The organism is Gordonia cholesterolivorans, from assembly GCF_039531975.1.
Taxonomy (GTDB): domain Bacteria; phylum Actinomycetota; class Actinomycetes; order Mycobacteriales; family Mycobacteriaceae; genus Gordonia; species Gordonia sihwensis.
The window spans coordinates 56,117-113,787 of sequence record NZ_BAAARB010000005.1 but is presented as its reverse complement, the minus strand read 5'-3'; the positions used below and the strand labels follow the sequence as shown (position 1 = coordinate 113,787).

Genomic DNA, 57,671 nt, shown 5'->3' with positions numbered 1-57,671 from the left:
GACCACGATGACGCCGGCGCCGATCGCCGCGCCGAGGCCGATCAGGGCCCAGTTGAGGTCGCCGCCGAAGACGCCCTTCGCCAGTGTCGAGAGCAGTGCGGCCTGCGGGGCGGCCAGGGCGTTCTCCGTGGCGTTCGGGGCGCCCTGGAAACCGAAGGCGTTGTTCATCAGTCCCAGGATCGGCGGGATCACGGCGGATCCGAAGAGCACGCCGATGATGAGCGCGACCTGCTGCTTCCACGGCGTGGCGCCGACGAGTTGACCGGTCTTGAGATCCTGCAGGTTGTCGTTGGAGATGGTCGCGACACCGAACACCACCGACGAGGTGAACAGCGTGTACGCGATGAGCGCCTCGGTCTGACTCGTGCTGTCGGCGGGGCCGTGCGTCACCTTGATCAGCAGTGCCGCGCACAGGACCACCAGCACGCCGACACCGGAGATCGGGCTGTTCGACGATCCGATCAGGCCCGCCATGTATCCGCACACGGCGGCCACGACGAGGCCGATCACGAAGACGAAGATGATCGTGACGATCAGGATGCCGGTGGCGCTCCCGACCAGCGCGGTCCCCTTCATGAAGTCCCAGAGAAGCCATCCGATCGGGATGAGCGCGACGATGATCGTCAGGCCGACGTACTGGATCGGGATGTCGCGTTCGGTCACGTCGACGCTCTCGCCCGACCTGCGCTTGCGTGCGCTGGCCGCGGCCGCCACGATGCCGCGCAGGATCGGGCCGATGACGGTCAGCAGCGTCCACACGGCCGCGACCGCGATCGCGCCGGCGCCCACCATCCGCACATCGGCGCTGAAGACGCTGTTCACACCGTCGAGCAGATCGCCGGAGGGAATGGCGTCCCATGTCCGCGTCGGAAGGATGACGAAGAAAGAGATCACCAGGCCGACGAGCATCGCGATACCGACCCCGATGCCGACCAGGTGGCCGACGCCGATCAGCGCCATCGACAGGCTGGCACCCACCATCGTCGCGCCCGAGCCGACACGGAACGCGACCGCGACCTCCGAGGCGATCAGCTTCAGCGAACCGAGCAGGGAGAAGAACGCGGCGCCCACCGCACCGAGAACGATCGCTCGCATACCGCCGCGGTTGGGGTCGACGGCGTCGGGGTCGCGCCCGGACGAGTCGCCGACCTTCAGGACCTCCGCGGCCGCCACTCCCTCGGGATACGGCAGATCAGAGCCGGTGACGAGCGCGCGCCGCAGCGGGATCGAGTACATGACGCCGAGGATGCCGCCGATCGCGCAGACCGCGACGGTCATCCAGTACGGAAAGCCGGTCCACCAGCCGATCATGATGAGACCGGGCAGGACGAAGATGATGGCCGAGAGCGTGCCCGCCGCCGACGCGATGGTCTGCACGATGTTGTTCTCCACGATCGTGTGATCGCGGAAATAGCGCAGTACCGACATCGAGATGACCGCCGCCGGAATCGCAGTGGCGAACGTGAGACCGACCTTGAGTCCGAGGTAGACGTTGGCCGCGGTGAAGACCAGGGTGATGAGACCACCGAGGATCACGCCGCGAGTCGTCAGCTCGCGCACCGAGCTCCTCATCACCTGCGTCATGCGCTTACCCTTTCCGCCGGGACGAGGGCGTCCGTCAGCAGAGAATCACCTTACGACGCACCGCAGACGATGCTGGGGAGAACCCGCCGATGGACGCCGCGGCCGAACCGCTCAGACCGCGTCCGCTCCGGCGTCGAAGGCCTGCTCGAGCAGACTGCGCCGATACGCTTCGAGCGCCACGAGGTCGCCGAAGAGCGCGTTGTAGCCGTCGGGGTCCCCGGCGGGCGACATCCGGCGCAGCTTCGATTTGATGTCGGCGATCTGAGAGCCGACCCAGATCTCCTGCGACCGCGCCAGGACGCTCGAGATGTACTGCGGCACACGGTCGTCCTCGACCGGAAGCGGCTCCACCGCCAGCTCGGTGACGAGCGGAGCCACCGCGGGGTCGTCGATCACGCCGTGATGGACGGCGTCCACCCAGGCGGCGCCGCCGAGACCGCTCGCCGCTCCCCCGGCCGCCGCTATCGCCTCGCGGACAGCCAGGTACGAGGGATCGGTGAAGCACTCGCCGGGCAGGGAATCGAAGACCGTGCCCGCGATGGCGGGATACTGAAGCGCCGCCTTGAGCGCTTCGCGCTGGTGCCAGAGCCGCGGGTCGTTCGGCAGCGGTCGCGCGGTCGGCGGCGGCGACATCGCCTCGGGCCGGGTGCGCGAGTTCCGCTGCCGCGCGTTCGCGCCGCGCCGGCCACCGTGTCGCTTGGCCTCGGCGCGCACGCGCGAGAGAACCTGGGCCACATCGTCCCAGCCGACCCACCCGGCGAGCTGGCGCGCGTATTCGTCCCGCAGCGCGACGTCGCGGATCCTCGCCACCACCGGCACCGTCTCCCGCAGGGCCGCCACGCGGCCCTCCGCGGTGTCGAGGTTCTGCTGGGCGATCAACGACTTGATCGCGAACTGGAACATCGGGATGCGCCGGGCGATGAGATCACGCAACGCCGGATCGCCGGCAGATTGTCGGAGCTCGCACGGATCCATACCGTCGGGCGCGACGGCCACGAAGGTCTGACCGGCGATGGACTGCTCCCCCTCGAAGGCCTTCAGCGCCGCGGCCTGACCGGCGTCGTCGCCGTCGAAGGTGTAGATCACCTCGCCGCGGAAGTACGAGTCGTCCATCATCAGCCGGCGGATCAGTGCCAGATGGTCCTCTCCGAACGCCGTGCCGCAAGAGGCCACGGCCGTGGTGACACCGGCCATGTGCATCGCCATGACGTCGGTGTAGCCCTCGACGATCACGACCTGGTGGCCCTTGGCGATGTCACGCTTGGCCAGGTCGAGTCCGAACAGCACCTGCGACTTCTTGTACAGCATGGTCTCGGGCGTGTTCATGTACTTGCCGAGGTTGTCGTCGTCGAAGAGCTTGCGCGCGCCGAACCCGATGACATCGCCGCCGAGATTGCGGATGGGCCACAGCAGACGCCGATGGAACCGGTCGATGGGCCCCTTGCGGCCCTGCTTCGACAGCCCGGCGGCTTCCAGCTCGGAGAACTGGAAGCCGAGCTTCAGCAGGGCCTTCGTCATCGTGTCCCACCCGGCGGGGGCGTACCCGCAGCCGAAATGCGCCGCCGCAGTGCCGTCGAAGCCGCGTTCGGTGAGGAAGTCGCGCGCCACCTGCGCCTCGGGCGTGGCGAGCTGTTCGGCGTAGAACTGCTGCGCCGCCGCGTTGGCGGCCACGAGCCGGGCGCGCGTGCCGCGGTCGCGCTTGATCGCGGTGCCGCCGCCCTCGTAGTTGATGGTGTAACCGATCCGGTCCGCCAGCTGTTCGACGGCTTCGACGAAACTGACGTGCTCCTGCTTCTGCAGGAACGTGTAGACGTCGCCGCCCTCGCCGCACCCGAAGCAGTGGAAGTGCCCGTGATGAGGCCGGACGTGGAACGACGGTGTCTTCTCATCGTGGAACGGGCACAACCCGGTCATGCGGTCCGCGCCGGCCCTGCGCAGCGTGACATAGTCTCCGACCACGTCTTCGATGCGCGTCTGCTCACGGATCGCGGCGATGTCGCGATCGGGGATTCGGCCTGGCACGCACCCAGTCTAGGCGCCGCGCCCGAACGGGGTCGGCCGGGCGCGACTCGCCCGGCGCACCTCGCCGCTTTCTCTTGAAGCCGACTTCTGTCGGACCCGCGTCGTACAGTGACACCACCAATCGAACAAATGATCGAATCGGTCAGGAGGATGTCATGTGTGAGTTCGACCCACGGTGCGACGGCGCGGACGATCTGGTCGGCGACGCCCTCGCGCTCATCGCGGAGGGACGCTGGTCGGTGACCGGCGTGCTCGGTGACGCCGCCAACCCGCCCCTGACCTACACCACCGGGCTGACCGAGCACGGACGCCCGGAACTGGTGATGACCGGGCTCCCGCCGGATCTCGCCGGGATCCTGCTCGACCACGCGGCACGGGCGGTGGTCGCCGACCCTGGCTTCGGCCCGGGGTCCGACGTACCCGCGCGGTTGCGCCGCCCGGTCCGGTTCCGTGCGATCGACGTCATCGACGCCGGAGCTCTGCGGCTCACGCGGGTCGTCTACGGCGCCCGGTTCGATGCGATACAACTCGTCTGGCCCGACGACGACGGCCGGTACCCGTGGCAGTCCGGGTACTCCATCCCGGCACGGGTGCAACCGCTGCTCGGCGTGCCCGAATCGGAGGCCGCGTAAGCGGCGCGCGGCCGGTGTAAGCCGACGACAGCGCCGTGAAAGCGCACGGGCGCATGGTTTCCGGCATGAACACATACTCCTCAACGCTCCCCCGGTCGAGCGCTTCAACCGGGCGTGACTCCGATCTCGCCATCGACGCCCGAGGTCTGGTCAAGCACTTCGGGTCGACGAAAGCCGTCAACGGCGTCGACCTCGCGGTGCCCGCAGGCACGGTCTATGGGGTCCTCGGTCCCAACGGTGCGGGCAAGACCACCACCGTCAGCATGCTGGCGACCCTCCTGAAGCCCGACGCCGGATACGGCCGGATCTTCGGCTACGACGTGGTCGAGGATCCGGTCGCGGTGCGGTCGCTGATCGGCGTCACCGGTCAATACGCGTCGGTCGACGAAGACCTGACCGCAGCGCAGAACCTCACGCTGTTCGCCCGGCTTCTCGGCAAGTCGAAGGCTCAGGCGCGCAGCCGTGCCGAGGAACTGCTCGCCGACTTCTCACTGGAGGAGGCCGCGAACCGTCCGCTGAGCGACTTCTCCGGCGGCATGCGCCGGCGTCTGGACCTCGCGGCGTCCCTGATCGACACGCCACCGCTGCTGTTCCTGGACGAGCCGACCACCGGACTGGATCCGCGCACGCGCGCGCAGATGTGGGAGACCATCCGCAAGCTCGTCGCACAGGGTTCCACGGTCCTGCTCACCACGCAGTACCTCGACGAGGCCGATCAGCTCGCCGATCGGATCGCCGTGATCGACCGCGGTCTGGTGATCGCCGACGGAACCGCGGACGAACTCAAGCAGTCCATCGGCTCGAGCACCCTGATGCTCACGCCGGCCGATCGTGACGACGCCGCGCACGTGGCCCGACTCGCCGAGCGGGTCCTCGGCGAGTCCGCGACCCTCAGCCCCGAGGCCGGTCGCATCACCGTGGCACTGCGCCATCCCGACCGCGTGCCCGACGTCCTGCTCGCCCTGCGCGACGAGCAGATCGAGATCGACGAGATCACCGTCTCCAAGCCCACCCTCGACGAGGTCTTCCTCACGATCACCGGGCACTCCGAATCCGATGAGTCCGACCCGCGCACCGAAACCGACGCCGAGGAGGCACTCCGATGACCACCACCACCCTGACCCCTCCCTCTCCCCGGACCGCGATCAGCATCGAACAGGTCCGGACGCAGGCGAAGCGCTCCATCGGCTTCGGCGAGACCGTGAGCCAGTCGTTCTCCCTGGCCCGCCGCAGCATCATCAAGATGCTCCGCAATCCGGAGCAGTTCTTCGACGTGGTGCTGCAACCGATCATCTTCACGTTGATGTTCACCTACATATTCGGCGGCGCGATCAGCGGCGACACCAAGAGCTACCTCCCGGTCATCATTCCGGGAATCCTGGTGCAGACTGTGATCGTGACGTCGATCGTCACCGGCACGCAGCTCCGCGAAGACATGAACAAAGGCGTCTTCGACCGCTTCCGATCGCTGCCGATCGCGCGGATCAGTCCCCTCGCCGGCGCACTGCTCGCCGACGTCGTCCGGTATCTCATCGCCACCGTCATCACGTTCGCGGTAGGCATCGCGATGGGCTGGCGACCCGACGCCCTCGGCGTCCTCGGCTCCACCCTGCTGGTTCTGGTGTGCAGCTTCGCGGTGTCGTGGATCTTCGCCTTGATGGGCTGCCTGGTGAAGAAGGCGTCGGCCGTGCAGGGCGTGTCGATGCTGATCATGTTCCCGCTGACCTTCATGTCGAACGCGTTCGTGCCGGTGGAGACCATGCCGGGCTGGCTGCAGGGATTCGTCAACGTCAATCCAGTGAGCCACCTGGTGACGGCGGTCCGCGAGATGTGCAACGACGGGCACGTCGGTTCGCATGTGCTGTGGAGCCTGATCGGTGCCGCGGTCATCACCGCGGTGTTCGCCCCGCTGGCCGTGCGGGCATACATCCGCAACGCGCGCTGAGCCGATCGAACAGCCGTCAGTCGCGGCCCTCGCCGAGGATCTTCACGGTCTCGGCGAGGGCCGCTTGGCGTCCCAGACCGCCGAATCGCGCCCGGGCACGATCCCACACCTCGTCGGCGGCGCCCGACACCTCGCGCCGGCGTTCCATCAACTCCTGCATCGCGGGATAGTCGCGTCGCGCGTGCAGCCGCTCGGCGAGCACCAGCAGTGCCACCCCGCGTTCGTCGCCGGGCCGCAGCGCACACAGCAGTGCGCCGCTCACCAGCGCCACGTTTCCTGTCTGCGGAAGGTCGTACCATCCGAGTTCGGCGATGGTGGCGCCGAGCGAGTCCGCGAGGGGCGCGACGTAGCGTTCTGCGGCCTCGCAGGCTCCGATCTCTATCAATCCCGCGGCCACCGCGCTGAGCGTCATCACCGCACCGGGATCGCGGGTGGCCAGCGGGTGCCCCGCGAGCAGCACATCACCCGCCTCCTCATATGCCGACCGCGATCGGTCGCCCGTCATCCGCCGGTACTCGGCAGTCGCGAGCATCATCACCGCGACGGCCTCGGGGTCGCCCTGCGGCGTCGGGGCGCCCGGCTCCCAGCCGTGCGCGATGGCGTCGAGTTGCCCGCGCGCCCGATCGAACTCCCCGAGCTGCAGTAACGCCGCGACGACGTACGCGCCCACCTGCTGGGCGTCGTCCTGGGCTCCGAGTTCGCGGAAGCGTCTGAGACTGCCTTCGTACAGGCGCAGACCCTCGCGCCACAGACCCTGCTGGCTGTAGAGACTCGCAGTGCTCATGTCCACCATCGCCGCGGCGAACGAGTCCGGCCGAGCGGGGAACTCCGTGAGCTGAGCGCTGATCCGCAGCGCACCGACCAGGTCTCCGCCGTTCTCCTTCATATTGAGCAGCAGGGTCAGGGCGATGGCGCGCACCACCGCCGCGTGGCCGGGAGCAGAGCCGCGCACGATCGTCCGGTACACCTCGATCATGGTGCGGCTCATCAGCAGCGCCGAGAGGAACTCCGCGGGATCGTCGAATGTGTGCTCCGGGCGATGCAGCCGACGCAGCCGAGTGCGGACTCGGGCCGTCGACCGCTGACGCCGGCGCGGAATGAAGTGCAGGGCCGCGGCGATCAGCGTCACCTGCCACGCTTCGCGCTCGGCGTCGTCGAGATCGGACGGCGGCACGGGCAACGCGTCGACGATCCGCTCACCCCACGACTGCACCTCCTGATGCAGCCCGCGGCTCGACCAGAATGCGCTCAGCACCGGGAACACCGTGACGATCGTCGGCCACGCGGGCGCGCCGAGTTCCACGGCCCGCCGCAGCACCCAGACGAGATTGTCGGCCTCGCGGTCCACTTCGGCCGCCAGGTCGCGATCGGCCTCGACGTCGTATCGGGCGCGGATGTCGCGGCAGAGCTCGCGGGCCCACCGCTGCATCGCGTCGACCACCTCGCCCGTCGCTCCCGTCTCGGTGAGTCGCTGCTCACCGAACTCACGGACCATCTCGAGCATCCGGAACCGGGCACGACCGCCGGCGTCGTCCACCTGCAGAAGTGACTGGTCGGCGAGCGAGGCCAATGCGTCGTCGAGCGCGATGCCGCTGGTCCCGGTGACCACTGCCGCGGCCTCGCGTGAGAATCCGCCGGGGAACAGGCACAGCCGCGCCAGAGCCGCACGGGCGCCCGGGTCCAGCAGTTCCCAGCTCCAGTCGATGACGGCATACAGCGTGCGGTGGCGGTCGGGTGCCGTCCGGTCGGTGGAGCGGAGCAGCTCGAACCGTTCAGCGATGCGCTCGGCGATGTCCTCCACGCTCATGGTCCGCACACGCGCCGCGGCGAGCTCGATCGCGAGCGGCAGCCCGTCGAGATGTTCGCAGAGGGCCGCGACGGTCGACGGTTCGAGCTCCACGTCGGGGCGTACCGCACGAGCGCGCAGGGCGAACAGTTCGGCGGCCGGAGAACGATCGCCGGCGACGCCGAGCACGGGGAGCTGATACACCTGCTCGGCCGGAATCAGCAGCGGAGACCGGCTCGTGGTGAGCACACGCACACCCGGCTCCGCGGCGATCAGCGAGTCGACCAGTGCCGCGCACGCGTCGATCACCTGCTCACAGTTGTCCAGGATCAGGACCGACTCACCACCGCGCAGCGCGTCGGTCAACCGGTCCGACAAGCTGCCGGACACGACGCGCGGCCGGGCATTGCTGCCGAGCTCCGACTCACCGACGCCGAGGGTCGCGGCCACCGCCGCGACCACGTCGTCACCGTTGCGGACGGCGGCGAGCGGGACGAAGTACACGGCGGTCCCGCGCTCGCTCAGGCGACGGCCGACCGCATTGGCGATCCTCGTCTTCCCGACGCCGCCCGGCCCCTGCACGGTCACCACCCTCCGATCGGACAGCAGGCTCTCCAGCGCGGCGAGGTCGTCGGCCCGCCCGATCAGCACGTTGCCGTCCTCGCGCAGTCCCACCCGCGCGCCGGTCGGCCTGCGCCGCGGCACGGCCACGGTCGGCGGCTGCGCGGCCAGCAGGTCCGCGTTCAGCGCCGTCGCCTCCGGTCCGGGGTCGACGCCCAGTTCTTCGGCCAGGGTGCGCCGAAGCCGGGCGAACACCGCGAGCGCCTCGTTCCGGCGGCCGCGGCCGGCCAGCGCGCGCATCAGCAGCAGATAGCCGGGTTCGTCGAGACGATCGGCGTTCACCCGTTCTCTGGCGAGTTCTTCGGCGACGGCGTAGTCACCGGTCGCGAGTGCGGCCTCCGCCGCCGCCTCGTCGATCCGCCGGCGCACCCCGTCGGCCAGGTCGGCGAGTTCGCGCGCGAGGTCGCCCCCACCGAGGTCGTCGCCGGGCGTGCCGCGCCAGAGAGCGAGCGCGGCATCCGGCCGACCGGCCGCGGCCAGTCGCCGGGCCCGCTCCAGATCGGTGACCACGCCGGTGAGCCGGTACCGGCTTCCGGTGCCGTCCAGACTCGCGCCGCCGAGCAGCCCGCGCAGGCGGGAGACCTGCGTGTGCAGAGCCGGACCCGGCGATTTGGGCGGCTGATCGCCCCACACCTCGTCGATCAGGCGGGCGGCCGGCACCGCTCGGCCCTCGGCCAGCGTCAGGGCCACGAGCAACCGCCGGGCACGTTGGCCGGGCACCTCACGGCCGTCGATCGTCACCGGTCCGAGCACACCGATCACGGTCGGCGCGCTCCCGGCGCGGTCGTCGTCAGGCACTCGGTCAGCGTACCGAGAAGACCTCGACACGATCATCGCACTCACCGTCTCAGCGCAGTCACCGTCTCAGCGCGCCGACTCACGCAGCAGCAGCCAGATGAGGTACAAGCCTCCGACGGTGACGGTGACCACCCCGACCGGCGGACGAGCGCCGGCGAGTAGATACTGCGCGATCAGATCGGATGCCGCGAGCACCACGGCGCCGACCAGCGCCGATCCGGTCAGACTGAGCGACGGTGCGCGGCACAGCCGGCGCGCGATCTGCGGAGCGGCGAGTGCGATGAAGGCGATCGGCCCGGCGACCGCAGTGACGATCGCGGTGCTGAACACCCCGACCAGAACCATCAGGAGCTTGGTGCGTTCGACATCCACTCCCTGCGCGGCGGCCACGTCGTCACCCAGTTCCAGTTCCCGCATGCGGTGCGCGATCACCGGCAGAACCGGAAGCATGAGCGCGACCGCGCACAGTGTCGCGACGAGCGGAGTCCACGTGATCCCGCCCAGACTTCCCGCACCCCAGATCGCCGCCTGCAGCGCCTCGTCGAGGTCGGCGCGCACGCTGAACCAGTGATTGACCGAGGTGAGCACCGCACTGACGGCGATGCCGACCACGATCAACCGGAATCCGGCCATTCCCTGCCTGTACGCGAGGACGAAGACTGTCAGTGCGGCCAGTGTGCATCCGACGACCGCCCCGGCCGCGGTGGCCGCATATCCGGAGCCGCCGGCCATCAACACCACGATCACTCCGGTGTAGGCACCTGAGTTGATGCCGATCACATCCGGACTGCCGAGCGCGTTGCGGGTGATGGCCTGGAACATCGCGCCGCTGATCCCCAGACAGGCGCCGAAGAGAACCGACGCCAGAGCTCTCGGCGCCCGCCAGGAGAACACGAGTTCCTGCTTCCTCGACCCCTCGCCGCGCATGAGCGCGAGTAGGTCGTCGAAGCCGAGTCCGCTGCGCCCGAGAACCAGGGCGCCGACCAGCAGGGCCCCGATGAGGATCAGAAGTGCCGAGTTGACCACGACGGCGCGCCGGGTCACGCGCAGACCGATCGGCCCGGCGAGCACCTCCACCGTCCGGTGCGCGCTCATAGACGTCGCGTCCGTCGGACGAGCCAGATCAGAACCGGTGCGCCGAACAGGGGCGTGACGATCCCGACCTCCAGTTCTTCAGGCCGCACCACCACTCGGCCGAACAGGTCCGCCGCCAACACGAGCACCGGCCCCGCCAGCGCAGAGAATGCGATCACCCACCGCTGGTCGGTGCCGACCAGCATCCGGACCGCATGCGGCACCATGAGTCCGACGAACGCGATCGGTCCAGCCGCCGCCGTGGCCGCGCCGCACAGGAGGACTAGCGAGACCACCGCCGCGGCCCGCGTGAGCCCGAGCCGGGCGCCGACCGACCGCGCCACGTCATCGCCGAGAGCCAGCACGTTCAGCGAACGCGACGCAGCGAGGGCAATGACGAGCCCGGCGACGATGAACGGCGCGACGAACTCCACCGTGCCCGGGGGCCGGTCGGTGATACTGCCGACACCCCAGAACCGCATGCGCTCGAAGCGGCTGGGATTCACCAGCGAGAGGCTCAGACTCAGTCCGTTGAGGACCGCGGTCAACGCGACCCCGACGAGCGTCAGCCGCAGTGGCGTGGCTCCGCCGGGACCGCGCGCGGCGATCGCGGCCACCAGAACCGCCGCCACCACGGCGCCGACCATGCCGAGCCACACGAACTCGGAGATGGTCGTCAATCCGAGGTACGCCACGCCGACGGCGACCGCGAGGCCCGCGCCGGCGTTGACGCCGAGAATCCCGGGATCGGCGAGCGGGTTACGGCCGACTGCCTGCATCAATGCGCCCGCCACTCCCAGCGCCGCTCCGACGAGCAGTCCGAGCAGTGTGCGCGGCAGGCGCACGTCCATGACGGTGATGTGGTCGATGGACTGATCGCGGTCGGTCAGCGCTGCCCACACGGTCGAGAGCGGCAGTGCCGCTGAACCGACGGCGAGACTGAGACCGCAGATGAAGACCAGCACGGCGGCCACTGCGATCAGCGCCGCCATGCGTCCGCCGATCCGGCGCTCCGCGGGTTGCCGCCGGCCCTGATCCGGCCGCACGGCCGTCTCGGTGCCGCTGTTCACTCCGTGGGCTCACACACGAGCGCCGAGACTCCCCACCCCAGCGCGGCCTCGTTGACGACCCGCCAGCCCGCATCGCGCGCGAGGCGACCGAGTTGCTCGCGGTCGCGCGGTGCTCGTCCGACGAGAGCCAGCGAGAGAACTGCGTCCTCGGCGACGCGCGGACTCAGCGCGTCCGGAGAAGTGGATTCGACGATCACCAGCCTGCGCACCGCGGGCCGCGGAGCCGCTAGCAGCGCCACCGCCTCCTCGTCCTCGCAGTGCGCCAGCGCGCACGCCGCAATCGCCGTCTGAGCCCTCGGCCAGTCGTCGGTGAACAGGATGTCCCCGGCACCCGCGGCCTCCTCGAGGGCGGCGCGTGGCGCGCCCTGAGCGACGACGGTGGGCACCGCACCGGGTCCGATCGCGCCCGCCGTCCGCAATCCCTGCGCGAGGGTGACGGCGCCGGGCCCGAAGAAGACCGGCGATCCGGTCCACAGCGCGGACAGCGCCGCAAGCGCGGGGATCAGGAACTGCAGGCGCTCGGCGTCCTCGATGAGTTCGGCGTACACAGCCGCGTCCGACGCGGCGAACCGAGCGAAACTCGTGCCGGTCCGGCGGCGCCACGCCGGCTCAGCCGCCGGGAGACACTCAGCCAGCTCGGTCAGCGCCAGGATCTGCTCGGCGCGTACGCCGTCGAACTGCTGACGCGCATGATCGTCGGTGAGGAGAACGTCGCCTCTCTCCCCGACTGTCAGCGCCGTCCCGTCGGCGCTCAGCACCCGGCACGCGATGAGCAGGTCGACGAGCGGAGCGAGCCGCTCATCCCGAATGCCGAGACGTCGCGCGAGCCCTGCGCGACCGATGCGACCGGCGTCCACCGCCTCGATGAGTCCCAGTCGCAGGGCCGCTCGGACCGCGAACCAGGTCACCGGCGATTCCACAACCGCCGGTCCGGCGGTCGGCGCGCCGTCGTCCGCGGCGGCCTGCTCCGGGACGAGCTCGCGCAGATGCCAGTATCCGGTGATGTCGACGTCCCGTTTGGGCACCGCGAGCTCTCGCTTGACGTACTTGCGGATCGGCAGCAGGCTGCGGCTCTCCCCGGCACCCCAGATGTAGGGGGCACCGTCGAGCGGCACGATCCCCGCGACGGCATCGGCCAGAGCGGCGCCATCGCCCGGTTCAGCGCACACCCAGGTGATCTCGTCGTCCGGGCCGACGGGAAGGACCTGCTGTGCGACGGGGTCGGCGACGGCGAGGACGGCTCGGACCGGCCCCGGCACCGGTCGTTCCGTGAGGAATCGGCGTACTGCGGGCAAACCGGTCTCGTCTGCGACCATCAGCGTCCATGTCGCATTCGGCGGCACCACCGTGGACGACTTGGGCCCCACGATCCACAGGTCGTCACCGGGTCGCGCGGCGGCCGCCCAGGCCTCGGCGGGCCCCGCCGCCGATCGGTCCCCCGAATCGCTGTGAACGACGAAATCGAATGCGATGGTGCCCGCGTCCGCGTCCACCTCGACCGGCGTGTAGTCGCGCGACTCGCGCACCGGCGACGCCGTCCACTCGATACCGTGCGCGCGCTGCACCGGCAGCGCGTCGGCGATGTCGCCGCCCGGTGCGAAGATCAGCTTCACATGGTCGTCGAACCCGGGGCTGGCGAAGGCCGGAAAGAGGACACCGTCACGCTCGAAGGCCCCCAGTTCCTCGCCGCCGAGCCGCACGCGCCGCAGCCGCGGGTTGACGAGCTCGTTGGACTCCACGACCAGCCGTCGCAGGATGATCGGCAGCGGTGTGAGCCGCGACTGAGTCATCAGTGCTCCTGTCCCGGACCCGCTCCGCCGAACATGCCCTCGACGATGTCGAGCATCGCCATCGCCTCGTGGTAGTCGCTGCGTTGCACCCAGTACGGAAGGTCGTGTGCCTGCTTCTTCTGGAAGGCCGGCAGTGCCGCGTAGATCGGCTGCTTGGCGAGTTCGGCGACGGAGGTGACGTCGGCGTTGAAGCCCAGGACGAACACCGTGTCCTGATTGATCCACTGGCCCACCTGTTCGGTCGAGAGCGCGAAGCTGTCGCCGCCCGGGGTGTACGGCTGGAACCGGCCCGTCGCGAACAGCGGTGCGGGACGGAAGCCGAACTTCGCGAACTCGGCGGGCAGCCCGCGCGTCTCGATGGGCACGTACACGTCTCCCGCCGCGGTGAGCGACAGGAAGGTGATCTCACCCTCGGGGACGGTGATCTCGTCGCGGACTTCGGCGACTCGCTTGTCGTAGGCCGCCGAGGCCTCGGCGAACTTCTCCGGCCGGTTGAAGACGTCGTCGGCGAGGAACTCGTATTGGTCGCGCCACTCGGTCAGATCTCCGCTCACCACGACGGTCGGCGCGATCTTGCTGAGTTCCGGGTACGCCGCGGTGGCGTGCTTGAGCGGAAATCCGAGACCACCTGCGACGATGAGATCGGGTTCGGCCTCCAGGATCGACTCCATGTCGAATCCGTCGTTGCTCCAGGGGAGGAAGGTCGTGCCCGCCTTCTGCGCCTTCTCGGCCCACGCGGCGTTGAACTCGTGCTTGCCGTCGGTCACCTCGGGGGTCGTCGCAACCACCGGGACGTCCATATCGAAGAGATAGCCGGCCAGGGCGTAGTTGAGCAGCACCACCCGCTTCGGTGCCACCGGGACGTCCACCTCGCCCTGGGACGTCTTGACCGCACGAGTCTGTCCAGACGCATCGCCCCCGGACGTCGAACAGCCCCCGAGCGCCAGGGTCAGCACGGCGACCACGGCCAGCATCGTCGCAGGCAGTGCACGAGATCTGAGCATCACTTCCACCATCTCGGTTCGGCGCACGGGAGACGGCCCAGCGCGCACATCTTATTAGGCAAGACTAAGCTAATGGACCGAACGACCGGATTCGGTCCGGACGTGACACGATCTGCCGACCAACCTGACATGCCGGTCGCCGACACGATGAGAGGTGTGAACGATGGCCGAACGCGTACCGAGCCGCCTCGCGACCCTGGTCCCCGGCGCCGCTCCGAAGTTCCTGGGGCACGGAACGCACAGCCACCACCTCCCGCACCTCATCTACGTCGCGGCCGGTTCGGCGACACTCGACGTCGCCGGTGAGCAGGTATTGCTCGCGGACCAGGAGGCCGTGTGGCTGGCGGCCGACCTTCCGCATTCGGCGCGCTACTCCCCCGGCAGTCTGGTCCTGGGCCCGCTGCTGTCGCCGACGACCACCCCACCCGAGCCGGTGCATCGGCTCGGCTCGGTGCCCGCTCTCACCGCCGTGATGACCGGTGTGCTCGGGGCAGCGCCCTCGACCGCAGAACAGGTCGCGGTGTTCCGCGAGGCGATCGAGGAGGTCCTGGCCGGATTGAGCGGCCCGTACTTCGCCCTGCCGATGCCGCGACATCCGGTGGCGGCCGCGATCGCGGTGGAGGCACCGCTGTCGGCACGGCCGCTCGACGAACTCGCCGACCGGCACGGAACGAGCGTCCGGCACGTCCAACGCCTGTTCGTGTCAGAGACCGGGATCCCGTTCCGGCAGTGGCGAGTCCGCGCCCGGCTCAACGTGGCGATCGACCGCCTGCGCGCGGGCTCCTCCGTCCGCCGCGCAGCGCTCGCGGCCGGCTACGAGACCGCGTCGGGCCTGCAGAAGGCGCTGCGGCGTGAGGCCGGGGTGGACGCCGAATCGATTCGATCCGTTCGCCGCACACGACTCACTTCTTAGCGCGCACCCGGTCGAGCGCGTCCGAACGCACCGCCACCGCATTCGCGATCAGCAGGTCGGCGGCCACCATAGCCGGACAGTAGTCGGCCAGCGTGGCCCACATCGCGCGACCCTCGTCGGTCAGCACCGGCTGCTTGAGCCGGCCGTACGCCTGCAGGCGCCCGATGGCCGCGAACGCCAGCGATTGCATCGAGAGCAGCATCCAGGGATTGCTGATCGTGTCGACGCCGTCGAGCGCCTCGTTGCGCGCGGCGATCAGGTCGTACAGTTCGGGCGAGGCGCGGCGTACATCGCGCAGCGTCTTGTTCACGTACCGCGGCGCCTCCAGGCTGACCGGATCGGTCATCCACTCGGCGCGGCGATGGAAGGCCTCGATGGTCGCCGCGGTCCGCATGTCGAGATCGACCAGCGGGCCGGGAACGATGCGGAAACGTTCGAACAGCGACTCCACCTGCGCCCGTGCCATCGCGTCGACGGCCAGCACGTTCCGGTCGAAGACACCGGTCCGCGGGTCCTCCATGCGGCCGGTCGCGATCACCCGGAGCAGATCGTCGCCGCCGCGTGTGGCCAGGTAGGACTGCAACTCGTCGCGCTGCGGACTGGCCGGGTCGACGATGGCCGAGGTCGCGAGGAGGCAGCTGACGTACGGGTTCGGGTGGGCGCCGTCGTACGGCTCGGGTGCGGTGAACACGCGCTCGGCCAGTCCCGACCGGATCAGCAGCGCCGGGATGCGCGAGGGCGCCACCGGGCTGTCGCCGAGGGCGATGAGCGAGGCGGTGGGGTCCGCGGTCAACAACTCATCAGCCGGAGCCCCGACCGCCTCGATCGGTGCCGCATCGGGGGCGGGCGCCGCCACCTCCGCGGCCTGGACGGTGTCCAGACGCAGCCATTCGGCGGTGAGGGCGTCGGCGCCGGCTGCGGAGTCCGCCACCGGCGCCTGAGAGGTGGACGCCGAGCGCGCCACGCGGGCTACCTCCGCCTCCTCGGAATCTCCGTGCTCATCCTCGATCAACGCGACGAGGCTGCCCCGCAGAAGCCGTTTGGCGGCGTCGACGACCGACCTGGCCGCGAGGGTGAACTCAGTGCCCGCGCGGGAGTCGGCCGCCCATTCGCGGACGATGTCGCCGTCCCCGTCCAGCAGCGCGAACGACACGTCCACGGCGCCGGGCACCCGGACGGTGAGACGACCGGCACCGGCGTCGTCGACTCCGATCGTCGGCAGTGAGGTCTGCCAGGCCGATGGGTGGCCCGGATGCTCGAAGCGGATCTCGGCGTGCGGCGGACGGATCAGCAGCGGCAGATCGTCGTCGCCCGCATGGACGGTCGCGACGCGTTCGGTGTCACCGGGACCGAACGCCAGTTCGCCCTCGTCGATCTTGAGTCCGGTCTCGGCGACGAGTTCGCTCACCGATTCCGCGAGTCCGTCGGCCTGCGGCAGTCGGACGACGGGATCATGGGTCACCTCGAGCCCTTCGGCGAGCACCACCGTCAGTCGCCGATCGAGTCCGTACGAGTCGCCGGCGGCGATCTCGAACCGTCCCACCAGGGGTTCCTCGAGACCGTCGAACGGGTCGGCCGAGGTCACGTAATCGGCAGCGGCCCACGGATAGTCGATCAGCCAGTCCAGGTCGCCCGCTCGCCGCACGCGCACCCGCCACTCCTTGGTGTCGTCTCCGTCGTGCGCGGGCAGATCCACCAGCGGGCGTTCGCCGTAGACGGGATCGCCGTCTGCCGTGGTGACGCCCGCGATCGGCTCCGGGAGCGCGTAGGCCGGCGACTCCACCGGCAGGATCCGGCGCGTGCGCCCGGCTCTTCCATCGCGTTTCAGGGTCAGTTCGGTGTGCCCGGCAAGGTCGACGGTCCGCAGTTCCCAGCCCTCCCACGGGGCGGGCACGGTATCGGTCACGGCGATCTTCCTCCGTGTGCCCGAGACCAGGTCGGCGTCGCGCGGCATCAGGACGAGCACCTCTCCCGCCGGCAGCGACTCGAACCGCGAGATGCGACGGCCGTCGTCGGCGAACACGATGATCGGGTCGGCGGGATCGAACAGAGGTACCGAGCGTCGCACGCCGGTGTCGAGCCGGATCAGGACGCTCTCGCGCACCGCGACGCCGATCGGAAGTGCGATCGCCTCACCGGCCGGAACCGCGAGTTCCTCCGGGGCGTCGCCGGTCCACACCCGCCACACCGCGGCGTCGTCCCGCGCGGGAACCACGATCCGCACCTCGCCGTCGATCGCGTCGAAGCGGAGGTCGGGCGCGCGGTGGCGGCACAGGTCGCGCGCGGCGGCATCGTCGTTCAGGAAGGGAGTGCGCCGCACTCGGTCGAGCACCGATTCGAGCATCGCCCGCGGGAGATCCGCGGTGCCCGGAGTGATCGCGTCCGGCGTCCAGGTGTCCGGATGCACGACCGTCGCGAGCAGAAGTTCGCACAGGCGATTGAGAAGACCGACGGCCACCTCGGGGGCATGCTGCAGCAGCACGCGATAGTCGGCGGGCAGGGCGCGGCGCCGGTGCTCGAAGCCCTGCTCGGTGAGGCGTTCGAGAACGGCGACGCCGGTGGGCTCGTGCCCGGCTGCCACATGATCCTCGATCACCCCCACGAGCGCGTCCACCGTCGGCACGGTCGGACCCGCGTGGAGCTTCAGCAGCGGCACCACCGAGCTCTCGCGCAGCGACGGCACGTCGCGGAGCCCGCATTCGCGCAGCAGGTCGCCGATCAGCTGTCCGACCACCGTCTCGAACGCCGGATCCCGGTCGCGGCCGATGGCGTCCCAGAAGTCCGGCCAGTAGTCGTCCTTCGGGTCGGTCCGCAGCGCCGCGTGACCCACCAGCCCGGCGAGGGTCAGAGCGGGGAACCGCATCAGCAGGGCGATGTACGCCCCCGGCGGGATCTCCCCCATCAGGGCACCGATCTGGCCGCGGGCGCATCGATTCTGTCGCGCGTCGAGGTCCGCGTCCAGCACCAGCCCGTCGGCGGTGAAAGCGTTCCGCAGCTCGGCTTCGAATCCGGTCGCACGATCAGTCACCGAAGTGGTCATTCGAGCGTTCTCACCACACCTTTTCGCAACGTCTACCGACCCCGGGGCAGGGCCGCACCAATGGGTGGCGATCAATTGGGGAGGCCACCGAGACAGACGGACATTACCCGGTGCCGAGAGCTTTCCCCGAACCCGCTTCGAGGTCTGTGTCCATGTTCACGCGGGCTTGACGAACGCCTCCCGGACACGCTCACCGTAAGTCGACTGATGGCGCTACGAGAGCATCACGCCGGGGTTCAAGAGCCCCTTCGGATCGACGGCCGACTTGATCATCTCCATCAGGTCCATGACGTCGTCGCCCACCTGGTCGCGAAGCCATCCCTTCTTGAGCCGGCCCACACCGTGTTCGCCGGTGATGGTGCCGCCGAGCGAGATGGCGAGGTCCATGATCTGGCCGAAGGCGCGGTTGGCGCGGGCGGTCTCCTCGGCGTCGGCGGGGTCGTGAACGATCAGCGGATGGGTGTTCCCGTCACCCGCGTGGGCGATCACCGAGATCAGCACGTCGTTCTCGGCTGCGATGGCGCCGACGCCGTCGATCAGATCCGGCAGGGCGGGCAGCGGCACGCCGACGTCCTCGAGCAGCAGCGCGCCGATCCGCTCCACCGCGGGGATCGCCGCACGCCGCGCGGCCGTGAACGCCTCCGACTCGACCGGATCCGACGTGGCGAAGACCTCGGCGGCCCCGCAGGCGCCGAAGGCCTCCTCGATCAGCGCCACCTCCGCCGCACCGGCGGGTCCCGGCGCGTCCGACTGCGCCACCAGCAGGGCGCCCGCCTCGCGATCGAGGCCCATCTTCAGCATGTCTTCGACGGCGTTGATCGAGACGCCGTCCATGAACTCGAGCATCGCCGGCCGGATCTGGGACGTCACCGCCAGCACCGCCTCGACGGCCGCCCGGACCGACCCGAACGAGCCCACGACGGTGCAGGCCGGAGCCTGTGGCGGCAACAGTCGCAGTGTCACCTCGGTGACGATGCCGAGCAGGCCCTCGCTGCCGACGAACAGCTTGGTCAGTGGCAGGCCCGCGGAGTCCTTCAACTGCTTGCCGCCGAGCCGGAGCGCCCGGCCGTCGGCCAGGACCACTTCCAGGCCCAGCACATAATCGGTGGTGACCCCGTACTTCACGCAGCACAGCCCACCGGCGTTGGTCGCGACGTTGCCGCCGATGCTGCAGATCTCGAACGACGACGGGTCCGGCGGATACCAGAGCCCCTTCTCGGCCGCGGCCGCCTTCACCTCGGCATTCAGCATTCCCGGTTGGGTGACGGCGGTGCGGGTCGCGGTGTCGACGGTGAGCTGCCGCATCTTCTCGGTCGAGATCGTCAACGCGCCGTCGACCGCGGTCGATCCTCCCGACAGGCTCGTCCCAGCGCCCCGGGTGATGATCGGCACGTCGTGGGCCGCCGCCCATCTGACCGCCGTCTGCACGTGCTCGGTCGTCATCGGCCGCACCAGCGCTGCCGGTGTCCCCGCGTCCGGGTCGTTGGCGCGGTCGTATCGATAGGCGCTCAGCACGTCGGGGTCGGTGATCACCATCCCGCGGGGCAGCGACTCGATCAACGACGTCAGGTCCGGTGCAGTCATGGGTCCACGATAGGCAGCACCGGAGTGTGCGGACCGGTGAACGAACCCTTGACCGGGCCTCGGGCACCACATAGCGTTCGGCAGAGAGAGTTTTTCCGTTACCCGCGGTTACGTAAATTTCCGCGGCTTGCCTCGGGAGCAGTCATGGAGACCTTTTCGCGAGCCGGCTTCACCTTCGACGTCGCCGACGCGGGCACCGCCGACAACGGCACAGTCGTTCTGCTGCACGGCTTTCCGCAGACCTCGCAGTCGTGGACCGGAGTATCGGAGCGATTGAATCAGCGGGGCTACCGCACCATCGCGCCGGACCAGCGCGGCTACTCTCCCCGCGCCCGTCCGCGCAGGCGAGTCGAGTACCGCATCGGCGAACTCGTCTCCGACATCGAGTCCCTCATCATCCAGTCCGATGCGCGGCAGGTGCATCTGGTCGGCCACGACTGGGGAGCGCAGGTGGCGTGGATGCTGACCGCCACGCGACCGGACCTGGTCGCCACGCTCACCACCGTCTCGGTGCCGCATCCCGCGGCCTTCCTGAAATCGATGCTGCAGAGCGACCAGCTCCGCCGCTCCTGGTACATGGCCGCCTTCCAACCGCCCCGCCTGCCGGAGCTGCTGATCGCCCGGAAACCCGAGTTCTTCGACCGCATGCTCGCCTCGACCGGCATGGACGATCAGATGATCGCCGACACCCACCGGCAGATCATCGACTCGGGGGCACTGACCGGCGGCCTGAACTGGTATCGCGCGCTTCCGTTCGGCCGCCCCGGCGCTCTGGCGCGCCGCATCACCGTGCCGACCACTCACGTGTGGGGCGCAGGCGACACCGCGTTGGCGCGCCGCGGCGCCGAGCTGGCCGGAGACTACGTCGACGCCGACTTCCGGCTCCGGATCCTCGAACACGCCAACCACTGGATCCCCGAACAGAACGCCGCCGAACTGACCGAGATCATCCTCGACCGGATCGAGAACTGAGAACTGTGAAAACTTTGGCTCCCGGAACGGTGTGAGAGACCGTTCCGGGAGCCAAAGTTTCTGCCGCGGTCAGATCCACGCACCGTATCGGCGCACGAACATCCGCTTCGCCACTTGCGTCACGACGCAGTACCCGACCAACGTGACGATCAGCCACGGGAAGTACGACCACGGCAGCGGCACCAGACCCAGGCCCTGACCGAAGCCGGTGAAAGGCAGGACCAGTCCGAACACGCAGACTGCGGCAGTGGCGAGCACCACCGGGAGTCCGGCCCGGGACTGGACGAACGGAACCCGGCCGGTCCGCAGCAGATGCACGATGAGCGTCTGCGAGATGATCGACTCCACGAACCAGCCGGACTGAAACAGCGCCGCGTGAACCGGTGAGTTCGCCGCGAAGACGAACCACATCAGCGCGTAGGTCGTGATGTCGAAGATCGACGACAACGGACCGATCCGCACCATGAACCTCCCCAGTCCGCGGCTCTCCCACTTGCGCGGACGCGCCAGGTCCTCCGAGTCCGCGCGATCCCACGGCAGAGTGAGCATCGCGAGGTCGTAGGCCAGGTTCTGCACGAGCACCACGATCGGAATCATCGGGATGAACGGGAGCAATGCGCTGGCGACCAGCACCGAGAACATGTTGCCGAAATTCGACGACGCCGTCATCTTGATGTACTTCATGGTGTTCACGAAGGTCCGCCGGCCCTCGATCACTCCCGATTCGAGAACAGTCAGGTCCTTCTCCAAGAGAATGATGTCGGCCGATTCCTTGGCGATGTCGACCGCCGTGTCCACCGAGATTCCGACATCCGCGGTCCGCAGAGCGGGCGCATCGTTGATGCCGTCGCCCAGGAACCCGACGGTGTGTCCCCGCGTCCGCATCGCCTCGACGATCCGCGCCTTCTGCGTGGGGTTCACCTTCGCGAACACACTGGTGCGCTCGGCGAGTTCGGCGAGCTCCTTCAGGGACAGGTCGTCGATTTCGGCGCCGCTCACCACCCGCCGGGCGTCGACGCCGACCTTCCGGCAGACGGTGGCGGCCACCATCGGGTTGTCGCCGGTGATCACCTTCACCGCCACGCCGTGTAGCCGCAGACTGGTGATCGCCGCCGCGGCCGAATCCTTCGGCGGGTCGAGGAACAGCAGGAACCCGACGAGCGTCATGCTCGCCTCGTCGTCCTTGGTGTACTCGTTCTCGGTGAGACCGCCCTCGGGGTGGTCACCGCGTTCTGCGACGACCGACCGGACGGCGACGGCGAGCACGCGCATTCCGAGCGCATTCTGTTCCGCTACCAGATCGTCGAGTTCGGTGCGGCGCTGGACGGTCAGCGGCAGTTCGGTCCCGTCGCGACGTTCGGCGACGCACCTGTCGAGCAGTTCCTCCACGGCCCCCTTGGTGACGATCAGGCGCGACAGTCCGTCGTCCACCACCACCGACAACCGCCGGCGCTCGAAGTCGAACGGAATCTCATCGACGAGGGTGTACTCGCGTTCGATGCGGCGCACGATCCGCGAGCCGGCCGAATCGAGCACCGCGTCGTCCAGCAGATTCCGCAGCCCCGTCTGAAAGTGTGCGTTGACCGCCGCGTACCACAGCGGATCGTCACTGTCGTTCGCCGTGACGTCGATGTGCCGCTCCAGAACGATGCGGTCTTCAGTGAGCGTTCCGGTCTTGTCGGTGGCCAGCACATCCATCGCGCCGACGTTCTGGATGCTGCCGAGCCGCTTGACGATCACCTTCCTCCGCGCCATGAAGTTCGCGCCCTTGGCGAGGTTCGCGGTCACGATCAGCGGAAGCATCTCCGGCGTGAGTCCGACGGCGGTCGTGACGCCGAACAGGAATGCGGTGGTCCAATCCTTGGTCAGTCCGTTGATCACGAACACCACCGGCACCATCACCAGCATGAACCGGATCAGCGTGTAGCTGACCTTCTTGATCCCGACGTCGAAAGCGGTCTCCGGTCGCTCACCGACGATAGCCTTCGACATCGAGCCGAAATAGCTGTTCCTTCCCGTTCCGAGGACGACGGCGGTGCCCGATCCCGACACCACGGAAGTGCCCATGAAGGCCAGGTTGGGGGCATCGAGCAGGTCTGCTGCCGTCACCTCGACGACCTGTTCGGCGGTCTTCTCGGCGGGCAATGCCTCGCCGGTGAGCATGGCCTGGTTGATCTGGAGGTCGTTGACCGCGATCAGCCGCACGTCGGCCGGGATCATGTCGCCCGCCGCGAGCCGGACGATGTCTCCCGGCACCAGGTGCTCGACCGGGAGTTCCTCGGTCACCGCGACTCCCCGCCGGTTCCGGGTGACCGCCGCCGTCGTCCGGACCATCGCCTTGAGGTTCTCGGCCGCCCTCCCCGACCGGTACTCCTGCCAGAACCGCAAGATCGCGCTGACCAGGACCATCGCACCGACAGTGACGACGCCGGTGTAGTCACGGCCGCCGGCCGGATCGGCGAAGACTACATCGGTGAACACCATCACGACGGCCAGGAATACGAGGATCGCAATGAAGGGGTTGACGAAGGCGCGAGCGAATTGCACGACCACCGGCGCGGGCCTGTCATGATCGAGTTCATTGGCGCCGTAGCGGAGTCGGCGTGCACCGACCGCCTCGTCGACGAGGCCGTCGAGCGAGGTCGACTGCGCGGAAAGCACCGCGTCTGCGGTGCCGGTGGCGGCGTCGAGCAACGCTTGCACGCGCGTGGAGTCGATGGTGCTGGTCGTGGCCTGCCGGCGCACGTCGGCGCCGGATGGCCGGCTGTCGTGCGAGTGCTCGGCGCGTCGGCCGAGCACGTCCAATGGAGTGCTGAAATTCTGCATGAGGAATCCCCGGTGATTCGGGCACGACGGAGCCCCGCGCTGCCTGGGGCAGCGCGGTTCTCCACGCCAGTGCGCGGTGAAAGGAATGGGACGGTGACCCGGGCAGGACCGTTCTCAGCGGCCGTCGCTACGAGAGCCGAGGCCGGTCGGCCTGCGCGGGTACGGCAATCGACTACTTCCGTCGTCGCTCACGGCCGATCACCTCCTCACGCTCGGCATGCACGACGCGCACGAGGAGGCCGGAACCACGGAGATGGATCGACGAACGACTTCCACGTAAGAGCTTCGGCACTGCACGACGTGTCCGTCCGCGGGAGCGGACGGAAGCCACTTCGGGTCAACCCTTAATCCGGGAGGACCTGTCCTAACCTTGGGCGTCTCTCGACGTCGTGAGATCAGTGGCCTGTGTTCGTGCAGGAGCTTCGCCTAACGAAGTGCTTGCCCGACCATTGTGCGTCGCTACACGTGACACCGCAACTCGAGCGGCGCGCCGGAGGCGTTGTTCTCGGCGAATCCGGCAGATCCGCGTTTTGAGTTCGGCCCGCTGCTGTGCTGGACTGACTCCGGATTCGGCATATCGTCGCAATTCCATTGCGGGGGAAGGCTGTCGGCCTTCGGTACCGGCACTGCGCCGTGTCGCGGCGTCGGTCGACTACCCGATCGGCACATTCTGGGGAGGATGAATGAAGAGACTTCGTACAGCGGTGATCGCGATCGGCGCTGCTGCCGTCGCGCTGAACCCGGCCGCGGTCGCGCACGCCGCGCCGGCCGCCGCCGTCGGAGGCGGGAGCGGCATCGTCATCGACAATCGGTCGCTGTGCACGGTGACCGCGGTCGGTCACGACCGCGGCGGCAGGCTGGTCGGCCTCACCGCCGGCCACTGCGGCGATGTCGGCGACGCGGTCAGCCTCGAGCGCAACCGCCGGGCCGGCACCATCGGCCGGATCGTCACCAAGAGCAAGGGCTGGGACGTCGCCGTCATCCGCCTCGATCCGGCACGCGTCCGCGCGGTCCGCACCGTCGGGCACGCCCGGATCACCGGCGTCGGCGTCTATCCGCAGCCGTTCAGCAATGTCTGCAAGGCCGGTCGCACCACCGGATTCACCTGCGGTCCCACTCTGCTGGTGAACGGCTCGCGAAGCTACAGCTACGTGTGTTCGGCACCCGGCGACTCGGGCGGGCCGATCATCGAACGCGGACGCGTCGTCGGGATGCTGAACGGCTCGCTGCGTCTGGCCGGCCCCGGCACGTCGATCGCGTGCGTCGATCCGGCACTGCCGGTCTACACGCCGATGGCGGCCACGAAGATGACCGACATTCTGCGGTCGCTCAACGCCAGCGGTCTCGTCGGCGCGGGATTCCGTACAGTCTGACGCCGGAGCCCACCGCCGGAGCGGACCGATTCTCACGGATCGGTCCGCTCTCGCCTTCTCGGCGGGCGCGAGTACTAACGTCGAAGCCGAGGGTGACGCCGAACCGAGGGAGCCGACTGTGCGCACCATGAAGATCAGCACCAACATCCCGGTCGATGACGTCGACCGCGCCAAGTCGTTCTACACCGACTTCCTCGGCTTGCGCGAGGAAGAGTTCAACATGGGCTGGGTCGCCCGCTGCACCGACCCCGATTCCGGCGCGCACGTCCAACTCGTCTCACGCGACAAGACCGCCCCGGTCGATTCGGCACTGTCTGTGCACGCCGACGACGTCGACGCCGCCTACGCCGAGGCACAGGCGGCCGGATACGAGATCGTCTACCCGCTGACCACCGAGGAATGGGGTGTCCGCCGGTTCTTCGTCCGTGCACCCGACGGAACCGTGCTGAACATAGTTCAGCACCGTGACTGAACCGGGACCCCGGAAGCGCCGCAACCGCGGATGCTCAGTGAGCGACGGCCTCGCGCAGCAGTTGTTCGAGCGCGCCGTCGAACGCCACGAGCAGCACCGACGACACGCCGGTCGGCGTCGCACGGACCGTCTGCACCGCCGCCGCGGCGGCGTCGTCCTTGGGCCACCCGTACACACCGGCACTGATCAGCGGAAATGCGACGGTCGCCGCCCCCAGCGTGTCGGCCACTTCCAGCGACCTGCGGTAGCACGACTCCAGCAGCGACCGATCCCTCTGTCCCGCTGCGTAATTCGGCCCCACGGTGTGGATCACCCATCGCGCCGGGAGATCGCCCGCGGTGGTGTGTCCGGCATCGCCGGTCGCGAGGCCGTCCGGAAACCGTGCGATGCAGTCACGCAGGATCGCCGGACCGCCGGCGCGATGTATCGCGCCGTCCACACCCCCGCCGCCCCGCATCGCGTTGTTGGCCGCGTTGACGATCGCGTCCACGTCGAGGGTGGTGATGTCCGCGCGCACCACGTCGATGCTCGCCATCGTCTCCTCCGTCTCCTCAGTGTCCTCAGTTCCCGTGTCCTCAGTTCTCCGCGGCGTCCAGCCGGTACGCGACCTCCTGGGGGAAGCCACCGGTCGCGATGGGCCCCCACCGCTGCGGCGTGATCCGGATCAGGGACTTGTTCTGCAGCCGCATCGCCGCCCGGTACTCGTCCCAGTCCGAGTGCTCACCGGCGATGCTGCGGAAGTAGTCCACGAGGGCGTCCTCGGCCTCGGGCATGTCCAGGACCTCGGCCGTCCCGTCGATCTGCACCCACGCATCGTTGAAGCTCTCCGAGAGCACCAGAACGCTGACGGTCGGGTTCCTGCGCGCGTTGGCGGTCTTCGCCCGGCCCGGATACGTCGCGATGACGATCCGGCCCTGATCGTCCACTCCCGCGGTGACCGGTGACATCTGCGCGGTGCCGTCCCGCCGCGTCGTCGAGAGGATCATGTGATGCCGCGATCGGGCGAAGTCGAGGACTTCGGGCAGGGTCACAGAGGTATTGGTTGCGATGGTGCGTGCCATGTCGCCGAGGGTAGTCCGAGCACCGCGCTCCGGACAGGGCTCGGCGATCATCGGTCCGGCGGCGCCGCCACCGTGAGCCCGCCCACGCTCCGGACCCCGCTACCCTGGCCCAGTGCAATTCGACGAGATCGTCGCCGTCCGGAGGAGCAATGCGGCCTGGCGACTGCTGAGGGCCGACAACGCGCCGCTGCTGCTGTCGTTCCTGGGACGGGTCTTCGTCGACGACAACGTCCGCGAGATCTCGGAGTCGGCACTGGTCAGCCTGCTCGACGAGGAGTTGTACTCGTTGAACGAGCGGCTCGGCGAGGGAACCTATCCGCGATCGCCGAAGGCCTACCTCGACGAGTGGTCGGCCGCCGATACTGCGTGGCTGCGCAAGTACTACGTGATCGAGAGCGACGAGCCGCACTACGACGCGACCCCGGCGGTCGAGCGCGCCGTGGCCTGGGTCCGGTCGCTGCGCGACCGCGACTTCGTGGGCACCGAGTCACGTCTCAAGACCGTGCTGGAACTACTGCGGCAGATCGTCTACGGCACCACCACCGACGCCGAGGTCCGGCTCGCCGAACTGCGCCGCCGTCGCGCCGAACTCGACGCGGAGATCGAGGCCGCCGAGCGGGGCGAGTTCCAGGTCCTCGACGCCACCAGCCGACGGGAGCGCTACCAGCAGTTCGCCGACATCGCCCGCGCGCTGCTCTCCGACTTCCGTGAGGTGGAGACCAACTTCCGCACCCTCGACCGCCAGATGCGGGAGCGCATCGCCACCTGGCGCGGCACCAAGGGCGAACTGCTCGACGAGATCGTCGGCAGCCGAAACGTCATCAGCGACTCCGACCAGGGCCGCAGCTTCCAGGCCTTCTACGACCTCCTGCTCTCCGCCGACCGACTCGACGAGCTCGACGAACTGGTCCGGCATGCGCAGGGCCTCGACGAGGTCGCCGACTCCGACATCCGGCTCACCAACATCCACCACGACTGGCTCGACGCCGGAACCCGCGCGCAGGACACGGTCCGCCGGCTGTCGGAGCAGCTGCGCCGCTTCCTCGACGACCAGGCGTGGCTCGAGAACCGCCGCGTCATGGACCTGCTGCGGAGCATCGAGTCGTCGGCCTACGCCATCCGCGACCGCCGCGTCGACGACTTCGCCCAGGAGATCGACTCCCCGGCACCGAGCGTGAATCTGCCCCTCGAGCGTCCGCTGTACCGTCCCGCCGCGGCGGTCGAGGTCGCCAGCGAGGGCATCGAGGAGGGCGAGGCTCAGGGGGCCTCGGAAGCGCTGTTCGAGCAGATCCACGTCGACCCCGCGCCGCTGATCGACGGCGTCCGACGGGCGCTGCGCCGCTCCGGCCAGGTCACGCTCGCCGAAGTCCTCGCCGAACGTCCCCTCGAACAGGGGCTCGCCGAACTGGTCACCTATCTGTCTCTCACCGACGACGGCTTCGGGAAGGTCTTCGACGAAAGCGCCGACGAGACGGTCTCGTGGACTGACGAGAGCGGTGGCCGCCGTGTCGCTCGCGTCCCGCGCGTGATCTACACCCGGCCGTCCCCTACCGCGAGCCCCACCGCGGGCCCCACCGTGAATCCGACCGCCGACCCCACCGCCCCCGACCAGGAGACTCGATGAGCCGCCCCGTCCCCCGCGACGAGCTGAACCTCTCGCTCGCGGTCACCTCGCTGATGAAGGGCGTCGTCTACCGCGACACCGCCGAGACCGCCTGGCGCCACGTCCTCGGCCTGGCCGCGCAGGTGAGCGATTACGTCGCCACGCTCGGTCTCACCGTCGTGATCGACGAGGCCGAGGGATATGCCTTCCTGCGGTCCAAGAGCGACGACGAGCTGGCCGACCTCGGGATCGGGCGTCTGGTCGCCCGCCACCAACTGCCGCTGCATCCGTCGTTGCTGCTGGCCCTGTTGCGCAAGAAGCTCGCCGAGCACGACACCTCCGATGCGGGCAACCGTCTGATCGTGACCGGTGCGCAGCTGCGTGAAATGGTCAGCCCCTTCTTCCCCGCCACCACCAACGAAGCTCGGATCGCCGACCAGGCGGACACCGCGATCCGGCGCGTCGTCGAACTCGGCTTCCTGCGCCGCATGCCCGGCCAGGACGGCGAGTACGAGGTCCGGCGGGTCATCAAGGCCTACGTCGACGCCCAGTGGCTGTCGGATCTGGACGCCCACCTGGCCGAGTACGCCGAGATCGCCACCGAGGAGCGACGATGACCGGACTGTTCGCGCCCACCGAACTCGAGAACGCCGATTCGGCACGGTCGGGATTCCGGCTCCAGCGCTTCCAGGTGCTCAACTGGGGCACCTTCGACCAGCGTGTGTGGACGCTGGTGCTCGACGGCCAGAACGGATTGCTCACCGGCGACATCGGGTCCGGCAAGTCGACGCTGGTCGACGCCCTGACCACGCTGCTCCTGCCGGCCCACCGGGTGGCCTACAACAAGGCCGCGGGCGGCGAGTCGCGCGAGCGCGACCTGCGCTCATACGTTCTGGGCTACTACAAGTCCGAGCGCAACGAGGTGACCGGCGCGTCGCGTCCGGTGGCACTGCGCGGGATGTCGAACTATTCGGTGATCCTCGGCGTCTTCCACAACGAAGGCCACGACGAAACGGTCACGCTGGCGCAGGTGTTCTCGATGCGGCACGACAGCGGCCAGCCCGAGCGGTTCTTCACCGTCACCGACCGCGCCCTGGACATCGCCACCGACTTCGCCGACTTCGGCTCCAACCTGCGCGCCCTCCGCAAGCGCCTCAAAGACGGCGACACCCGCATCCACGAGCACTTCCCGGAGTACGGGCGCGATTACCGGCGGGCGCTCGCCATCCGCTCCGAGCAGGCCATGGAACTGTTCCATCAGACCGTGTCGATGAAGGCGGTCGGCAACCTCAACGACTTCGTCCGCGACCACATGCTCGAGCCGTTCGACTCCAGCGGATGGGTCGACACGATGGTCTCGCATTTCGAGGACCTGACCGCCGCCCACGACGCGGTGGTCCTGGCACGCACTCAGCTCGAGGAACTCGGACCGCTGCTCGCCGACGACGACCGCTACCGCCGTCACGTCGAGATGGCCGCCGAGCTCAAGGCCCGGCGCGGCGCCCTGCGCCACTACTTCGCCCAGCAGCGCCACGACCTTCTCGCCGGTGAACTGGAGAACCACAACCGTGACCTCGCGGCCACCCGCGCGGCGCTCGAAGCGGTCGACCGTGATCTGGCCGACCTGCGGATCGGCCTGCGGGAGCTGGAGCTGCGCCAGGCGGGTCTCGGCGGCACCGACATCGCGGCGCTCGAACAGCAGATCGTCGACGCTGCGCGCCAACGCGAGGAACGCGCCGCGGCACACGAGCGGTACACCCGGATGATCGAGGACGCCGGGCTGGCGCCGGTCTCCGACCGCGGACAGTTCGAACAGCGCCGCACCGAGGTCGCGGACGCCGTCGAGGCGCTGGACGCCGAGGCCGCGGAGGTCGACAACGCGCTCAACGAGGTCCGGTACAGCCGCAGGCAGTTGGACGGCGAGGGGCGGCGCGTCGCCGGCGAGATCGCCAGCCTGCGCGGGCGGACCAGCAATATCCCCGAACGCAATCTGCGGATCCGCGAGCTGATCTGCCAGGGCGTCGGCCTTCCGCACGACGAGCTGCCGTTCGTCGGCGAACTCATCGGCGTCCGCGCGGACGAGAGCCGCTGGGAGGGCGCCGCCGAACGGGTGCTGCGCGGCTTCGGCCTGTCCCTGCTGGTCGCCGCCGACCTGTACGACGAGGTCTCGGCATGGATCGACGCGAATCATCTGGGCGGGCGCGTCGTCTACTTCAAGGTGTCCGATCACGTCTCGTCGAAGGGTGCGCCGACGCCGCCGCCGACCGCGCTCGCACACAAGATCGACATCAAGGAGGGACGCTTCGAGACCTGGCTGGAACGCCGGCTGTTCGAGCGGGCCCGGCATGTGTGCGCCGAGACGCTCGAGGAGTTCCGCGCCGCGGACTACGCGGTGACGGTCAACGGGCAGGTCCGCTCCGGCGGCGGGCGGCACGAGAAGGACGATTCCCAGCGGGTCGACGACCGTCGGAACTTCGTCCTCGGCTGGAGCAACGAGCAGAAGATCACCGCGCTCTTCACCGCCGGCCAGCGGGTGCAGGACGACCTCAACCGGGTCGATCAGGAGATCGCCGATCTCGAGGATCGGCGGCGAGCCCTGATGGACCGCCGCAATGCGCTCACCGGTTTGGACGCCTACCCGAGCTTCGATGTCATCGACTGGATGAGTTCGGCGGCCCGGATCGCCGAAATCACCGAGCGCAAGACCGAGCTCGAGCACTCCTCGACCGAACTCGCGGAAGTCACCGACGCCGTCGCCGCCACGCGCGAACAGCTGTCGGCCGCCGACGCGACTCGAGACGGATTGCGCGACAAGGTCTCCCGCCTGGAGATGGCGCGCGATCAAGGAGAGAAGGCGCGCAATGCGGCGCAGGCGGTGCTCGCCGAACCGGAGTTCGCCGAGGCCGAAGCCTACTTCGAAGCGATCGCCGAGGCGGTCCAGGCCTACCGAGCCAAGGTCGACGGCGGTGCCGACCAAGTGCTCACCGTCGCCGAATGCGCAGAGTTGGAGGCGTCGCTGACCGAGAAGCTCACGGACGAATCCGAGCAGCACACGAGCCGTGCGGGAACGTACGAGACGCGTGTGGTGAACCGGATGTCGGAGTTCAACCGCAACCATCCGGTTCTCACCACGGAGTTCGACGCGGACATCGCATCGGCCGACGAGTACCGCGAGTTGCATCGTCGGCTGGCGGAGGACGATCTCCCCCGCTTCGAATCGGAGTTCAAGAACTATCTGAACACCAATGCGATCCGCGACATCGCGATCTTCGCCGCCAAGCTCAACAAAGAAGTCCACCAGATCCACTCGAAGATCGACACGATCAACGAGTCGCTGGCCGGGATCGAGTACAACCCGGGACGCTACATCCGGCTCGACGTGAATCCAACGGCCGCGCAAGACATTCGGGAGTTCCGCGCCGATCTGCGCAAGTGCAGTGACGGTTCCTTCGATTCCGGCGGCGACGATCAGTACGCCGAGGAGAAGTTCCTCCTCGTCAAGGCTCTGGTGGAGCGCTTCCGCGGCCGCGAGGGTTTCACCGACCTCGATCGCAAGTGGACCGAGCAGGTCACGGACGTGCGCAACTGGGTCACCTTCGCGGCGTCGGAGCGATACCTCGACGGCGACGGGGAGTACGAGAACTACACCGACTCCGACGGCAAGTCCGGCGGCCAGAAGGAGAAGCTCGCGTACACGATCCTGGCCGCATCGCTCGCCTATCAGTTCGACCTCAAGTGGGGAGCCACCCGCTCGCGCGATTTCCGTTTCGTGGTGATCGACGAGGCCTTCGGCCGGGGCTCGGACGATTCGGCCCGTTACGCGCTGTCGCTGTTCGCGCGCCTCGGCCTGCAGTTGCTGATCGTCACGCCGCTGACGAAGATCTACACGATCGAACCCTTCGTCTCCGCGGTCGGATACGTGGAGAACCGCGGCGGCAGCTACTCACAGCTCCAGTGCCTCACCATCGAGCAGTACCGCGAGAAGCGTGCGGTGCGGGAGTTGGTGCACGAGGCCTGAGTCGGGAGCCTGCTCAGGTATCGCGCGGTTCCAGTGCGAACCCGATCTTGACGGTGACCTGGAAGTGCGCGATGGCGCCGTCCTCGATGTGGCCGCGGGTCGACACCACCTCGAACCAGTCGAGGTTCTTGACGGTCTCACCCGCCCGGCTGATCGCATTGCGGATGGCGTCGTCGGTGCCGGTGGTCGACGAACCCACGACCTCGATCACGCGGTAGACATTGTCGCCCATGACTCGCTCCTATCGATTGGGGTGCCTCTCCCCTGTCTATCAGTTCCGGCTCGGTCGTCAGCGGGTTTGGGCGTCTGGAACTGGCACGTCCACCCATGTCCGGCCCGCCGGCTCGGCCGTCCCCGCACCCGAGGTCGCCGCCGCGACCACCGCCTCGACGTCGTCGGCCTCGGCCGCGACCACCAGGGTCACGTCGGCGCCGTACTCGGTGTCGATCACCTGCGCGCCCTTCGAGCGGAGCAGCCCCTCGACACGTCCCGCGTCCGCGTGTGCCAGCCGGATCCGCCACAGCGAGCGCGGCTCCCGGCGCACCAGCGGTGCCGTCTGCAATGCCAGCGACACCGCGTCGCCGTACGCGCGGACGAGCCCGCCGGCGCCGAGGAGGGTTCCGCCGAACCAGCGCACCACCACCGCGCAGACATCGCTGAGTCCGGCTCCCACCAGCACGTCGAGCATCGGGCCGCCGGCGGTGCCCGACGGCTCGCCGTCGTCGTTGGTGCGGGTCGTCTCGCCTCTGGCTCCCAGCACGAATGCCGAGCAGTGGTGCCGCGCGTCGCGGTGAGCGCGCCTCTGCTCGGCGATCAGTTCGCGGGCCGCGGCTTCGGAGTCCACGCGGCGCACCACGGCGAGGAACTTCGAGCGCTTCACATCGAGCGTCGCGACGGCGTCCGGCCCGCCGGCGAGCGTGAGATGACCGGTCGGGCCGGCGTCGGGTGCTGTCCGGGGCGGCCGAGTGTCCATGGGTTCATCTTGCCGTACCACCGGCAACGATCGCCGCGAGCGCGAACTCATCTGATCCCGAAGATCTTCACGAACATCGGCGTATCGAGCAGGGTGTGCGGTGCAATGGCGTGGTAGGCCCACAGATGCGTCCACGCGTTGGCGCTGCGGATGGTGATGAAGGTCTTGAACATCCCCGGACCGGTGTAGAAGAGGAACAGGTACAGCACTGAGACGAGTGCGTCCGACGGCGAGGCGAAGTTGGTCCATCCGTCGAAGAAGTGCAGGGTCGCATACGTCAGACCGCCGAGCACCACCGTCGCGGGCACCGACCCGGTCAGCTTCAGGTACCGCGGCGTCAGGATGCAGTAGATGAAGACCATCGTCGGCAGAGCTGTGCCCGCCAACCCCAGCACGAGGGTCAGCGGGGCGCCCAGCAGTGCCTGATGCGCGGGCAGTCCGAGGATCGACGACGATCCCGCCACCGCCAACTGCACGGCCGACTCGATGAGCAGGACCACGACGATCAGCAGGAGGTCGGCACGGCGGTCGGACGACGTCAGACTCAGTTGCTCGGAGGTGTACCGCCGCCGGAAGACGATCAGCGGCACCACGGCGAACACGATGAGGTTGTACAACGCCCAGCTCAGCGTCTCCGGAATCGTCACGGGCTGGTCGGTGCGGATCACCATGCCGTCGAGGTGGAAGCTGAAGGCGTGCCAGCCGAAGGCGCGCCCGAGCAGGAAGCCGCCGACCATGCCCGCGACGCCGTAGCCGAGCGTCGCGGCCACCTCGGCGCGCGCCCTGGTCCGCTCGGGTGCCCGCGTCGCGATGTCGGGCACCCTCCGATGGCGCGTGAGCAGATGCACGACGACCATCAGCGCGAAGACCTCGAGATACATCAGGTCGGTGCCGATCACCTTCTGGGCGGTGGGCGGTTCGGCGAGTTCGCTCGCGTGCAGCGGCAGATGCCGTCCGGCCACCGCGATCAGCACCGCGTTGATCACCAACCATCCGGCGGCCGCGAGCCAGACGGCGCGACCGGGCCGTCGCCTCCGCCGTGATGCGGAGCGGCGGTCGAGGACCAGGTCTCGCGTGCCAGCCATACTAGAATCATACGCTCGTATCATACGAGTGTATAGATACTCGGCTACACTGTTCTCATGCCCGACTCCTCCGTCCGCGACCGCATCCTCGACACCCTGCTGGGTCTGGCGGCCGAACGCGGCGCCGAGGGCGTCACCGTGCGGGAAGTCGCCTCCGCCGCCGCAGTGTCGATCGGCACCGTGCAGTACTACTGCCACTCCAAAGAGCAGATGCTGACGATGGCCTTCGACGAAGTGAACCGGCGGATCGCCGCCCGGGTCGACGCGATCGAGTACGACGGGCCGGTCGGTGCCGTGTTGCGACGCGCCCTCCTCGAGTTCCTCCCTATCGACGACGTGCGCCGCCGCGAGGCCTCGGTGTACCTCGCGTTCAGCACGCGAGCGGTGGTGGAGCCGACCCTCGCTGCCATCCGCCACGACCTCATCACCGAACAGCATCGGCTCTGCGCTGACGCCTTCCGGCTCGCGCAGCAACGCGGCCAGGACGTGACGGTCTTCGACGCCGATCAAGCCGCCTGGACCACCGTCGCCCTGATCGACGGACTCCTGCTGAATCTGTTGAGCGACCCGCGGGGGCTGTCGGCGGCCGGCGCGATCGAGGCTGTCGACCGCCATCTCGGTGCCCTCACCCAGATCTGACCGGCGCCACGATCGGCATTCTCAATCAGCTCGAACGCGATGACACACCGGTTCATCCGCCCGCTCGGTGGCGCGGCCGGCGTTCTCGCACCCTCAGAACTGGGGCTCACCCCACTCCGTCCCCCACGCAGTCCCGCACTCCGTCACCGAAGCCCCAGTCGGCACCACAGCCTCCACGACCTCACGAGCTCGACGATTCGCCGCCCGCCGCCGCATCCGGTACTGATGCTTGGCCTCCACTCGCGTACGCGGTCGTTCCGGTGCAACACCGGCGTGTCCGGATCCTGGGCGTGTCGGCGCCGGGTGTCTGCAAGTGAGGTGGCCGAGCTCCGGCAGGAGCCACATGTTCAACGCCCGCTGACGTACCGTGAACCCCTCCGGCGTGGTGACCTCAGTCCAGATCACACCGTTCGCGTCCACGACCTGATCGTCGACCCATCCGCCGACGAACGTCTTCAGACCATGATGGAAGCGGCACTTCGGATTCAGGTTGCACACGCACGTCGGGCCGCCGGCAGTCGGATCGGCGTGGTTGAACTCGCACACGTGGTCCAGGTCCGACTTCCACGCCGCCCGCTCACATCCCGGCCACGAGCAGGTACCGAACAGACCCCGCATCGCCGCATCCACTGCCGCAGTCGGCCGATAGGCGTTGCCGGGCTGCGCCTGATGACCGACGAGCTCATCGAGATCCACCTCTCGCCGAACCGCGTCCGGACGAGCCGCCAGCTCCCGCGCGTGCTCGGCGGAGATCGGACCGTACCCGTCAAGATAGGCCGGGGTGTCGGACTCCCCTCCGAGAGTCTCCTTGCGAACCACAACGTGCAGCACAACCCGTGCGCACCGCGACGCAATCGCCTCCGTCGACAATTCGGCGGTGCAATCGTCCCGACCGCACTCGCACACGAAGTCGGTCCCCGCCAGACGCGCGACGGCTGCCGCCGACCGACGCTCACCGCGAGTCCGCGGATCGTGCGAGCACACTCCGGCGATCACCGCGTCCAGCACGTCTTTCACGACCATCGCGTCCTCGGTCGACGCCGTCACGATCACCTCGGACACGCCCTCGCCGAGCGGGTTCACCCGCACCTGCTTGGCGAGCTTCACCTGCTCGCGGGTCAGCGTCACCGCATCCGGATCATGTTCAGCCACAATCGAACTCACCAGAGCCTCCACCCGGCCAGCCGACAGCTTGCCCACCACGGACAGCGTGTGCGCGATCTCGGCGTCGATGAACGCCAGCAGATCCGAATCGTCGACGAGCGCCGTCTGCTCGACCACCCGACGAAACCACGCCGGGCAGATCAGGCCGTCACGCATCAACCGGCCCACCGCCGGAATCCGCTCCATGCACGCCACTGCGGCCTCCACGAAGTGCTCGGCCGTGCACTGCCTCACCCCCGCCACCGTCGCATACGACGCCGCGACCTGGCACAGCGGATCGTAGAGCCGCGTGTACGCGTCGGCACCCGACTCGACACCGCCGGCCGGGCCATCGGACTCAGCCTGCTTGGCTAGCAGCAGTGCATGCACCGCTTCGTAGCGATGCCACAACACCAGCCCCTGGTAGCAGTCCGCCCGCGCCGCGAACCCGAGCAGAGCAGCACGATCGGCCCGCGAGGTGCAGTCCGCCGACTCTCCCGTAGCTCCCGGACGACCGATCCGAATCACGATCGCACCCTCGTCGACCACCACCGACGAGCCCGCCGACGCGGATCCCGAATCACCTCTGACCTTGATGTTCATTGATCCCCCTCCGTTCGAATCGAACTTGCATTCGATGTTATCCGGAGGGTCTGACATGAATGATCGCGAGAACTTCCGCCAACCCTGAGCCGACCGCCATGTGTAGATCGAGGATCCGGATTGTCGTAGGCCCGTGCTTGTCTGTCACGTTGCCGCATGGGCGGGGACGTGCCGTTCGTCGGCGCCACTACGTGTGAAGGACCAACATGCCCCCTCGCGCAACGATTCTCAACGGCGACCCCGACTCGCCGGTCCTGCTTCATGTCGCCCGCCGTGCTCAGCTCGCACGGCCGCACTCCATCGCACCGTCGATCCCACTCGAGTCCCTGGACGCCGCAACCGAATCGGTGGCCAAGTGCGCGCGGACGCACGCGGCGGTTCGTCCGCACCTGATCGTGAACGACCTCTCGCCGCTACCAGAAGCACCACGTCCGCCCGGTGATGCGGACCCGATCGACCACATCCAGCCCTACGCCTGGCTGGTGACCGATCTGATCGAAGAGCGGTTGACCGCGACCGGCTGCGCGGTGATCGTCGACATCTGTTCGTACCCGAACGAGTCGACTCCGGTCGACGACCAGCAGCAGCCACACCCCGAGGCCTGTCGCGGCATCGACTTTTCACACACTCCGGCGGCGCTTCTCGATGCGGCGGTCATCGCGTTCGGTGAGTTGGTCTCCGCCGGACCCGACATACCGCAGCCGCGGCGGTACGTGCCCCAGACACAGTACGGAAACGACCAGCGTGTCCAGGCGATCACGGTGGCGATCCGCAACGACGTCCTGCTCGACAGACACTTCGCGGTCAACCCGGAGTCGGTCGAGCGACTGGGCCGAGCGATCGGCGAAGTGATCGGGGCACGGGTGTCACCACCCGCGGTACACCAGGACGACAGCTCCCCAGACCTGTCGATCGAACGGACGAATGTCAGACCCCAGTCCTATAGTTAAGCCCTTAAGTAAGGCAAGTAAGGCATCTCACTCGAACTGGAGGATCGTGGCACCGACTTCCCGGACGGAACCTCCGGTTCGGTTCCGCCGCAGCCGCCCTCGGATTGCCGAGAGGTGTCAGAGCCTGCGGATAGCGTACTCGCCCACTTCTCTGCGGGCCGCACGACTGTCGGTGTCGGCCGCGTCACTGTATCCGCAGGCCCGGCACACCGAACCGACCACGTCATGAGAACCTGGTCAGGTGACTCTTCCTCATGACGACATCGATCCAGACGGCCTGCTCGAGTACTCGGTCGTGTTCACCGACCGTTCCCTGAACCACATGTCCAAGCGGTTCATCGGCGTCATGCAGGGTCTCCTCGGCATCCTGCGCACCACCTACCACGCTGGCAGCGTCGCTGTCGTTCCCGGCGGCGGCACCTATGGCATGGAGGCGGTGGCGCGTCAGCTCGCGACCGGGCGCCGCGTGCTCGTCGTGCGCAACGGCCTGTTCTCGTACCGGTGGTCGCAGATCCTTGAGACCGGTGGCATCACCGATCAGGTCACGGTGTGCCAGGCGCGTCCGGTCAGCGACGCCCACCAAGCCGCGTGGGCTCCGGCGCCGATCGACGAAGTGGTGGCCGCGGTGCGCGAACAGCGCCCCGAGGTGGTCTTCGCTCCCCACGTGGAGACCGCGTCCGGCATTCTGCTGCCCGACGACTACCTGACGACTCTCGCCGCGGCGGTTCACGAGGTGGGCGGACTGTTCGTCCTCGACTGCGTCGCCTCCGGTGCGCTGTGGGTCGACATGGCCACCATCGACGTCGACGTCCTCCTCACCGCGCCGCAGAAGGGCTGGAGCGGCACCCCGTGTGCCGGCTACGTCATGCTGCGCGAACGCGGCCGCGACGCCGTCCTCAATTCGACGTCCACCAGCTTCGCGATGGACTTGCGCAAGTGGCTCTCGATCAGTGACTCGTACGTCGACGGCCAGGCCCCGTACCACGCGACGATGCCGACCGATTCGCTCGCGCACAACGTCGAGCTCATGCGCGAGACCGTCGACCTCGGCGCTGAGGAACTGCGCAGCCGTCAGCTCGACCTGGGCAGCCGGGTTCGCAAGCTGCTCGCCGCGAACGGCATGCCGTCTGTCGCCGCCGAAGGCTTCGACGCCGCGACCGTCGTCGTCGCCTTCACCGACGACGCCACCCGCAAGACCGGCGCCGCGTTCAAGGAGGTCGGTCTGCAGATCGCCGCCGGCGTCCCGCTGCAGTGCGGCGAGGGCGAGAACTACTCGTCGCTTCGCATCGGACTGTTCGGCGTCGACAAGCTGACAGACGTGGACGGGACGGTCGAGCGGTTGAGTGCGGCGCTGGATCGGTTGAAGGGGTAGTACTCGTCCCCTCGTGGCCTTCTTCCGGAAGCGATACCATCTTCCGGAAGAAGGCCACGAATGTCTGGCCACGAAGTCCAAGTACAGCAAAGGCATCACGTGGCTCGCCCGTTGTCACTCATCGTGCCCGGCCGATGCCGTGCGATCAGACCGTGTTTCCAACCGCTTCGGCTAATTGGTCGGCGACGGTATCCGCCACGCGATACACCTTGTATCCGTCGGCGGCCAACGCCGCGTCACGATCATCATCTTCACCCTCGACGAGGACGACCCGCGACTCCGTCCACAAGGCCTCGGCAGGCCAGTAGTACTCACCGATGTCGATTCCGATCTGAGGCTTGGCGACGCCAAGCGTGGCAAGCTCAGCAAACAGCTCAATCACGGAACTCGACGTGTGCGTGAGAGTCTGTCCCCACGGTCCGTCAACCGCGTCTCGGACGCCTTCAATCCTCAGCTCGTTGAATATCGCCAGAGCTCCGGCGCGCGAAAGACGATCGTGATGCCGGTCGTTGCGGTACGACCGCAGACAGCCGTAACACGATGTCTCCTCACCACAGTCGCACCGACTCACGCGATCCACCGCGAACCTGACGACCCGCTGCAGGTTCTCGGCGATCTTCTTCGACGCGCCCGCTCCCCCGGGCACCGTATCGAACAAAACGATGCTGCGTTTGCCGTCTTTGCTCCACGAGAGAGTGCCGTCGATGTCATCCCTACTGATCTCAAGAGCTTCCGATGCCCCCTCGAGCAAGGCATACAGAACCGACAGCCAATGTGATTCGGAGTCCTTGTCGTAACTGACGGCGCGAACGGGTGGTCGATCATCGTCCACGGCAAAGGCATGAGGCAACGGGTCCTGCCTGTGCCCGATGATCTGGCGTCCGCACTCCGGAGCGCGGATAAAGGGTTCCTCTTTCCGGGCCCGTCAGGCAGCCACCTTTCAGCGCACTGGGTCGGGACTCTTGTCTCACGCGCACTCGGAGACGGAACAACCATGCATCAGCTCCGCCACCTGTGCGCAACTGAGCTCCACAACGAGACTCACGACGTGCGGCTCGTACAGGTAATCCTCGGACACGCTTCGCTGGCAACTACCCAGCGCTATCTAGCCGTTGACGAGACCGTCATGCGGAACGCGCTCGTTCAGAGGGCCAACAAGTGGAGCAGCGTTCGTCGTCAATAATAATGTCTGAGTTGGCACCTGTCCCGGAACTGTGGCTGATCCCAATGCCGGACGGACACTTCCTATAGGGCATGCTCGACTTGCGGGACATCGTAGAGAAGGGCGGCAACAGCTGTGGGGGTCCTACTTCCAACAATCCAGGCCAACCACATCCGAGAAGGCCTGACCGACTACCTCGCGACCACGTTCGCCCTCACCGACCCCGACGCCCAGGGCGCCCTGTCGGACTTCGTTGGCCAGCCCGACACTGGCATGCTCAAGGGCACCTACGTGCGCCTGCGCCTGCCGTTCGCCCCGGCGGGTGGGAACTGGAGGATGCAGCTGGACTGGTGGCCAACGGGATTCACCCCCTACGGCCACCAGGCCGCCGCGTTCGAACGCCTCTCCAGCAGGTTCCACCAGCGTCCACAGCCGGAGCTCGTCACCACCGGCACCGGCTCCGGCAATCGTCCCGGAAGCCCGCGACCAACGTGTCCGAACCGAGAGTTCGCTGTGTCGCATCCTGCAAACTCACCTGAAGCACCACACGATACGGAGGCCTGAGCCAGTGAAGCCCGAAACCCACACCGTTCAACAGTTGTTCGAGCGCGACGTCCGCTACATCGTCCCGCTCTACCAGCGCCCGTACGTGTGGACTGAAGACGAGCAACTGGCACCGCTGTGGGATGACGTGAGCGCGCTCCTCGGGCACCAGGAGTCCGGCGACGCGTCTTTCCCCACCCACTTCCTCGGTGCGATCGTCCTCGACCAGGAACCGACGGCACCGGGAAAGATCCCGCAGTACACAGTGATCGACGGACAGCAGCGACTGACCACCATGCAGCTGCTCATCGCTGCCGCGGCCAATGCGATGAGCATGGCCGGCGCCGACGACGACGCCGCCCTCCTGCGTGACCTGATCTCCAACAACGAGCGCAAGTCCAAGGGGATCGAACGCTTCAAGGTCTGGCCGACCAACGCCAATCGCGACTCGTTCGCCGCGGTCATGGCGCCAGCGGGCCCCACCGACGACCGCGAGGACGATCCGAACAATCGGATCGACGAGGCGTACGACTACTTCGTCGACCGCGTTGCCGAGTATCTGTCCGGCGCGGACGACGACACTCCGGCCGAGGACGGCGCGCTGTTCGACCGCGCAGAACGTCTTCGGATCACCTTGAGCGACCTCCTCAAGGTCGTCTCGATCACGTTGGAGCCCAACGACAACGCCCAGGTCATCTTCGAGACACTCAATGCTCGCGGCACGCCGCTCCTCGCCCTCGACCTGGTGAAGAACGCCGTCTTCCGGGAGGCGTCGCGTCAACACCGCGACACCGACGACCTGTACGACAACCTGTGGAAGCCCGCCCTGGAGGACGACTACTGGCGTGCCGTTCGCCGGCAGGGGCGTTTGAACCGCCCTGTCGGAGAACACTTCCTGATGCACTGGCTCGCGATGAAGCTCGAACGCGTCATCCCCGCCACCGAACTCTTCGCAACGTTCCGGCAGAGCATCTTGCAACCCGGCATCGACGCCGAGGCACTGCTCCGTGAGCTCTGCAAAGACGCCGCCGTCATGCGGTCCTTCGACGACTTCCAAACAGGAACCGTCGAAGGCGACTTCATCGCGCGACTCGAACCGCTGGGAGCAGGAACTGCGTTACCCGTGGTCCTGCTCCTGTTTCGCACCCCCGAGATCACCCTGAATGTTCGTCGACGTGCGCTCCGCATCCTGGAGTCCTTCCTCGCGCGGCGGGCACTCATGCGGTTGACCACCCAGAACTACAACCGCATCGTGCCCCGGATGATCGCGGCCATCAAGGCGGACCCGGCCCACGCCGACACCGCACTCCTCGCCGTCCTCGCAGCAGGCGAGGGATACGCGACCCGCTGGCCCGGTGACGGCGAGTTCTCCACCTTTCTGCGAACCCGCGACGTCTACGACTACATCAGCCGCAAGCGTCTGATCATGGCGTTCTCCGCAGTCGAATCGAGCCTGGACTCGCGCAAGACCGATGTCGTGGCACAGGTTTCGGACCTCTCCCTCGAACACCTGATGCCCCAGCAGTGGGACCAGCATTGGCCGGTCGACGCGGATACGAGCAGCACGGACCACGAGGCGATCACCACGGCCCGAGACGCCCGCGTCCACCGGCTCGGGAACCTCACGATCGTCGCCGGATCACTGAACTCGGCCATGTCGAACGCTCCCTGGGCCACCAAGCGTGCTGCCCTGAACCGGCACAGCCGGCTGCTGCTCAACGCCTGGCTGGCCGAGCAGGAAAGCTGGGACACCGCAGCGATCGACGACCGCGGACAGTGGCTGGTCGACAGGCTCACCGATATCTGGCCCGGCCCCGACTCCGCGACCTGGCACAACTGAGAAGGACGTACTGAATCGCCCCGGGTCTGATGGAGGCTCTCAATCCTGGGAAGGATGATGAGAGTCATGGCAGGACCGGGGAAGTACAGCGTTGAGCTCCAGCAGCGGGCGACGCGGATGGCGATGGACGCCAGGAAGGACCCCGAGTCCGCTCGTGGGGCGATCAAGCGGGTCGCCGATCAGCTCGGGGTTCATCCCGAAGCGCTTCGGAATTGGGTCCGTCAGGCCGAGATCGACGGCGGTGTTCGGCCGGGTACCACGACCGACGACGCGCAGCGGCTGGCCGAGCTCGAGCGCGAGGTCCGCGAACTGCGTCGGGCGAACGAGATATTGAAGACATCTGCGGCGTTTTTCGCGGCAGCGGAGCTCGACCGCAAGATCAAGTAGAGGTACCCACCGCGGTGCTGGTCGACTATATCGATCAGCACCGCGACCGGTTCGGGGTCGAGCCGATCTGCGCTGTGGTGAAGGACGCCGGCGTGCAGATCGCCCCGAGCACCTACTACGCCGCTAAGAAGCGGCCACCCTCGGCACGTGCGGTACGAGACGCTGAGCTGGTCATCGATATCCGGCATGCTCACAAGGCCAACCTCGGCGTCTATGGCGCCCGCAAGATTCACGCCGAGCTCAACCGCGAGGGCCTCAAGGTCGCCAGGTGCACCGTCGAGCGACTGATGAAGGATGAGCCTACGTGGCATCGGTCGGGAGAAGACCCGCAAGACCACCATCGGCGCCGACGCCGAGACCGAACGTCCGGAAGACCTCGTCGACAGGAAGTTCGTCGCCACTGCACCGAACCAGCTGTGGGTGGCCGATCTGACCTACGTCAGAACACACGCCGGGTGGGCCTACGTCGGGTTCGTCCTAGATGTGTTCAGCCGGATGATCGTCGGCTGGCAGGTGTCGACCTCGCTTCGCACTGACCTCGCTTTGGACGCCCTCGACATGGGGCTGTGGGCCCGGCAGCGCGCCGACCAGGACCTCACTGGCCTTATCCACCACAGCGACAGAGGAGTCCAGTATCGAGCGATTCGCTACACCGAGCGGCTCGCCGAGGCCAACGCCGTCGCATCCGTCGGGTCGAAGGGCGACAGCTACGACAACGCCATGGCCGAGGCGCTCAACTCGCTGTTCAAGGCTGAGTGCATCCGCAACCCCGTCATGCGGCCCAAGGGCGGCTGGAAGAACGTCGGTGACATCGAGATCGCGGTCGCTGAATACGTCGACTGGTTCAACCACCGACGGCTTCACGGCGAGATCGGGCTCGTCCCGCCAGCTGAATTCGAGGCCAACCACTGGGCATCACAACCCACGAAGCACTACCGTCAGAATCCGGTCCTCACCGAGGTCGGATCCAACTAACCGAGCCTCCACGAAACCCGGGGCGATTCACGATGACTTCCCGACGTCGTCGATGCCAGCGCGATCCTCACGACGACTCATCTGGATCCTCGCAGGTGTCGCAACGGTTCTCCTATTGGCAATCTCCGCCGGCGTCGGCCTGATGCTCGGACAACGAGGCTCCGACACTTCCGCGCAGTCGGCCGTGCAACAGATCTTCGCGCCGAAGCCCGAGTCGCTGCGCAGCGCGGCAGAACGTATGGACAAGGAGGGAGATGCCATCGAGGCTGCGGGATCGTCGCCGATCGCGCAAAAGAAATTCGTCGAGTACTGGGCCGAGCCGTCGTGCGCAGCGATGATCAACGCCTTCGTCGAAGCGTTCGCCGGATCTGAAGGTGATCCCGCCACTCCGTCCGCACCTAGTCGGATCATCTCGGTGAACGAGTCCGGCGACAAAGGCACTGTGGTCACAGAGTCAGCTGGTGAGACCGAGACACAGCACTGGGTTCGATTGAACGGCCGCTGGATGATCACTTGCGAAGGCGCGTTCGGTGACGAATCGTCGACTCCGACCCAAGCGGACGACGTAGCCGAGACGGCCCTGCGCACGCGACCGACCGCAACGCCTCGCTCCGAGTCCACCGATCACCAGCGGCCAGTTCCACTGCCGAGCCCCCGGTTCAGAAGCTCTCCTCACGGTCGAGGCCGATACACCCAACGTGCAGATCGCCTACGCACCCGGAGAATGGCAAACATACGCACTGACATACTCAAATGCTGTAGGCCGATATTCAACGTCGATCAATGTGACTCCGGAGAGTTCGAGGAGCATGTACATCGCTGTTAGAGGATCGACTTCGCAGCACTGTCGCATCCGACTCGACGGAACCGTTACCGTCACCGATAGCGGTCCGGAGCAGGCGGTCTGCAGCATGCCTGAGTGACGGCGTCACGGCTCGAACCCTGGCGAGTGCGGATAGTCCGGAGCCACGGTGCAGTCGATCGTCGACGACAACGGTCTACCCTCCTACGTTCGCGATCCCGATCCGACCCGCGTCAGCGATCGACCTGATCGCGGTGATCGTGTTGAGGCCACGACAGTTCGAATGTCCACCGTCATTGACGCGCGTATCCACGCATCAGTCACCGAGCAACGATTGAGTGCACTTTCGTGTCCACTCATCTCAGGCGACCGTCCTTCGCACGCTCAGCCATCAGCAGTTCTCCGAGGGCATTGACGCCGGGCGCCGCACATCTACGCCCACCGCACCGGCAATCACCCCAGAAGTTGTCGTGGTGAGAGTTGCCTTCGACCAGAGCGGCGGTGCCGGTTCCGAGCAGAAGCTCGCGCATCCGTCGGGATCCGAACTTGTACTGGAGGACGACTTGCATTGCGCGAACACGCCCACCGACATCCCAGTCATCCCGAAGCGTGACGGACCGCCCGCGGCGCTTCGCCTCCCCCGGACTACTCGCCGACAAGACGTACTCCTGCTCGTTCGGATCCCGCGTCTTCAATGCGTTGAACGCATGCTCTGACGACGGAACGGTCCCGAGGGTCGGAACCGTGAACTCGTCCTCAAAGAAGTTCGACAAGAAGAAGTTCGACCCGCGAAATGAGTCGATACGTTCGAAATTGCTCATGCCTGGCACTGTGGCACGAGACTCCGACAGAAACGAACGATTATCGCGCGGGCCAGGCAACCGTCGAGCGTTCGGACTACGGCACCCGGTACGTCCACTCCTGACTGCTGAACTTCTCGTCGACCAACTCCTGCGCGGCCGCCAGTTCCGTATCCGTGTACCCGGCCTCCCGCGTCCGGTACCGCCCGCGGAAGTGATCTAAGAACGCCTCGATGATCGCTGCACGCGTCATCCCCGTCTGCGACCGCATCGGATCCACGCGCTTGCCGGAGCTGGTGATCCCCTTGTCGGAGATCTTCTCTCGCCCGATCCGCAGGACCTCGGTCATCTTGTCGGCGTCGATGTCGTACGACATCGTGACGTGGTGCAGCACCGCGCCGGCGACGATGCGCTTCTGCGCGGCGCCGCCGATCTTGCCGTGGTCGGAGACGATGTCGTTGATCGGGACGTAGCGGGCGTTGACGCCGACATCGGCGAGGGCGCCCATCACCCACTGGTCGAGGAACTCGTACGACCGCTCGAAGCTGAGTCCGTCCACCAGCGATGTCGGCACGACGAGCGAGTACGTGATGCAGTTACCCGGCTCCATGAACATCGCGCCGCCACCGGATATGCGCCGGACGATCCCGATGCCGTGGCGGGCGGCGGACTCCTCGTCGACCTCGTTGCGGACCGACTGGAACGAGCCGATCACGACGAGCGGCGAGTCCCAGTCCCAGAAGCGCAAGGTCGGCGGGCGAGTCCCCGCCGCCACCTCCCGCAGGAGCACCTCGTCGAGCGCGACGTGCATCGCGGGCGCCATGACGACCGGTTCGACGACGTCGAAGGTGTGGTCGTGCCAACTCGTGGCATGACCGAGCGCACGACGGATCGCAATACCGACCGAGTCGGGCGTGAAGCCGACCATCGAGACGTCAGCGGTCAGTGCCGCTTGAATGAGCGCGCCCAAATCGGACGCATCGGCCGTCACGGGCGCACCGGTGACGGCCTCGGTGATGACGTCGAGAGCGTCGTCCGGTTCGAGGAAGAAGTCGCCCGACAGCGATACCCGCGAGAGCCTCCCATCCTCGACGTCAACGTCGACCACCACCAACTTGCCACCAGGAACTTTGTATTCGCCGTGCACTCGTCCAGCGTACGGCCGCAGGTACGCCGCAGAGTTCCCGCTCCTGAGTCGATCGGGGCGCGAGAGCGCGCAATCGAGATCCACCCGAACGGACCACACCGACCGCCTGTCACCAGCGCTGATCGTCATACGACCGCCGCAGACGTCGGCGCGCGGGACGTGCAGCGATCAGATTCTTGTCGTAGCTCAGTCGTACGTTCTCGGAACCATCGCAAAACAGACAGAACGAAGGACGAGGAAATGAACGAACACGACGCGGGCAACGACGGTCCCACGGGCAGACCAGTCCCGCCGACCGGCGAACATCATTTCGCCGCCGCCGGGTATCCCCCGCCCACGAGTCCATTCGCGACACCGCCGGGAACCCTTGCACCACCCGAAAGCGCTGCCGCGCCGAAGCGCCCGCGTAAGCGTGGCCGGATTCTGTTCGCGATCGTCGCAGCGGTGTTCATCGCAGTCGGCTCGGGTGCAGTGGGATACGCGATCGGGTCGGACGAGTCCGCGACCTCCGGGACCGAGACCGCGGCATCGCCCGAATACAGCTACCCGCCGACGACTGGGGTCTCGACCGTCCCGGTCACGGCAGCCGACTTCAGTCTCTCCGTCCTGACAGAGGAGAAGAAGTGTTTCGGTTCCGCCGGCTGCCTCGTCACGGTCTCTCTCGAGCCGACCTTCAAAGGTGCTTCCAGCGTCCTCACGGACCGTAGTTTCAAAGTCCTCTACGAGATCGACGGCGGCGAGGATCCGATCCTCGACAAGTTCACGATGGTGGGCACACAGGTGACCATCGACCAGAGCACATCGGTCGAAACACCGTCGAGCGACACCGAGGTCACTGCCAGGGTGACGCAGGTCGTGGAGACAACGGACGAGGGCTGACCAGAACCGGCGGCCGCGGCGCGCTGCGAACGTACGCACTTCACCCTCGCCAGGCGAAGCCGCCCATTCGGACACGAAGCGCGCACTACGCTTACGCCATGTCCAGCATCCTGATCGGCTTCATCGCCATCATCATCGGCATTCTGTTCTGCTTCCGAGGCGTGGTGGCGATGCGCGTCGTCATCGCAGTGTGGGGCGCCTTCGTCGGCCTCAATCTCGGTGCGGGGCTCGTCTCCGCCGTCACCGGAGACGGCTTCTTCTCAAGCGCGGTCGGATGGATCGTCGGCATCGCGGTCGCGATCCTCTTCGCACTCCTGGCGTACCTGTACTACGCGGTGGCGGTGACGCTGGCGATGGCCTCCATCGGTTTCGTCCTGGGCACCGCACTGATGGCCGCCATCGGAGTGACCTGGAACTGGGTCATCATCGTGGTCGGCGTGCTCGTCGGCATCCTCCTGGCGGTCGCTGCCATCGCGCTGAATCTGCCGGCGCTACTGCTCGTGGTGCTCAGCGCACTCGGCGGCGCCACGGCGATCGTCGGCGGGCTCATGCTTCTGACGTCGACGATCGCGCTCGACGACTTCTCGCGGGCGAGCGTCACATCCACCATCGGCCATCACTGGTGGTGGTACGCCGCCTACATCGTGCTCGTCATCGCGGGCGTGGTGGCTCAGGCGCGCGTCATCGGACGCGACCAGGACCTGCACCAGCAATGGTGAACACGGACCCCTGCTGAACGACAGCGGCCCGCCACCCGAACTCTCGGGTGGCGGGCCGCTCCGGTCGGTACGGTCAGCGGCCGGTCAACTTGTCTTTCACGGCGTCGACGCCTTCCTTGACCTTGTCCGCAACCTCGGTGACCTTCTCCTTGGCGGCAGACTTCCCCTGGTCGGTCTGCCCCTCGGTACGCAACTGGTCATCGTCGGTCGCAGCGCCGACGGCTTCCTTCGCCCGGCCCTTCAGGTCTTCAGCCTTGTTCTGTGCATCGTCGGAAAAGCTCATCTGTCCTCCTTGAATAGCGGATGGATCTGCATCTTCCACACTTCGTCGCCACTCGTTTGGACGACACTTCCGACGGTACCCACTCCCCTTCGACCCTGCAGGACACGAGGTGACACCATCCGCAGTGGCATCGCCGACACCTCGCCGCATCCCCCGTCCATGTCACTGAGCAGCGGGCCCACCGACGCACCGGATCGCACATCTGTGCGAACATGTCGTCCGGCTGTGGCACAGTGTTCACAGCCGCATCTGAACGAGGAGAAAGGCCCGCCATGCCCCCGCGCCGCCGCTTGGCATCGGAGTCTCTGACCGCTGACGACCTCGCCTCCCTGAACTCGGCATTGGCCGAGGGGCGACGCGCCACGGTGTATCTGCGCGAGGGCACACCCAGCCTCGGCCTCGCGCCCGGCGCCTCGGCGCGCGTGATCGCGATCGCCGGGACGACGCTGACCATCAAACCGCGCGGCGTCGACGACGAACTCCCCTACGAAGCCGATGAACTGCGGATGACCAAGGACGCACCACCTCAACCGGCGAAGGCGGCGAAGGTCGCGAAGCCCGCGGCAGCGAAGAAGGCCGCTCAGCCGAGACCGGCCGCAGCACCGAAGACCGACGCAGCGGCGGCTCAGACACGAGCTACCGCGGCGGCGCTGAAGACTGCGGCCAGGCCGGCGAAGCGCGCGGCGGGCAAGAAGGCACCGTCGTCGGTGACGGTGACGGTCTTCGGTTCGGCCGACAACGAATGGTCGGTATCGGTGACCCGGGGCGGACGCAAGCCCACGCGGTCGCGCAGTGTCGCTGCTGACTCCGTCGAGTCTGCGATGCGCGAACTCGGTGACGACGCCGCGTTGGGAGCGGCGTCGTCGGTGCTGAACGCGGCGCGGGAGGAGGCTCAGCGGCGGGTCGAGGAGCTGAGCCGGGAGCTGGAAGCGGCTCGGCGAGCGTTGGCGGCACTGGAGGGGCAGTCGGAGTCGGAGTGAAGGGGCGTGGCGGGTTGGTGATCGTCTCGATACGCCCGGCTCACTGCGTTCGCTGGGCTACTCGACCGGCCTTGGGGGTGACGTCGGCCTGCTCGGCGGGCCTAGAAAGTGGAGCGGGGATGCTCGGCGGGCCTAGAGGTGGCGTCGGCCTACTCGACGAACGTGAGCTGTGACGACAACGCTCAACCCATTCCGACCTTCTGCACCGTCGGTTCGATCACCGCGACCACCCTCGGGTCCTCGCGCGGGTAGGGTACCGGGATGTACTTGGCCGCGACGCGGTCGACGATCTCCCAGCCGGCGTCGCCGTCGATCCAGTCCACCACTCGACCGCGGACCGTCACCGGCGTGAACGGATCGTCGGCGGTGGCGATCGAGAGCGCGACGCGCGGATCGCGCCGCAAGTTGCGCGCCTTCACCGAGCCAGGGCCGGTGAAGACGACGATGCGATCGCCGTCGGTCCCGACGAAGACCGGGACGACGTGCGGTGAGCCGTCGGGAGAGACGGTGGCGACGTGGGCGATCGGGGCGCCGTCGAGGACGCGACGGAGGTCCGAGGTGAGCATGGCTGGTCCTTTCGCTCTGCCTGGGACGCTAGTCGCCGCGGAGCCCTGCTGAAATCAGTTCGCACAACCAATGCCGAGGGAAGATTCACCCCGCGCGGCACTGTGCGGACTGATTTCAGCAGGGCCCCGTGATTACTCCGAGGTAACAAGGGCGGCGTTTCGGCCGGTGGACCGTCTCCGGCCCTGCGATAGTCGAACCATGCGCCCGACATGCAGCTTGTACATAGACACCGGATACCTCCTCGCGTCGGCCGCCACTCGCGTCGCCGGAACATCGTTGCGCGGCAGCATCAACGTCGAGTACTCGCGTCTGATCGACACACTGGTCGACACCGCCGAACACCTCTCCGGCCTCCCGACGCTGCGGGTGCACTGGTACGACTCCGCCGACAACGGCGTTCCCAATGCCACACAGCAACGCATCGGCGAACTGGCCAAGGTGAAGCTCCGACTCGGCCGCTTCGGCGTCAACGGCGAGCAGAAGGGCGTCGACCTCCGCATCGGCCTCGATCTCGTCGCGCACGCCCGCAACAGCACCTCCGACGTCTTCTTCCTCGTCTCCGGCGACGACGACCTGACCGAGGCCGTCGAAGAAGCACAGGTACACGGCGTGCAGGTGATCCTGCTGGCGGTGCCGAACGCCGACGGCAAGTCGCACGGCGTCAGCAGGCACCTGATCCGCGCCGCGGACGACCTGCACCGGATCGACGGACCCGCGATCGACCGTTCCGTTCTCAGCGTGGATCGCCAGCCCGCCCCGAAGCCGTCGGCGCCGGTCACCGCCAAACCCGGGCCGGTCGCACCCAAACCCGCCGCGCGCACACCGCTCGACGCCGCCGCCGCGTCGGTGGCCGCACGCGCCACTCCCCCGCCCGCACCGACGGGCGTGCTGGCCTACAGTTCCACCACCGGATCGGTGGCACACGTGATGCCGGAGTTCGACGACGCCGAGCAGGAGCAGATCATCGGCGACGTGGTCGGCCGCGTGCTGGCAGCCTTCCGCAAGAGCGCCACCCCGCAGGAGACCGCGGAGCTCGAGCGCGCACGACCCTCCATCCCGCGCGACATCGATCGCGCCCTCCTGCTCGACGCCTCGGAGGCGATGGAGCGCTACACCGTCGACGAGCCCGTCCGCTTCCGCCTCCGCCAGCGATTCTGGGACGAGTACGACGCCGGCTGACCCACCTTCCGGCAGCTCACCGTGAGCGCATGAGGTGCTTCTGAATCTTGCCGGTCGCCGTCTTGGGGAGAGCGTCCACCACGACCACGCTCTTGGGCGCCTTGAATCCGGCGAGGCGCTCGCGCGCCCACGACTGAATCTCCTCCGACCGCGTCTCACCGGAGTCGGCCGGCTCACTGAGCACGACGAACGCGGTCACCGCCTCACCCCAGTGTTCGTCGGGCACGCCGACCACCGCGACTTCGGCGACCGACTCGTGTCCGAGCAGCACCCGTTCCACTTCCACCGACGAGACGTTCTCGCCGCCGGATTTGATGATGTCCTTGGCGCGGTCGGTGAACCACACGACGGCCTCGTCGTCGAGATAGCCGATGTCGCCGCCGTGGAACCAGCCATGCGCGAAGGCTTCAGTGTTCGCGTCGCGGTTGTTCCAGTAACCCTCCATGAGTTGCGGTGCGCGATAGACGATCTCGCCCTCCTGACCGGTCGGCAGGAGGGTGCCGTCGCCGCCCATGATGGCGATGTCGGTGCTGACCGTCGCCGGCCCCCACGAGGCGTCCTTGACACCCTGGTGGCCCGACCACTGCAGCTCCGAGGCCGGCGTGGTCTCGGTCTGCCCCGAGCCGAGGATGATCGCGGCGTTGGGGAACCTCGACCGCAGCGCCGCGAGCAGTTCGGCGGGCATCGGCGCCATCGCGTACAGCCCGGTGACGAGGCTGTCGGTGTCCCCCTCCGCCAGCGCGGGCTGCTGCAGGAGAGCGGCCCACATCATCGGGAGCATCGTCAGGTGCGTCACCGCACGCCGGGTGAACACCTCGGCGAGCGCGGCGGGGTCGAAGCCGCGCAGCAGCACCACCGTAGCGCCGACGGTCAACGACGGCAGCAGCAGCGCATCCAGGGCCGTGACGTGGAACAGCGGCAGCACGATCGGTTGCACCGCGGGGCGGGTGTCCGGCCGCAGACCGAGGCCAAGTGCCGAACTCAGCACCGAGATCTGCACGGCCACATGCGAAGTCACCACGCCCTTGGGCCGCGACGTGGTGCCGGAGGTGTAGAGGCAGTGCAGGATGTCGCGGTCGTCGACGATCGTCTCGACGACGGACCGGTCGGCGGCGAAGACCTCGTCGAAGGCCACCGACCGCAACCCGGCCACCGTGTCGGGTGCCGTGCCGGCCACGATCACCTCACCGAGGCGATCCGATGAGGCCTCCGCGACCGCCGGCTCGAGCACTCCGAGGAACACATCCTCGGTGACGATGGCGCGGACGCCGCTGTCGGCGAGTTGGTAGGCGATGTCGGACGGCGAGAGCAGCAGATTGAGCGGCATCGCCACCACGCCGATCTTGGCGAGTGCGAAGAACGACGTGACGAACTGCCAGCTGTTCTGCAACTGCAGCGCGATGGCGTCACCCCGCTCGTAACCGCGTTCGAGCAGCCCCCGCGCCAGCGCGTTGGCACGTGCCTCGAGTTCGGCGTACGAGAGTTCGAGGTCGCCGTCCACCAGGGCTGTGCGCGTGCCGTAGTGGGCGGCGCTGCGAGTCAACAGGTCGCCGACGCAGACGCGATGCGTCAGGTTGACGGTCAGCGGGTCGACACCGGACAGGTCGGGGCGCATTCCGGACATCAAGAACTCCTTGCAGTGGATCGCGGGGACACGCGGTCGGCGTGAGGCGACCGTAGCGCAAAAACAATCGTTCGTGACTGTTTTTCGCGGATGTGCTGGTCACACACGTCGAAGCACCGTCGCCGCGGCACGCCGCCGATCCCGACTACGCTGGATCCGATGACCTCCCCCGACTGGACCGACGAGCAGGTCGACGCCGTCCTCGGCGCCTTCGACACTCGGACGCTGCAGCGTGCGCGGTCGTACGCCACCAACGGCATGATCACCGGTATCGACTGGTCCGACGGCGTCCTCACCGGCGTCTCACTCGGCTCCGGTGAGCAGCGCTACCGGTGCAAGGTCACAGCCGCCTGGGATGGCCCGAAGCCGCGGGTGTCCGCGAGCTGCACCTGCCCGGTCGCGATCCGCTGCAAGCACTGCGCGGCGCTGGTCATGGCCGCGACCGCCGAAGGCACGGCCGTCGCCCGGCGGTCGTCGTCGGCGCACTCGGCCCTCCCGCTTTCACGATGGCGCACTCTGATCGACGAGATCTCGAAGTCGTCGCAGTCCGTCGAGCACACCCCGGACGGTCCGGAACTGCCACTGGCACTTCAGTTCTCCGTACACCGCAGCTATCGCGGCGCCGACTCCGTCCGTCTCCGGCCGCTCACCATGAGCGAGCAGGGGCGGTGGGTCAAGACGCGCGTCACCTGGAAGACGATCCTGTCCGGAAAGACCGCCGACCGCCATCCGGAGAAGGCCCTCGACGTCCTGACCCGATTGGCCTCGGCGCTGGCGATCAGCGGACAGAGCGCCTCCATCGGTGACGAGATGTCGCTGCTGATGGCTCCGCCGAGCATCTGGGTCCTGCTCGACGAGGCCCGCGACGCGGGCGTGGAGTTCGTCAACGCGCGGTCGTCGAAGAGCACGACCGTCGAGTACGGCGATCACCTCAGCACCCGACTGCACGTCACCGCTCAGCGTGCCGGCGTCCATGTGGCGCTCGAGGTGCTGGTGGACGGTCGGCCCGTTCCGCCGGACGCCTTCCAGTTCCCGATCGGCAGGCCCCGCGCGCACGGCATCGCGCAGGAGGTCGGCGACGTCCTGTACATCGGCCCGCTGCCCCGGCTGACCACCACCGAATCGATGCTGCTGGTGAGCCGGGTCCCACTGGAGGTGAGCGACGACGAACTCGGCGACTTCCGCGAGGCGCTGCCGACCCTGCAGGCCGACCGCGCCGTGGTGGTGGAACCCGGAGCGTTCCCGGCCGCCGACCTCGCCGGTCCGTTCCCGGTACTGCGCATCGAGACCGGTGAGCACCCGTGCGCCACCTGGTCGACGGCGTACGAGACCGACGGCGAGGTCCACGAGTTCCCGACGCAGGGCACCGAGACCGGCCGGTTCCGCAACGCGGCGGCCGAGCGCGCGATGTGGGACGAGGTGCGTCCCGAGCTGGAGATGGTCGCCCGCAGCAGCGCCCACTGGGTGGCAGCCGCCGCCGATCTCCTCGAACGTCGGCTGCCGAAGTACCGCTCCGACTACCGTCGCTTCAATCGGGTGTACGCCGTCCTGCGTCAACTCCGCGGCGGCTGCACGGTCGCGGCGGCGTTCGATTCTCTTCCCGAGTTGCGCACCGTTCCGGTGCCGCTGTCACAGCTCGAAGTGGCGATCCTGTGCGCGGAGACGGTCCCGAAGATCACCGAGCTCGGCCGGGTGCGCGTCGACGTGGTCGGCACGCCGCCCGACTACCGTCCTGCCGAGGCGCCGCCGGTCCTGAGCTTCTCCGGCGACGGCGACGCGCGCAGCGACTGGTTCGACCTCCGCGTGGCACTCGACGTGGACGGCCACAAGATTCCGATCACCACGATCATCTCCGCCCTCGCGTCCGGCGAGACGCACATGGTGCTCGACGACGGTACGTACTTCGCCCTCGACATCCCCGCGCTGCAGACCCTGCGCGACCGGCTCGACGAGGCCCGGGAGATGGGCGAGCTCGACGGCGACCGCGTCAGCACGCACACCCTCAACGCATCACTGTGGGACGAACTGCTCGAACTCGGCGTGGTCGACGAGCAGCTCCGCCGATGGCGTGATCGCATCGCCCGTCTGGCCGCGGCGAGGCCGCCGCACTCGGTACCGCCGCCCGCGGGTGTCGACGCCCGGCTGCGGCCGTACCAGCAGGAGGGCCTGGATTGGCTCACGTTCCTCTGGGACAACGAGCTCGGCGGCGTGCTCGCCGACGACATGGGGCTCGGCAAGACGGTGCAGACTCTCGCGCTGATCCAGCGCGTAGTGGACGAGCGACCCGATGCCCGGTTCCTGGTGGTCGCGCCCACCAGCGTGATCGCCAACTGGGCCGCCGAGATCCACCGGTTCGTACCCGGCCTCGAGATGCTGACCGTTCCCGCCACCGAGAAGCGGGTCGGGACCCCGCTGGCCGATCGGATCGCCGACGCCCGGATCGTCGTCACCTCCTACGCGTTGCTGCGGATCGACTACGACGCCTTCGCCCGGGTGCCGTGGACGGGTGCGATCTTCGATGAGGCGCAGTTCCTCAAGAACCACAACTCCAAGACCTACCAGGCCGCACGGCGGCTGCAGGCCCCGTTCAAGCTCGCGATCACCGGAACCCCGATGGAGAACCGCGTGATGGAACTGTGGTCGCTGGTGTCGGTGGTGGCGCCGGGACTCTACAGTTCACCGAAACTGTTCAAGGAGCACTTCGCCGACGCCATCGAAAGCGGGCAGGCTCCCGAGCGGCTGGCGATTCTCCGACGCCGGCTGCGGCCGATCATGTTGCGCCGCACCAAGGATCAAGTGCTCGTCGACCTGCCCGAGAAGCAGGAACAGTTGCTGCCGATCGAGCTCGAGCCCAAGCATCGAAAGGTGTACGACACCTATCTGGCCCGCGACCGCCAGCAACTCCTCGGGCTCTTGGAGGACTTCGACGGCAACCGCATCCAGGTGCTGCGTGCGCTCACCCGGCTACGGCAGTTGAGTCTGCATCCGGCGCTGGTGGACGACGAGCACGCCGCGGTGAACTCGGCGAAGATCGAGTACCTGTCCGAGCAGCTGCCCATCCTCATCGACGAGGGCCACAGTGCGTTGGTCTTCAGCAGCTTCACCGGCTTCCTGAAACTGATCGCCGCCCGGCTCGACGCGGCCGGGATCGCCTACAGCTATCTGGACGGCTCCACCGCGATCACCCGGCGCGGCGAGCAGATCGAGCAGTTCACCCACGGCCGCACCCGGGTGTTCCTCATCAGCTTGAAGGCCGGCGGCTTCGGATTGAACCTCACCGCCGCCGACTACTGCTTCATGACCGATCCCTGGTGGAATCCCGCCGCCGAGAATCAGGCCGTCGACCGCGCGCACCGCATCGGCCAGCACCGCGCGGTGACCGTCTACCGAATGGTGTCCACCGGCACTATCGAGGAGAAGGTGATCGACCTGCAGAACCGCAAACGCGAACTGTTCGACGCGCTGCTCGACGACGGCGCCGCGTTCTCCGGCGCAATCACCGCCGAGGACGTCCGCGGTCTGCTCGGATAGGCACGATGCCACACTGGTGAGCGACCGCTCACCGACCACGAGGAACCGCATCGCCGATGACGACGACAGCCGACCGCCGAAACCTCTGGACCGTGCTCGCGCTCCTGTTCACCACCGGCTGGGCCACCAACCATTTCGTCGCGATGATGCCGGTCCTTCACGACCGCAACGGAATCGGCGACGCGGCTCTCGAAGGGGCGTTCGGTGTCTACGCGATCGGTCTGCTCCCCGGGCTGCTGACCGGCGGCGGGATCTCCGACCGCGTCGGACGCAAACCCGTGGTCCTCGTCGGCGCGACCGGAGCCGCACTCGGCAATCTGCTGATGCTCCTGTGGCACACCGAGCCCGGCGTCTTCGTCGGACGGTTCGCGGTGGGACTCGGCGTCGGGCTGGCCGTCAGCGCAGGGACCGCGTGGAGCGCCGACGTCGGCGGTTCTCGCGGCACGGTGTTCGCAGGCGCAGTCCTCACCAGCGGCTTCGCCGTCGGTCCACTCGCGTCGGGACTCATCGCTCAGTTCACCGACGGCGCCGCGCTGATCGCCCCCTTCGCGGTCACCGTCACCGGCTCGCTCCTGGCGGTCGTCGCGGGCCTCGCCGTGCCGAACTCGCGGCGCACCGTCGCGGAGACCCCCGACACGGAGAGCACCGACGTCACCGACTCGACCGTGCGCGGACCGCGGAGCCTGTCCCGCGCGCTGGTCACGAGCCTTCCGATGTCGCTGTGGGTGTTCGCATCGGTCACCATCAGTGTGGTGACGATGGCCGGGCGGATGTCGAGCTTCAGCGGTCCGTGGGTGCCGGGCGTCGCCGCCGTGCTCGCGCTGGGATCCGGCGTGGCCGTGCAGGTGATCGCGCGCCGAAACTCCTGGGGTGCGCGCGCGGGAGTGGGCGGCGCCTTGCTGTCGGCCGTCGGATTCGTGATCGTCGCGGCGTCCGGGTCCGACCCGACGCCGGTCGCCTTCGTCGCCGCGTCCGTCGTTCTCGGCAGCGGCTACGGGCTCTGCCTCCGCGAAGGCCTGCTCGACGTCGAGACCTTCGCTCCCGCCGACCGGATCGGGCTGGCCACCGGGATCTTCTACGTCGGCACGTACCTCGGGTTCGGGTTGCCGGTCTTGCTGCGGGTGATCGCACCCACGGTGGGGATCGTCGCACCGATCGTCGTGCTGGCGGTGATGGCCGCCGGCTGTGCGGGGATTCGCGGGATGCAGTTGCGGAGTGGGGTGCTGGCCGGCCGGTGATGCGGGGGTGGGTGGGGGTTTGCTTGGTCTCGATGCGCGGAGTCGCTACGCTCCCCCGCTTA

At 67.9% G+C, this 57,671-nt stretch carries 43 protein-coding genes, 1 pseudogene, 1 riboswitch and 1 other annotated feature (1 of these 46 cut by a window edge); of the genes and pseudogenes, 22 read left to right on the top strand and 22 right to left on the bottom strand.

Going from position 1 to position 57,671, the window contains the following annotated elements:
* Together ABFX36_RS06740 and dnaG are read right to left on the bottom strand one after the other, a co-directional pair.
* Positions 1–1,584: the 5' portion of an OPT family oligopeptide transporter gene (locus ABFX36_RS06740; RefSeq protein ID WP_006897812.1), read on the bottom strand. The gene continues 420 nt to the left of window position 1, outside the view; only the first 1,584 of its 2,004 coding nucleotides appear in the window; the start codon lies at positions 1,582–1,584; the stop codon falls past the left edge of the window.
* A 111-nt stretch (positions 1,585–1,695) separates the two neighbouring features.
* The gene (gene dnaG / locus ABFX36_RS06735) at positions 1,696–3,606 is read right to left on the bottom strand and encodes a DNA primase (RefSeq protein ID WP_006897813.1); all 1,911 of its coding nucleotides are present in this window, start codon (positions 3,604–3,606) and stop codon (positions 1,696–1,698) included.
* A gap of 155 nt (positions 3,607–3,761) precedes the next feature.
* On the opposite strand from dnaG, the gene ABFX36_RS06730 reads away from it, so the two are divergent.
* From ABFX36_RS06730 to ABFX36_RS06720, 3 genes are all read left to right on the top strand, one after another.
* Positions 3,762–4,238, top strand: a complete 477-nt coding sequence (locus ABFX36_RS06730) for a DUF4262 domain-containing protein (protein WP_006897814.1) — start codon at positions 3,762–3,764, stop codon at positions 4,236–4,238.
* Between the two features lie 65 nt (positions 4,239–4,303).
* Positions 4,304–5,344: an ATP-binding cassette domain-containing protein gene (locus ABFX36_RS06725; RefSeq protein ID WP_346075527.1), complete on the top strand. Its 1,041-nt coding sequence runs from the start codon at positions 4,304–4,306 to the stop codon at positions 5,342–5,344.
* Complete coding sequence (locus ABFX36_RS06720; RefSeq protein WP_278124236.1) at positions 5,341–6,183, top strand: ABC transporter permease; 843 nt, start codon at positions 5,341–5,343, stop codon at positions 6,181–6,183. The genes ABFX36_RS06725 and ABFX36_RS06720 overlap by 4 nt, the downstream gene beginning before the upstream one ends.
* Before the next feature lie 16 nt (positions 6,184–6,199).
* Here ABFX36_RS06720 and ABFX36_RS06715 read toward each other — a convergent pair whose 3' ends face one another.
* The 5 genes from ABFX36_RS06715 to ABFX36_RS06695 form a co-directional block, all read right to left on the bottom strand.
* Positions 6,200–9,388 (bottom strand): ATP-binding protein, encoded by a 3,189-nt coding sequence (locus tag ABFX36_RS06715; protein ID WP_346075525.1) that lies wholly within the window; start codon positions 9,386–9,388, stop codon positions 6,200–6,202.
* A gap of 66 nt (positions 9,389–9,454) precedes the next feature.
* Positions 9,455–10,483 (bottom strand): FecCD family ABC transporter permease, encoded by a 1,029-nt coding sequence (locus tag ABFX36_RS06710; RefSeq protein WP_006897818.1) that lies wholly within the window; start codon positions 10,481–10,483, stop codon positions 9,455–9,457.
* On the bottom strand, positions 10,480–11,532 hold the full coding sequence (locus ABFX36_RS06705) for an iron chelate uptake ABC transporter family permease subunit (RefSeq protein ID WP_346075522.1): 1,053 nt from the start codon (positions 11,530–11,532) through the stop codon (positions 10,480–10,482). The genes ABFX36_RS06710 and ABFX36_RS06705 overlap by 4 nt, the downstream gene beginning before the upstream one ends.
* Entirely contained in the window at positions 11,529–13,322 is a 1,794-nt protein-coding gene (locus tag ABFX36_RS06700) for a siderophore-interacting protein (RefSeq protein WP_346075521.1), read from the bottom strand. Before ABFX36_RS06700 ends, ABFX36_RS06705 begins: the two co-directional genes overlap by 4 nt.
* Positions 13,322–14,326, bottom strand: coding sequence for an ABC transporter substrate-binding protein (locus tag ABFX36_RS06695; RefSeq protein ID WP_346075519.1), 1,005 nt, complete (start codon positions 14,324–14,326; stop codon positions 13,322–13,324). Before ABFX36_RS06695 ends, ABFX36_RS06700 begins: the two co-directional genes overlap by 1 nt.
* Before the next feature lie 163 nt (positions 14,327–14,489).
* Here ABFX36_RS06695 and ABFX36_RS06690 point away from each other — a divergent pair, with 163 nt between their 5' ends.
* On the top strand, positions 14,490–15,239 hold the full coding sequence (locus ABFX36_RS06690) for a helix-turn-helix domain-containing protein (protein ID WP_346075517.1): 750 nt from the start codon (positions 14,490–14,492) through the stop codon (positions 15,237–15,239).
* Here the strand turns inward: ABFX36_RS06690 and ABFX36_RS06685 are convergent.
* Positions 15,229–18,267 carry a hypothetical protein gene (locus tag ABFX36_RS06685; RefSeq protein ID WP_346075515.1) on the bottom strand — a complete coding sequence of 1,013 codons (3,039 nt, stop codon included), beginning with the start codon at positions 18,265–18,267 and terminating at the stop codon, positions 15,229–15,231. The two genes, ABFX36_RS06690 and ABFX36_RS06685, sit on opposite strands and share 11 nt — an antisense overlap.
* 225 nt (positions 18,268–18,492) lie before the next feature.
* Positions 18,493–19,863 (bottom strand): FAD-binding oxidoreductase, encoded by a 1,371-nt coding sequence (locus ABFX36_RS06680; RefSeq protein WP_062366591.1) that lies wholly within the window; start codon positions 19,861–19,863, stop codon positions 18,493–18,495.
* Between the two features lie 144 nt (positions 19,864–20,007).
* Between ABFX36_RS06680 and ABFX36_RS06675 the strand changes: the two genes are divergently transcribed.
* Positions 20,008–20,835 (top strand): alpha/beta fold hydrolase, encoded by an 828-nt coding sequence (locus tag ABFX36_RS06675; protein ID WP_062366589.1) that lies wholly within the window; start codon positions 20,008–20,010, stop codon positions 20,833–20,835.
* Positions 20,836–20,904: 69 nt separating this feature from the next.
* On the opposite strand, the gene mgtA is transcribed toward ABFX36_RS06675, so the two are convergent.
* Positions 20,905–23,661 carry a magnesium-translocating P-type ATPase gene (gene mgtA / locus ABFX36_RS06670; RefSeq protein WP_062366587.1) on the bottom strand — a complete coding sequence of 919 codons (2,757 nt, stop codon included), beginning with the start codon at positions 23,659–23,661 and terminating at the stop codon, positions 20,905–20,907.
* A 263-nt stretch (positions 23,662–23,924) separates the two neighbouring features.
* Positions 23,925–24,102, bottom strand: a riboswitch (M-box (ykoK) riboswitch).
* A gap of 242 nt (positions 24,103–24,344) precedes the next feature.
* Between mgtA and ABFX36_RS06665 the strand changes: the two genes are divergently transcribed.
* Positions 24,345–25,034: a S1 family peptidase gene (locus tag ABFX36_RS06665; protein WP_346075512.1), complete on the top strand. Its 690-nt coding sequence runs from the start codon at positions 24,345–24,347 to the stop codon at positions 25,032–25,034.
* A gap of 127 nt (positions 25,035–25,161) precedes the next feature.
* Positions 25,162–25,506: a VOC family protein gene (locus tag ABFX36_RS06660; protein WP_039868005.1), complete on the top strand. Its 345-nt coding sequence runs from the start codon at positions 25,162–25,164 to the stop codon at positions 25,504–25,506.
* A 34-nt stretch (positions 25,507–25,540) separates the two neighbouring features.
* On the opposite strand, the gene ABFX36_RS06655 is transcribed toward ABFX36_RS06660, so the two are convergent.
* Both ABFX36_RS06655 and ABFX36_RS06650 read right to left on the bottom strand, forming a co-directional pair.
* Positions 25,541–26,041, bottom strand: coding sequence for an O-acetyl-ADP-ribose deacetylase (locus ABFX36_RS06655; RefSeq protein ID WP_006897829.1), 501 nt, complete (start codon positions 26,039–26,041; stop codon positions 25,541–25,543).
* A gap of 40 nt (positions 26,042–26,081) precedes the next feature.
* Positions 26,082–26,567, bottom strand: coding sequence for a PPOX class F420-dependent oxidoreductase (locus tag ABFX36_RS06650; RefSeq protein ID WP_346075509.1), 486 nt, complete (start codon positions 26,565–26,567; stop codon positions 26,082–26,084).
* Positions 26,568–26,679: 112 nt separating this feature from the next.
* On the opposite strand from ABFX36_RS06650, the gene ABFX36_RS06645 reads away from it, so the two are divergent.
* Genes ABFX36_RS06645 through ABFX36_RS06635 form a run of 3 tightly spaced genes read left to right on the top strand, consistent with a single transcriptional unit; the run spans position 26,680 to position 32,188 of the window.
* Positions 26,680–28,191, top strand: coding sequence for a DUF3375 domain-containing protein (locus ABFX36_RS06645; protein WP_006897831.1), 1,512 nt, complete (start codon positions 26,680–26,682; stop codon positions 28,189–28,191).
* Positions 28,188–28,787, top strand: coding sequence for a DUF4194 domain-containing protein (locus ABFX36_RS06640; RefSeq protein ID WP_006897832.1), 600 nt, complete (start codon positions 28,188–28,190; stop codon positions 28,785–28,787). Before ABFX36_RS06645 ends, ABFX36_RS06640 begins: the two co-directional genes overlap by 4 nt.
* Positions 28,784–32,188 carry an ATP-binding protein gene (locus tag ABFX36_RS06635; RefSeq protein WP_346075506.1) on the top strand — a complete coding sequence of 1,135 codons (3,405 nt, stop codon included), beginning with the start codon at positions 28,784–28,786 and terminating at the stop codon, positions 32,186–32,188. Before ABFX36_RS06640 ends, ABFX36_RS06635 begins: the two co-directional genes overlap by 4 nt.
* Before the next feature lie 13 nt (positions 32,189–32,201).
* On the opposite strand, the gene ABFX36_RS06630 is transcribed toward ABFX36_RS06635, so the two are convergent.
* The 3 genes from ABFX36_RS06630 to ABFX36_RS06620 are packed head-to-tail and all read right to left on the bottom strand — an operon-like array spanning position 32,202 to position 34,246.
* The gene (locus ABFX36_RS06630) at positions 32,202–32,420 is read right to left on the bottom strand and encodes a dodecin (protein WP_006897834.1); all 219 of its coding nucleotides are present in this window, start codon (positions 32,418–32,420) and stop codon (positions 32,202–32,204) included.
* 57 nt (positions 32,421–32,477) lie between these two features.
* Positions 32,478–33,161 carry an IMPACT family protein gene (locus ABFX36_RS06625; RefSeq protein WP_006897835.1) on the bottom strand — a complete coding sequence of 228 codons (684 nt, stop codon included), beginning with the start codon at positions 33,159–33,161 and terminating at the stop codon, positions 32,478–32,480.
* A 47-nt stretch (positions 33,162–33,208) separates the two neighbouring features.
* Positions 33,209–34,246 carry a hypothetical protein gene (locus tag ABFX36_RS06620; protein ID WP_081598149.1) on the bottom strand — a complete coding sequence of 346 codons (1,038 nt, stop codon included), beginning with the start codon at positions 34,244–34,246 and terminating at the stop codon, positions 33,209–33,211.
* 57 nt (positions 34,247–34,303) lie between these two features.
* Between ABFX36_RS06620 and ABFX36_RS06615 the strand changes: the two genes are divergently transcribed.
* Complete coding sequence (locus ABFX36_RS06615) at positions 34,304–34,885, top strand: TetR/AcrR family transcriptional regulator (protein ID WP_045538966.1); 582 nt, start codon at positions 34,304–34,306, stop codon at positions 34,883–34,885.
* 93 nt (positions 34,886–34,978) lie between these two features.
* Here the strand turns inward: ABFX36_RS06615 and ABFX36_RS06610 are convergent, their stop codons facing one another.
* Complete coding sequence (locus tag ABFX36_RS06610; RefSeq protein WP_062366579.1) at positions 34,979–36,631, bottom strand: DUF222 domain-containing protein; 1,653 nt, start codon at positions 36,629–36,631, stop codon at positions 34,979–34,981.
* 206 nt (positions 36,632–36,837) lie between these two features.
* Here ABFX36_RS06610 and ABFX36_RS06605 point away from each other — a divergent pair, with 206 nt between their 5' ends.
* On the top strand, positions 36,838–37,581 hold the full coding sequence (locus ABFX36_RS06605; RefSeq protein ID WP_062366578.1) for an N-formylglutamate amidohydrolase: 744 nt from the start codon (positions 36,838–36,840) through the stop codon (positions 37,579–37,581).
* Between the two features lie 241 nt (positions 37,582–37,822).
* The gene (locus ABFX36_RS06600; RefSeq protein ID WP_346075502.1) at positions 37,823–38,953 is read left to right on the top strand and encodes a pyridoxal-phosphate-dependent aminotransferase family protein; all 1,131 of its coding nucleotides are present in this window, start codon (positions 37,823–37,825) and stop codon (positions 38,951–38,953) included.
* A 145-nt stretch (positions 38,954–39,098) separates the two neighbouring features.
* Here the strand turns inward: ABFX36_RS06600 and ABFX36_RS06595 are convergent, their stop codons facing one another.
* A complete protein-coding gene (locus ABFX36_RS06595) occupies positions 39,099–39,785 on the bottom strand; it encodes a DUF1998 domain-containing protein (protein WP_346075500.1) in 687 nt (228 codons plus the stop codon).
* Positions 39,786–39,794: 9 nt separating this feature from the next.
* On the opposite strand from ABFX36_RS06595, the gene ABFX36_RS19045 reads away from it, so the two are divergent.
* The 3 genes and pseudogenes from ABFX36_RS19045 (at position 39,795) to ABFX36_RS06580 (ending at position 43,860) form a co-directional block, all read left to right on the top strand.
* Complete coding sequence (locus tag ABFX36_RS19045) at positions 39,795–40,136, top strand: tyrosine-type recombinase/integrase (RefSeq protein WP_081598150.1); 342 nt, start codon at positions 39,795–39,797, stop codon at positions 40,134–40,136.
* A gap of 547 nt (positions 40,137–40,683) precedes the next feature.
* Positions 40,684–42,498: a DUF262 domain-containing protein gene (locus tag ABFX36_RS06585; protein WP_346075499.1), complete on the top strand. Its 1,815-nt coding sequence runs from the start codon at positions 40,684–40,686 to the stop codon at positions 42,496–42,498.
* Positions 42,499–42,564: 66 nt separating this feature from the next.
* Positions 42,565–43,860, top strand: a pseudogene (locus ABFX36_RS06580) (IS3 family transposase).
* Positions 42,843–42,992: a sequence feature (AL1L pseudoknot), on the top strand. Its footprint overlaps the pseudogene before it by 150 nt.
* 1,158 nt (positions 43,861–45,018) lie before the next feature.
* Here the strand turns inward: ABFX36_RS06580 and ABFX36_RS06575 are convergent.
* Both ABFX36_RS06575 and lplAB read right to left on the bottom strand, forming a co-directional pair.
* Positions 45,019–45,483 carry an NADAR family protein gene (locus tag ABFX36_RS06575; RefSeq protein ID WP_051999695.1) on the bottom strand — a complete coding sequence of 155 codons (465 nt, stop codon included), beginning with the start codon at positions 45,481–45,483 and terminating at the stop codon, positions 45,019–45,021.
* Positions 45,484–45,559: 76 nt separating this feature from the next.
* Positions 45,560–46,609, bottom strand: coding sequence for a lipoate-protein ligase LplAB (gene lplAB, locus ABFX36_RS06570; RefSeq protein WP_346075497.1), 1,050 nt, complete (start codon positions 46,607–46,609; stop codon positions 45,560–45,562).
* Between the two features lie 240 nt (positions 46,610–46,849).
* On the opposite strand from lplAB, the gene ABFX36_RS06565 reads away from it, so the two are divergent.
* Both ABFX36_RS06565 and ABFX36_RS06560 read left to right on the top strand, forming a co-directional pair.
* Entirely contained in the window at positions 46,850–47,488 is a 639-nt protein-coding gene (locus ABFX36_RS06565; protein WP_045539162.1) for a hypothetical protein, read from the top strand.
* 98 nt (positions 47,489–47,586) lie between these two features.
* On the top strand, positions 47,587–48,207 hold the full coding sequence (locus ABFX36_RS06560) for a TM7S3/TM198-like domain-containing protein (RefSeq protein WP_045539164.1): 621 nt from the start codon (positions 47,587–47,589) through the stop codon (positions 48,205–48,207).
* 73 nt (positions 48,208–48,280) lie between these two features.
* Here the strand turns inward: ABFX36_RS06560 and ABFX36_RS06555 are convergent, their stop codons facing one another.
* A complete protein-coding gene (locus ABFX36_RS06555; RefSeq protein WP_006897852.1) occupies positions 48,281–48,490 on the bottom strand; it encodes a CsbD family protein in 210 nt (69 codons plus the stop codon).
* 272 nt (positions 48,491–48,762) lie between these two features.
* Here ABFX36_RS06555 and ABFX36_RS06550 point away from each other — a divergent pair, with 272 nt between their 5' ends.
* Positions 48,763–49,470: a DUF6319 family protein gene (locus ABFX36_RS06550; RefSeq protein ID WP_062367867.1), complete on the top strand. Its 708-nt coding sequence runs from the start codon at positions 48,763–48,765 to the stop codon at positions 49,468–49,470.
* A 182-nt stretch (positions 49,471–49,652) separates the two neighbouring features.
* Here ABFX36_RS06550 and ABFX36_RS06545 read toward each other — a convergent pair whose 3' ends face one another.
* Complete coding sequence (locus tag ABFX36_RS06545) at positions 49,653–50,036, bottom strand: TIGR03618 family F420-dependent PPOX class oxidoreductase (protein WP_006897673.1); 384 nt, start codon at positions 50,034–50,036, stop codon at positions 49,653–49,655.
* A 199-nt stretch (positions 50,037–50,235) separates the two neighbouring features.
* On the opposite strand from ABFX36_RS06545, the gene ABFX36_RS06540 reads away from it, so the two are divergent.
* Positions 50,236–51,216 carry an NYN domain-containing protein gene (locus ABFX36_RS06540; RefSeq protein WP_006897672.1) on the top strand — a complete coding sequence of 327 codons (981 nt, stop codon included), beginning with the start codon at positions 50,236–50,238 and terminating at the stop codon, positions 51,214–51,216.
* A gap of 16 nt (positions 51,217–51,232) precedes the next feature.
* Here ABFX36_RS06540 and ABFX36_RS06535 read toward each other — a convergent pair whose 3' ends face one another.
* The gene (locus ABFX36_RS06535) at positions 51,233–52,840 is read right to left on the bottom strand and encodes a class I adenylate-forming enzyme family protein (protein ID WP_062367868.1); all 1,608 of its coding nucleotides are present in this window, start codon (positions 52,838–52,840) and stop codon (positions 51,233–51,235) included.
* A gap of 159 nt (positions 52,841–52,999) precedes the next feature.
* Here ABFX36_RS06535 and ABFX36_RS06530 point away from each other — a divergent pair, with 159 nt between their 5' ends.
* Entirely contained in the window at positions 53,000–56,371 is a 3,372-nt protein-coding gene (locus ABFX36_RS06530) for a DEAD/DEAH box helicase (RefSeq protein ID WP_045539172.1), read from the top strand.
* A gap of 56 nt (positions 56,372–56,427) precedes the next feature.
* Positions 56,428–57,609: an MFS transporter gene (locus tag ABFX36_RS06525; RefSeq protein ID WP_062367869.1), complete on the top strand. Its 1,182-nt coding sequence runs from the start codon at positions 56,428–56,430 to the stop codon at positions 57,607–57,609.
* Positions 57,610–57,671: the final 62 nt, after the last annotated feature.

Excerpts from the sequence above, each read along its gene's own strand:
- ABFX36_RS06730 (WP_006897814.1), top strand. The coding sequence starts at position 3,762 with ATGTGTGAGTTCGACCCACGGTGCGACGGCGCGGACGATCTGGTCGGC.
- ABFX36_RS06725 (WP_346075527.1), top strand. The coding sequence starts at position 4,304 with ATGAACACATACTCCTCAACGCTCCCCCGGTCGAGCGCTTCAACCGGG.
- ABFX36_RS06720 (WP_278124236.1), top strand. The coding sequence starts at position 5,341 with ATGACCACCACCACCCTGACCCCTCCCTCTCCCCGGACCGCGATCAGC.
- ABFX36_RS06710 (WP_006897818.1), bottom strand. The coding sequence starts at position 10,483 with ATGAGCGCGCACCGGACGGTGGAGGTGCTCGCCGGGCCGATCGGTCTG.
- ABFX36_RS06700 (WP_346075521.1), bottom strand. The coding sequence starts at position 13,322 with ATGACTCAGTCGCGGCTCACACCGCTGCCGATCATCCTGCGACGGCTG.
- ABFX36_RS06695 (WP_346075519.1), bottom strand. The coding sequence starts at position 14,326 with ATGCTCAGATCTCGTGCACTGCCTGCGACGATGCTGGCCGTGGTCGCC.
- ABFX36_RS06690 (WP_346075517.1), top strand. The coding sequence starts at position 14,490 with ATGGCCGAACGCGTACCGAGCCGCCTCGCGACCCTGGTCCCCGGCGCC.
- ABFX36_RS06680 (WP_062366591.1), bottom strand. The coding sequence starts at position 19,863 with ATGACTGCACCGGACCTGACGTCGTTGATCGAGTCGCTGCCCCGCGGG.
- ABFX36_RS06675 (WP_062366589.1), top strand. The coding sequence starts at position 20,008 with ATGGAGACCTTTTCGCGAGCCGGCTTCACCTTCGACGTCGCCGACGCG.
- mgtA (WP_062366587.1), bottom strand. The coding sequence starts at position 23,661 with ATGCAGAATTTCAGCACTCCATTGGACGTGCTCGGCCGACGCGCCGAG.
- ABFX36_RS06665 (WP_346075512.1), top strand. The coding sequence starts at position 24,345 with ATGAAGAGACTTCGTACAGCGGTGATCGCGATCGGCGCTGCTGCCGTC.
- ABFX36_RS06660 (WP_039868005.1), top strand. The coding sequence starts at position 25,162 with ATGAAGATCAGCACCAACATCCCGGTCGATGACGTCGACCGCGCCAAG.
- ABFX36_RS06655 (WP_006897829.1), bottom strand. The coding sequence starts at position 26,041 with ATGGCGAGCATCGACGTGGTGCGCGCGGACATCACCACCCTCGACGTG.
- ABFX36_RS06650 (WP_346075509.1), bottom strand. The coding sequence starts at position 26,567 with ATGGCACGCACCATCGCAACCAATACCTCTGTGACCCTGCCCGAAGTC.
- ABFX36_RS06640 (WP_006897832.1), top strand. The coding sequence starts at position 28,188 with ATGAGCCGCCCCGTCCCCCGCGACGAGCTGAACCTCTCGCTCGCGGTC.
- ABFX36_RS06635 (WP_346075506.1), top strand. The coding sequence starts at position 28,784 with ATGACCGGACTGTTCGCGCCCACCGAACTCGAGAACGCCGATTCGGCA.
- ABFX36_RS06630 (WP_006897834.1), bottom strand. The coding sequence starts at position 32,420 with ATGGGCGACAATGTCTACCGCGTGATCGAGGTCGTGGGTTCGTCGACC.
- ABFX36_RS06625 (WP_006897835.1), bottom strand. The coding sequence starts at position 33,161 with ATGGACACTCGGCCGCCCCGGACAGCACCCGACGCCGGCCCGACCGGT.
- ABFX36_RS06620 (WP_081598149.1), bottom strand. The coding sequence starts at position 34,246 with ATGGCTGGCACGCGAGACCTGGTCCTCGACCGCCGCTCCGCATCACGG.
- ABFX36_RS06615 (WP_045538966.1), top strand. The coding sequence starts at position 34,304 with ATGCCCGACTCCTCCGTCCGCGACCGCATCCTCGACACCCTGCTGGGT.
- ABFX36_RS06610 (WP_062366579.1), bottom strand. The coding sequence starts at position 36,631 with ATGAACATCAAGGTCAGAGGTGATTCGGGATCCGCGTCGGCGGGCTCG.
- ABFX36_RS06605 (WP_062366578.1), top strand. The coding sequence starts at position 36,838 with ATGCCCCCTCGCGCAACGATTCTCAACGGCGACCCCGACTCGCCGGTC.
- ABFX36_RS19045 (WP_081598150.1), top strand. The coding sequence starts at position 39,795 with ATGAGGCAACGGGTCCTGCCTGTGCCCGATGATCTGGCGTCCGCACTC.
- ABFX36_RS06575 (WP_051999695.1), bottom strand. The coding sequence starts at position 45,483 with ATGAGCAATTTCGAACGTATCGACTCATTTCGCGGGTCGAACTTCTTC.
- ABFX36_RS06565 (WP_045539162.1), top strand. The coding sequence starts at position 46,850 with ATGAACGAACACGACGCGGGCAACGACGGTCCCACGGGCAGACCAGTC.
- ABFX36_RS06560 (WP_045539164.1), top strand. The coding sequence starts at position 47,587 with ATGTCCAGCATCCTGATCGGCTTCATCGCCATCATCATCGGCATTCTG.
- ABFX36_RS06555 (WP_006897852.1), bottom strand. The coding sequence starts at position 48,490 with ATGAGCTTTTCCGACGATGCACAGAACAAGGCTGAAGACCTGAAGGGC.
- ABFX36_RS06550 (WP_062367867.1), top strand. The coding sequence starts at position 48,763 with ATGCCCCCGCGCCGCCGCTTGGCATCGGAGTCTCTGACCGCTGACGAC.
- ABFX36_RS06545 (WP_006897673.1), bottom strand. The coding sequence starts at position 50,036 with ATGCTCACCTCGGACCTCCGTCGCGTCCTCGACGGCGCCCCGATCGCC.
- ABFX36_RS06540 (WP_006897672.1), top strand. The coding sequence starts at position 50,236 with ATGCGCCCGACATGCAGCTTGTACATAGACACCGGATACCTCCTCGCG.
- ABFX36_RS06535 (WP_062367868.1), bottom strand. The coding sequence starts at position 52,840 with ATGTCCGGAATGCGCCCCGACCTGTCCGGTGTCGACCCGCTGACCGTC.
- ABFX36_RS06530 (WP_045539172.1), top strand. The coding sequence starts at position 53,000 with ATGACCTCCCCCGACTGGACCGACGAGCAGGTCGACGCCGTCCTCGGC.
- ABFX36_RS06525 (WP_062367869.1), top strand. The coding sequence starts at position 56,428 with ATGACGACGACAGCCGACCGCCGAAACCTCTGGACCGTGCTCGCGCTC.